Annotated in this window: 48 protein-coding genes and 1 pseudogene (2 of these 49 cut by a window edge); 27 read left to right on the forward strand and 22 right to left on the reverse strand. The window is 72.8% G+C overall.

What is annotated here, in order from left to right; genetic code table 11:
* Positions 1-60 carry the end of a polysaccharide lyase family 1 protein gene (locus ABZ621_RS31580; RefSeq protein WP_360609868.1) on the forward strand. It extends 1,278 nt beyond the left edge of the window, so 60 of the gene's 1,338 nt are visible here — the last part of the coding sequence; its start codon lies beyond the left edge, outside the window; the stop codon is at positions 58-60.
* 32 nt (positions 61-92) lie between these two features.
* Complete coding sequence (locus ABZ621_RS31585) at positions 93-3,089, forward strand: pectinesterase family protein (RefSeq protein ID WP_360609869.1); 2,997 nt, start codon at positions 93-95, stop codon at positions 3,087-3,089.
* A 36-nt stretch (positions 3,090-3,125) separates the two neighbouring features.
* Here ABZ621_RS31585 and ABZ621_RS31590 read toward each other — a convergent pair whose 3' ends face one another.
* Together ABZ621_RS31590 and ABZ621_RS31595 are read right to left on the reverse strand one after the other, a co-directional pair.
* Positions 3,126-3,557, reverse strand: a complete 432-nt coding sequence (locus ABZ621_RS31590; RefSeq protein ID WP_360609870.1) for a VOC family protein — start codon at positions 3,555-3,557, stop codon at positions 3,126-3,128.
* A gap of 268 nt (positions 3,558-3,825) precedes the next feature.
* The gene (locus ABZ621_RS31595; RefSeq protein WP_360609871.1) at positions 3,826-4,092 is read right to left on the reverse strand and encodes a hypothetical protein; all 267 of its coding nucleotides are present in this window, start codon (positions 4,090-4,092) and stop codon (positions 3,826-3,828) included.
* 110 nt (positions 4,093-4,202) lie between these two features.
* Between ABZ621_RS31595 and ABZ621_RS31600 the strand changes: the two genes are divergently transcribed.
* Entirely contained in the window at positions 4,203-5,174 is a 972-nt protein-coding gene (locus tag ABZ621_RS31600) for a hypothetical protein (RefSeq protein ID WP_360609872.1), read from the forward strand.
* A 174-nt stretch (positions 5,175-5,348) separates the two neighbouring features.
* Here ABZ621_RS31600 and ABZ621_RS31605 read toward each other — a convergent pair whose 3' ends face one another.
* From ABZ621_RS31605 to ABZ621_RS31620, 4 genes are read right to left on the reverse strand one after another with little or no spacing between them, the layout of a single operon-like run.
* A complete protein-coding gene (locus tag ABZ621_RS31605) occupies positions 5,349-6,605 on the reverse strand; it encodes an ABC transporter permease (RefSeq protein ID WP_360609873.1) in 1,257 nt (418 codons plus the stop codon).
* Entirely contained in the window at positions 6,605-7,450 is an 846-nt protein-coding gene (locus tag ABZ621_RS31610; RefSeq protein WP_360609874.1) for an ATP-binding cassette domain-containing protein, read from the reverse strand. The genes ABZ621_RS31605 and ABZ621_RS31610 overlap by 1 nt, the downstream gene beginning before the upstream one ends.
* Positions 7,450-8,607: a peptidoglycan-binding protein gene (locus ABZ621_RS31615; RefSeq protein ID WP_360609875.1), complete on the reverse strand. Its 1,158-nt coding sequence runs from the start codon at positions 8,605-8,607 to the stop codon at positions 7,450-7,452. The genes ABZ621_RS31610 and ABZ621_RS31615 overlap by 1 nt, the downstream gene beginning before the upstream one ends.
* On the reverse strand, positions 8,604-9,101 hold the full coding sequence (locus ABZ621_RS31620; RefSeq protein WP_360609876.1) for a hypothetical protein: 498 nt from the start codon (positions 9,099-9,101) through the stop codon (positions 8,604-8,606). The genes ABZ621_RS31615 and ABZ621_RS31620 overlap by 4 nt, the downstream gene beginning before the upstream one ends.
* An 89-nt stretch (positions 9,102-9,190) precedes the next feature.
* Between ABZ621_RS31620 and ABZ621_RS31625 the strand changes: the two genes are divergently transcribed.
* The gene (locus ABZ621_RS31625; RefSeq protein ID WP_360609877.1) at positions 9,191-9,850 is read left to right on the forward strand and encodes a response regulator transcription factor; all 660 of its coding nucleotides are present in this window, start codon (positions 9,191-9,193) and stop codon (positions 9,848-9,850) included.
* Between the two features lie 80 nt (positions 9,851-9,930).
* Positions 9,931-11,163, forward strand: a complete 1,233-nt coding sequence (locus ABZ621_RS31630) for an ATP-binding protein (RefSeq protein ID WP_360609878.1) — start codon at positions 9,931-9,933, stop codon at positions 11,161-11,163.
* Between the two features lie 97 nt (positions 11,164-11,260).
* Here ABZ621_RS31630 and ABZ621_RS31635 read toward each other — a convergent pair whose 3' ends face one another.
* A complete protein-coding gene (locus ABZ621_RS31635) occupies positions 11,261-11,842 on the reverse strand; it encodes an Imm21 family immunity protein (RefSeq protein WP_360609879.1) in 582 nt (193 codons plus the stop codon).
* A gap of 668 nt (positions 11,843-12,510) precedes the next feature.
* Between ABZ621_RS31635 and ABZ621_RS31640 the strand changes: the two genes are divergently transcribed.
* Positions 12,511-13,809, forward strand: a complete 1,299-nt coding sequence (locus ABZ621_RS31640; RefSeq protein WP_360609880.1) for a GDSL-type esterase/lipase family protein — start codon at positions 12,511-12,513, stop codon at positions 13,807-13,809.
* A 285-nt stretch (positions 13,810-14,094) separates the two neighbouring features.
* On the opposite strand, the gene ABZ621_RS31645 is transcribed toward ABZ621_RS31640, so the two are convergent.
* Complete coding sequence (locus ABZ621_RS31645; protein WP_360609881.1) at positions 14,095-14,901, reverse strand: hypothetical protein; 807 nt, start codon at positions 14,899-14,901, stop codon at positions 14,095-14,097.
* Positions 14,902-15,115: 214 nt separating this feature from the next.
* Between ABZ621_RS31645 and ABZ621_RS31650 the strand changes: the two genes are divergently transcribed.
* Both ABZ621_RS31650 and ABZ621_RS31655 read left to right on the forward strand, forming a co-directional pair.
* On the forward strand, positions 15,116-15,802 hold the full coding sequence (locus ABZ621_RS31650) for a hypothetical protein (RefSeq protein ID WP_360609882.1): 687 nt from the start codon (positions 15,116-15,118) through the stop codon (positions 15,800-15,802).
* 117 nt (positions 15,803-15,919) lie between these two features.
* Positions 15,920-16,873: a nucleoside hydrolase gene (locus ABZ621_RS31655; RefSeq protein ID WP_360609883.1), complete on the forward strand. Its 954-nt coding sequence runs from the start codon at positions 15,920-15,922 to the stop codon at positions 16,871-16,873.
* 38 nt (positions 16,874-16,911) lie between these two features.
* On the opposite strand, the gene ABZ621_RS31660 is transcribed toward ABZ621_RS31655, so the two are convergent.
* Positions 16,912-18,501 carry a hypothetical protein gene (locus ABZ621_RS31660; protein ID WP_360609884.1) on the reverse strand — a complete coding sequence of 530 codons (1,590 nt, stop codon included), beginning with the start codon at positions 18,499-18,501 and terminating at the stop codon, positions 16,912-16,914.
* A gap of 353 nt (positions 18,502-18,854) precedes the next feature.
* On the opposite strand from ABZ621_RS31660, the pseudogene ABZ621_RS31665 reads away from it, so the two are divergent.
* The 3 genes and pseudogenes from ABZ621_RS31665 to ABZ621_RS31675 all read left to right on the forward strand — a co-directional run.
* Positions 18,855-19,230, forward strand: a pseudogene (locus ABZ621_RS31665) (SMI1/KNR4 family protein); the annotation flags it as partial.
* Between the two features lie 319 nt (positions 19,231-19,549).
* Complete coding sequence (locus ABZ621_RS31670; RefSeq protein WP_360609885.1) at positions 19,550-20,614, forward strand: helix-turn-helix transcriptional regulator; 1,065 nt, start codon at positions 19,550-19,552, stop codon at positions 20,612-20,614.
* 319 nt (positions 20,615-20,933) lie between these two features.
* The gene (locus ABZ621_RS31675) at positions 20,934-21,329 is read left to right on the forward strand and encodes a hypothetical protein (protein WP_360609886.1); all 396 of its coding nucleotides are present in this window, start codon (positions 20,934-20,936) and stop codon (positions 21,327-21,329) included.
* A 346-nt stretch (positions 21,330-21,675) separates the two neighbouring features.
* Here ABZ621_RS31675 and ABZ621_RS31680 read toward each other — a convergent pair whose 3' ends face one another.
* From ABZ621_RS31680 to ABZ621_RS31690, 3 genes are all read right to left on the reverse strand, one after another.
* On the reverse strand, positions 21,676-21,885 hold the full coding sequence (locus tag ABZ621_RS31680; protein ID WP_360609887.1) for a ferredoxin: 210 nt from the start codon (positions 21,883-21,885) through the stop codon (positions 21,676-21,678).
* A 50-nt stretch (positions 21,886-21,935) separates the two neighbouring features.
* Positions 21,936-23,135, reverse strand: coding sequence for a cytochrome P450 (locus tag ABZ621_RS31685; protein WP_360609888.1), 1,200 nt, complete (start codon positions 23,133-23,135; stop codon positions 21,936-21,938).
* Between the two features lie 208 nt (positions 23,136-23,343).
* Entirely contained in the window at positions 23,344-26,784 is a 3,441-nt protein-coding gene (locus tag ABZ621_RS31690; RefSeq protein ID WP_360609889.1) for a phosphocholine-specific phospholipase C, read from the reverse strand.
* 130 nt (positions 26,785-26,914) lie between these two features.
* On the opposite strand from ABZ621_RS31690, the gene ABZ621_RS31695 reads away from it, so the two are divergent.
* Positions 26,915-27,061, forward strand: a complete 147-nt coding sequence (locus ABZ621_RS31695; protein ID WP_360609890.1) for a hypothetical protein — start codon at positions 26,915-26,917, stop codon at positions 27,059-27,061.
* Positions 27,062-27,208: 147 nt separating this feature from the next.
* On the opposite strand, the gene ABZ621_RS31700 is transcribed toward ABZ621_RS31695, so the two are convergent.
* Entirely contained in the window at positions 27,209-28,144 is a 936-nt protein-coding gene (locus ABZ621_RS31700) for a helix-turn-helix domain-containing protein (protein ID WP_360609891.1), read from the reverse strand.
* 127 nt (positions 28,145-28,271) lie between these two features.
* Here ABZ621_RS31700 and ABZ621_RS31705 point away from each other — a divergent pair, with 127 nt between their 5' ends.
* A complete protein-coding gene (locus ABZ621_RS31705; RefSeq protein ID WP_360609892.1) occupies positions 28,272-29,315 on the forward strand; it encodes a saccharopine dehydrogenase NADP-binding domain-containing protein in 1,044 nt (347 codons plus the stop codon).
* Positions 29,316-29,434: 119 nt separating this feature from the next.
* On the opposite strand, the gene ABZ621_RS31710 is transcribed toward ABZ621_RS31705, so the two are convergent.
* On the reverse strand, positions 29,435-29,983 hold the full coding sequence (locus ABZ621_RS31710) for a TetR family transcriptional regulator (protein ID WP_360609893.1): 549 nt from the start codon (positions 29,981-29,983) through the stop codon (positions 29,435-29,437).
* A gap of 99 nt (positions 29,984-30,082) precedes the next feature.
* Positions 30,083-30,556 (reverse strand): hypothetical protein, encoded by a 474-nt coding sequence (locus ABZ621_RS31715; protein WP_360609894.1) that lies wholly within the window; start codon positions 30,554-30,556, stop codon positions 30,083-30,085.
* Positions 30,557-30,635: 79 nt separating this feature from the next.
* Here ABZ621_RS31715 and ABZ621_RS31720 point away from each other — a divergent pair, with 79 nt between their 5' ends.
* Complete coding sequence (locus ABZ621_RS31720; protein ID WP_360609895.1) at positions 30,636-31,052, forward strand: PPOX class F420-dependent oxidoreductase; 417 nt, start codon at positions 30,636-30,638, stop codon at positions 31,050-31,052.
* Positions 31,053-31,201: 149 nt separating this feature from the next.
* On the opposite strand, the gene ABZ621_RS31725 is transcribed toward ABZ621_RS31720, so the two are convergent.
* Positions 31,202-31,714, reverse strand: a complete 513-nt coding sequence (locus ABZ621_RS31725; protein WP_360609896.1) for a GNAT family protein — start codon at positions 31,712-31,714, stop codon at positions 31,202-31,204.
* A 268-nt stretch (positions 31,715-31,982) separates the two neighbouring features.
* Between ABZ621_RS31725 and ABZ621_RS31730 the strand changes: the two genes are divergently transcribed.
* A complete protein-coding gene (locus tag ABZ621_RS31730) occupies positions 31,983-32,234 on the forward strand; it encodes a DUF6479 family protein (protein WP_360609897.1) in 252 nt (83 codons plus the stop codon).
* 5 nt (positions 32,235-32,239) lie between these two features.
* On the opposite strand, the gene ABZ621_RS31735 is transcribed toward ABZ621_RS31730, so the two are convergent.
* Positions 32,240-33,304: a mechanosensitive ion channel domain-containing protein gene (locus ABZ621_RS31735; protein WP_360609898.1), complete on the reverse strand. Its 1,065-nt coding sequence runs from the start codon at positions 33,302-33,304 to the stop codon at positions 32,240-32,242.
* 435 nt (positions 33,305-33,739) lie between these two features.
* Here ABZ621_RS31735 and ABZ621_RS31740 point away from each other — a divergent pair, with 435 nt between their 5' ends.
* Positions 33,740-35,389: an alpha/beta hydrolase gene (locus tag ABZ621_RS31740; protein WP_360609899.1), complete on the forward strand. Its 1,650-nt coding sequence runs from the start codon at positions 33,740-33,742 to the stop codon at positions 35,387-35,389.
* A gap of 252 nt (positions 35,390-35,641) precedes the next feature.
* On the opposite strand, the gene ABZ621_RS31745 is transcribed toward ABZ621_RS31740, so the two are convergent.
* Complete coding sequence (locus ABZ621_RS31745; RefSeq protein ID WP_360609900.1) at positions 35,642-35,992, reverse strand: hypothetical protein; 351 nt, start codon at positions 35,990-35,992, stop codon at positions 35,642-35,644.
* Positions 35,993-36,179: 187 nt separating this feature from the next.
* On the opposite strand from ABZ621_RS31745, the gene ABZ621_RS31750 reads away from it, so the two are divergent.
* From ABZ621_RS31750 to ABZ621_RS31765, 4 genes are all read left to right on the forward strand, one after another.
* Positions 36,180-36,656 (forward strand): RICIN domain-containing protein, encoded by a 477-nt coding sequence (locus ABZ621_RS31750; protein ID WP_360609901.1) that lies wholly within the window; start codon positions 36,180-36,182, stop codon positions 36,654-36,656.
* 424 nt (positions 36,657-37,080) lie between these two features.
* Entirely contained in the window at positions 37,081-38,121 is a 1,041-nt protein-coding gene (locus ABZ621_RS31755; protein WP_360609902.1) for an alcohol dehydrogenase catalytic domain-containing protein, read from the forward strand.
* Positions 38,122-38,525: 404 nt separating this feature from the next.
* Positions 38,526-39,491 carry an alpha/beta hydrolase fold domain-containing protein gene (locus tag ABZ621_RS31760; protein ID WP_360609903.1) on the forward strand — a complete coding sequence of 322 codons (966 nt, stop codon included), beginning with the start codon at positions 38,526-38,528 and terminating at the stop codon, positions 39,489-39,491.
* 54 nt (positions 39,492-39,545) lie between these two features.
* The gene (locus tag ABZ621_RS31765; protein ID WP_360609904.1) at positions 39,546-40,544 is read left to right on the forward strand and encodes a hypothetical protein; all 999 of its coding nucleotides are present in this window, start codon (positions 39,546-39,548) and stop codon (positions 40,542-40,544) included.
* Here ABZ621_RS31765 and ABZ621_RS31770 read toward each other — a convergent pair.
* From ABZ621_RS31770 to ABZ621_RS31785, 4 genes are all read right to left on the reverse strand, one after another.
* Positions 40,497-41,777: a PP2C family protein-serine/threonine phosphatase gene (locus ABZ621_RS31770; RefSeq protein WP_360609905.1), complete on the reverse strand. Its 1,281-nt coding sequence runs from the start codon at positions 41,775-41,777 to the stop codon at positions 40,497-40,499. The two genes, ABZ621_RS31765 and ABZ621_RS31770, sit on opposite strands and share 48 nt — an antisense overlap.
* 153 nt (positions 41,778-41,930) lie before the next feature.
* A complete protein-coding gene (locus tag ABZ621_RS31775; RefSeq protein WP_360609906.1) occupies positions 41,931-43,265 on the reverse strand; it encodes an arginine deiminase in 1,335 nt (444 codons plus the stop codon).
* A gap of 69 nt (positions 43,266-43,334) precedes the next feature.
* A complete protein-coding gene (locus ABZ621_RS31780; protein WP_360609907.1) occupies positions 43,335-44,882 on the reverse strand; it encodes a basic amino acid/polyamine antiporter in 1,548 nt (515 codons plus the stop codon).
* 1,125 nt (positions 44,883-46,007) lie between these two features.
* Positions 46,008-47,639 carry a long-chain-fatty-acid--CoA ligase gene (locus tag ABZ621_RS31785; RefSeq protein WP_360609908.1) on the reverse strand — a complete coding sequence of 544 codons (1,632 nt, stop codon included), beginning with the start codon at positions 47,637-47,639 and terminating at the stop codon, positions 46,008-46,010.
* 621 nt (positions 47,640-48,260) lie between these two features.
* Between ABZ621_RS31785 and ABZ621_RS31790 the strand changes: the two genes are divergently transcribed.
* The 7 genes from ABZ621_RS31790 to ABZ621_RS31820 form a co-directional block, all read left to right on the forward strand.
* Positions 48,261-49,106: a hypothetical protein gene (locus tag ABZ621_RS31790; protein ID WP_360609909.1), complete on the forward strand. Its 846-nt coding sequence runs from the start codon at positions 48,261-48,263 to the stop codon at positions 49,104-49,106.
* On the forward strand, positions 49,103-50,239 hold the full coding sequence (locus ABZ621_RS31795; RefSeq protein ID WP_360609910.1) for an alcohol dehydrogenase catalytic domain-containing protein: 1,137 nt from the start codon (positions 49,103-49,105) through the stop codon (positions 50,237-50,239). The genes ABZ621_RS31790 and ABZ621_RS31795 overlap by 4 nt, the downstream gene beginning before the upstream one ends.
* A gap of 149 nt (positions 50,240-50,388) precedes the next feature.
* Positions 50,389-51,552: an acyl-CoA dehydrogenase family protein gene (locus tag ABZ621_RS31800; protein ID WP_360609911.1), complete on the forward strand. Its 1,164-nt coding sequence runs from the start codon at positions 50,389-50,391 to the stop codon at positions 51,550-51,552.
* Between the two features lie 189 nt (positions 51,553-51,741).
* Entirely contained in the window at positions 51,742-52,950 is a 1,209-nt protein-coding gene (locus ABZ621_RS31805) for an acetyl-CoA C-acetyltransferase (protein ID WP_360609912.1), read from the forward strand.
* Between the two features lie 28 nt (positions 52,951-52,978).
* Entirely contained in the window at positions 52,979-55,141 is a 2,163-nt protein-coding gene (locus ABZ621_RS31810) for a 3-hydroxyacyl-CoA dehydrogenase NAD-binding domain-containing protein (RefSeq protein WP_360609913.1), read from the forward strand.
* Positions 55,134-56,183, forward strand: a complete 1,050-nt coding sequence (locus ABZ621_RS31815; RefSeq protein ID WP_360609914.1) for a nitronate monooxygenase family protein — start codon at positions 55,134-55,136, stop codon at positions 56,181-56,183. Before ABZ621_RS31810 ends, ABZ621_RS31815 begins: the two co-directional genes overlap by 8 nt.
* A 242-nt stretch (positions 56,184-56,425) precedes the next feature.
* Positions 56,426-56,932 carry the 5' portion of an oxygenase MpaB family protein gene (locus ABZ621_RS31820; protein ID WP_360609915.1) on the forward strand. 441 nt of this gene lie beyond the right edge of the window, so 507 of the gene's 948 nt are visible here — the first part of the coding sequence; it begins with the start codon at positions 56,426-56,428; its stop codon lies off the right edge, out of view.

The raw sequence follows: 56,932 nt of genomic DNA on the forward strand, positions 1-56,932 counted from the left end.
GCCGCCGAGGCCGACCGTGCGGTGGCCCGCCAGGCCGGCGCCGGCCGCGCGGCCCGCTGACCCCCCTCCCCCATATCCACAGGAGCTGAGCCGTGTTCCCCTCCTCTCCCCGGCGGGCCCGCAGAGCCGGTATCCGCGCACTGCTCGCCGGCGCGCTGCTGACCGCCCTCGCCCCCGCCCTTCCCGCCCAGGCCGCAGCTCCGGTTGTCGGCGCCGAATCCGCCGCCGAGCGCTGGTCCGACACCGCGCACGGCTTCGCCTCGCTCGCCGGAGGCACCACCGGCGGCGCGGGCGGCGAGGTCGTCACGGTGACGGACGCCGTCTCCCTCGCCCGCTACGCGGCGGCCCCGGAGCCGTACGTCATCCAGGTGTCCGGCGCCCTGACCCTCCAGCCGTTCGGCACCGAGATCACCGTCGCCTCCGACAAGACCGTCATCGGACTCGGGGACACCGCCGCACTGGTCCACGGCGGGCTGCACCTGAACCCCGGCACCCACAACGTCATCATCCGCAACCTGACGATCCGGGACACCGCCGTCGAGGGTGACTGGGACTGCAAGAACACCGACTACGACGGCATCCAGATGGACTCCGTCCACCACGTCTGGATCGACCACAACCGCTTCTCGCGGATCTGCGACGGACAGCTCGACATCCGCAAGGACAGCGAGTACGTCACCGTCTCCTACAACCGCTTCGAGGACAACAACAAGACCTTCGGGATCGGCTGGACCCCGAACGTCCGCACCCAGATCACCATCGACCACAACCTCTTCGCCCACACCAAGCAGCGCAACCCCTCGGCCGACAACGTCGCCTACGCGCACCTGTACAACAACCACCTGACCGCCCAGAACGACCCGGCCGACCCGGTGTGGACCTACGGCAACTGGTCGCGGGGCCGCACGAAGATGGTCATCGAGAACAGCTACTACGAGGACGTCCAGCACCCCTTCCAGGCCGACGCCACCGCCGAACTCGTCCAGCGGGGCTCGGTCCTGCGCAACACGAGCGGCCGGCACGAGACCCGCGGCGAGGCCTTCGACCCGCGCTCCTTCTACGACTACCGGCTCGACCCGGCGGCCGCCGTACCCGCGCTGGTGGGCCGTTTCTCCGGCCCGCAGAAGAAGATCGGCGCCCCGGCAGAGCAGGCCGCCGGCCGCGCCGCCGCGCTCGCCGCGCTCGCCGCCGACTGGAGCGACGACACGGCCGACGGCTTCGCCTCGGTCGACGCCCTCGGCCAGAACGGCACCTACGGCGGCCGGGACGGGCGGACCGTGCTCGCCACCACGCTCGCGGACCTGGAGAGGTACGCGACGGCGGCGGAGCCGTACACGATCGTCGTCCAGGGCGCGATCACGATGGTCCCCAAGGGCCGGGAGATCAAGGTGGCGTCGGACAAGACCATCGTGGGCGCCGGCACCACGGGGCACCTCGTCGGTGGCGGCTTCTTCCTCGGCGCCGGGGTCCACAACGTCATCATCCGCAACCTGACGATCCGGGACTCGTCGGAGGGCGTCTGGAACGACGACGAGCACGACTTCGACGCCATCCAGATGGACGGCGCCCACCACGTCTGGATCGACCACAACACCCTGCGGAACCAGGCCGACGGCCTCATCGACAGCCGCAAGGACACCACCTACGTGACGATCTCCTGGAACCGGCTGAGCGACAACAACAAGACCCTCGGCATCGGCTGGACCCCGAACACCACGGCGGCGCTCACCCTTCACCACAACTGGCTGTACGAGACGCAGCAGCGCAACCCCTCCGCCGACAACGCGGCCTACGCGCACCTCTACAACAACTACCTCCAGGACGACCCGACGGGCGCGGTCTCCGTCGCGTACGGCAACTACGCCCGGGGCGCGACCCGGATGGTCCTGGAGAACAGCTACTTCAAGGGGATCAGGAACCCGGTCACCAAGGACGCCACCGCCGCCCTCGTCCAGCGCGGCAACATCTTCGACGGCACCAGCGGGCGCAACGAGTCCGGGCCCGACACCTCCGGCGCCGGGGCCTTCGACCCCACCGCCCACTACCCCTACACCCCGGACCGGGCCGCCGACGTGCCCGCGCTCGTCACCGCCGGCGCCGGACCGCGCGCCGCGATCGGCGTCCTCGCCCCGACCGTGGTCACCGTCGCGCGGGACGGCTCGGGCGACCACACCTCCGTGCAGGCGGCGGTCGACGCCGTCCCGGCCGGGAACGCGCTGCCCGTCACCGTCGCCGTCGCACCCGGTCTGTACCGGGAGACCGTGAAGGTGCCCCGCACCAAGCGGTTCGTCACCCTCCAGGGCACCGGCCCGAGCCGCCGCGACACCCGGATCGAGTACGACAACTCCGCCGGGACCATGAAACCGGACGGATCGGGGACGTACGGCACCAGCGGCAGCGCCACCCTCGCGGTCGAGGCGGACGACACACGGCTGCGGAACCTGAGCGTCGTCAACTCCTTCGACGAGGCGGCCCACCAGGCCCAGTCCGGCCACCAGGCGGTAGCCCTGCGCACCGCGGCCGACCGGGTCGATCTCCACGGGCTGATCATCGAGGGCGACCAGGACACCCTCCAGACGGACTCGGCCTCCAGGGACGTCGTCGGCCGGATCCGGCTGACCAACTCGTACGTCGCCGGGAACGTCGACTTCGTCTTCGGCCGGGGAACGCTGGTCGTCGACGGCTCGGTCCTCACGCTGCGCAAGCGGTGGGACGGCAGCTCCGCCGGGTACGTCACCGCCCCCTCGACGGCCGCCGCCCACCGGGGCATCCTGATCACCCGGTCGGTGATCGACGGAGACGTGGCCGCGAACAGCTTCCACCTCGGCCGGCCCTGGCACGCGGGCGGCGACGCCACCCTCGATCCGCAGACCGTGGTCCGCGACAGCCGCCTCGGCGCGGCCGTCCGCCCGGCACCCTGGACCGACATGAGCGGCTTCTCCTGGCGGGACGACCGCTTCGCCGAGTACCGCAACCAGGGCCCGGGCTCCGGCCCCGCCTCCGTCGACCGGCCGCACCTGACGGACACGCAGGCCGCCGACCACGAGGTCGCGGACTGGCTGGGCGACTGGACGACCTCCGGCGGCTGAGCCGTCGTGGATCCCCGTGGCAGGCTCGGAGCAGATTCAGTCGAGGCAGAACTCGTTGCCCTCGATGTCCTGCATCGTGATGCACGACTCGTTGACGCCATCGGCGCGCTGCGTCAGCACGTGCTTCGCGCCGAGCGCCATCAGCCGTGCGCATTCGGCCTCGAGCGCGGCCAGGCGCTCGTCACCCACGAGCCCGGCGGCGACCCGCACGTCGAGGTGCACCCGGTTCTTGACGACCTTGCCTTCGGGAACTCGCTGGAAGAGCACGCGCGGGCCCACACCCGAGGGATCGGTACACGCGAAGTAGACCTCGTCGTCAGCCGGCAGCGAGTCGTGGTACTCCTCCCACGTGGCGAAGCCCTCAGGGACCGCCGGAACGACGTATCCCAGCAGCTCGCACCAGAAGGCGGCAAGGCGTGCGGGTTCCGCACAGTCGAAGGTCACTTGGAACTGCTTGATCGTTGACATCGGCGCACCATAACAGGGGTCCTGCTCATCTCCCGAGGCGGGTGCATCCACACGTTGCCAGGAGGACGTCCCCTGCCATCCGCTGACGAGGACCGCTCTAGGGCGAGGCGGGTGGCCGGCGGAGGTACGCCCTCGGTGGGGACGGAAGCGCCGGACTCCGGGGAACGCGGGGGCGCGTGACGCCGCCTCGGGGTCCGCGCCACCGGTCCCGCGCACCGCGCAGCGCCTTCCCTCGGCGGGCACGTCTCGGGAGGAGGCGCGGCGCCTATCAGAAGGGGTGGGGGATGCCGTGCGCTGCGAGGGCGTCCCGGTAGCGCTGGAGTCGGGCTCCGAGGTCGGCGTGGAGGAGCCCCGCCACGTACCGGGCCTCCTCCAGGTCGCCCGCGGCGCAGAGCTCGACGAGTTCGGCGACGTCCGACCGCAGGACGCTGAGGGAGTCCCCCTGTATCAGGACCCCGGGAAACCCGCGGCCCGGCAGCCGCACCACGGCGTCGTTGCCGCCGTCCGTGAACAGCTCGGCCTCCACCCGTTCCATCGGTCCTCCGTCCCGTGTCTCGCGCGCGACCGTCGCCCGCGCACGACCGGCAGCCTCGCCCACCTTCCCCGAAAGATCAACAGCCGCCCGGCACGGGATAGCCTCGGCGGATGATTCCCGTGCGGCTCCCGAAGGTCATCACCCGTCACCACGACGACGGGATCCGTGCCTACCGGGTCGAATCCGGCGTCGCCGGGAGGCTGGAGCCCGCCGCGGTGTTCCGGCCGCTGGACGGTGACGAGGTGACGGCGTCGGCGGTCCGGCCGGACCTTGAGGGGGTCGTGTACACCACTCTGCACCGGGTCGTCTGCCTCGACCGTTCAGGCGACCCCCTGTGGGAGTCCGAGTTCGTCCCCCGTTCCGACGCCGGCCACGGCCACCGGCCCGGCTGCGCGCTCTCCCTCGACGGCCGGACCGTCTGGGTCTACCGGCCCGACGCGATGGCGGGTCGCGCCGACGTGGACCAGTGGGTCGTGCACGACGCCGGCAGCGGAGCGGTCCTCGCCCGCCGGGAGGTCCGGACGGCGGGGCACGGCGGCTTCCACCACGTGCACCCCGTGGACGGCAGCGTCTACCTCGACATCGGTGAGGGCCAGGACGGTACGGTCGCCCTCCGCGGCGTGGCCGGCGACGACGGGGACGTGGAGTTCACCCAGTACCCCTGGCCGGACCGCTGTCTGATCGCTCTCGCCCCCGGCGGCGAGCAGTTCATGACCGTCGACCACGAGCAGACGGACGTCGCCTTCCACCGCCACCCCGGCGGCGAGGTGTTCCTCACCCTCCCGGTCGAGGCCTTCGGGTACGACCCGGACGAGACCGTCGTGGAGTGGAGCGGCGGCTATCTGACGCCGGACACGGCCGTGGTCACCCTCGCCGGCGAGACCGACGACGGGGAGGACTGGTTCCGGTTCCACCTCGTCGACGTGTCCACCGGAACGGTCGACGGCGAACCGCTGGCCGTCGAGGCCGCCCATTGCTACGACATCCACCCCCTCGGCGACGGATCCTGGCTCACCGAGGGGCCGGTCCGCTGGTTCCGGGAGCCGTCGGCGGCCGCACCGCCGTCCCGACCGGCGGACTGACGGATACGGATCCGGAGGGCGAGAGGGTCCGCCGGACCGTCCCTTCCGGCGGACCGTCCCTTCCGGCGGACCATCCTCGCTCCGGCCTACCGTCCTCCTGGCACCGGCACCGGCACGCGACCCGCGCCGGCTCGGCGTTCGCGCGCCGGGACGGCGCGGGCCGTCGGTCGTCCGCTACGCCGACGCCAGGGCCAGCGTCGGCGACTGGCGGGCGGCGCGGACCGCCGGGTACAGGCCGGCCACCGTGCCGATCGCGAGCGTCGCGGCGAAGCCGGCTCCGGCCGCCCAGGGCGGGACGACCCAGGGAAGTCCTCCGGCGGAGGCGTACACGGCCGTCGCCGCCGCGCCCAGGGCCACCCCGGCGATGCCGCCGAGGCCCGAGAGCATCAGGGACTCCGTGACGAACTGGACGCGGATCTGGCCCCGCGTCGCGCCGAGCGAGCGGCGCAGTCCGATCTCGTGCCGCCGCTCCAGGACCGAGATGATCATGGTGTTGGCGACCCCGACGCCCCCCACCAGCAGGGCGATCCCTCCCAGGCCCAGGAGCAGGGTGGAGAACGCCCCCTCCGTCGCCGCCTTCGCCTTGAGCGCCTCGGAGGGGTCGCTCACGGCGACGTTCTGCGGGTTCTGCGGGTCGATCGTCGGGGCGAGCAGCCGCTGGACCTGCCCGACGGAGGCGTCCGTGGACCGCTCGTACACCGAGGTGGGATGGCCGTCGAAGCCCAGCAGCCGCTGCGCCGCGTCCCAGCCGACGAGGGCGGAGCGCTCGATCTCGGGGGCGAGCGGCAGCGGGTCGAGGATGCCGACGACGGTGAAGTACCGGTCGTCGATCCAGACCTGACGCCCCGGCCGGTCGATGCCGAGCCGTTCCGCGGCGACGTGCCCGAGGACGACGGAGGGGTAGCGGCCGGTGGCGGCGTTCAGCCGGCTGCCGGAGGCCAGGGTGCCGCGCAGCACGTCGAGCAGCCCCTCCGTCGCCGCCTTCACCGCGATGCCGCCCGTCTCCTCCTCCGGGATCAGCCGCGAGCGGCGCACCGAGTGCCTGAGGTCCCCGGTCGCGCCGGCCTCCTCCACGCCCTCGATGCGGCCGACCATCCCGACGGCGTCCTTGGGCAGTTTCACCTCCTGACCGCTGAACATCCCCTCGCCGGGCTTGGCGACCAGCATGTTCGTGCCCAGCGCGTCGAGCCGCTGGAGCAACTGCGCCTGGCTGGAGGCCGAGATGCCGACGACCGCGATCATGGTCGCGATGCCGATGGCGATCCCGAGCGCCGACAGCACCACCCGTACGGGCCGGCTGCGCAGCCCCGCCGAGCCGACGTGCAGCACGTCGCGGGGGCCGAGGCGGCGGGCCCTGAGCACGGCGGCCCGCCGGTCGCCCGTCTGCCGCGCGGCCGCCGGGGGCGCTGTGCGTTTGCGTCTGCCGGGCATCAGAGCACGACCTTTCCCCGGGTCGAGTCCGCGACGACCCGGCCGTCGCGGATCCGGACCTGCCTCGGGAGCCGCTGTGCGATGTCGGTGTCGTGGGTGATGACCGCGATCGTGGCGCCCTCGTCGTTCAGGGCGCGCAGCAGCTCCATGACGGCCTTGCCGGACGCCGTGTCCAGCGCGCCGGTGGGTTCGTCGGCGAGGAGCAGGTCGGGCTGCCCGACGAGGGCGCGGGCGATGGCGACGCGCTGCTTCTGACCGCCCGACAGCTCGTGCGGCCGGTGCCTCATCCGGTCGGCGAGGCCGACCCGGGCCAGTGCCCCGGCGGCCAGCGCCCGGCGCCGGGACCGGGGCAGGCCGGAGTAGAGCAGCCCCTCGGCGACGTTCTCGACGGCACTGAGTCCCGGGGCCAGGTGGAAGGCCTGGAAGACGAAGCCGATGTGGCGGGCGCGCAGGGCCGAGAGGCGGCGGTCGGTGAGCCTCGCGACGTCGTGGCCGGCGATCGCGACCGTTCCCGAGGTGGGGCGGTCGAGGGTGCCGACGATGTGGAGCAGGGTCGACTTGCCGGAGCCCGAGGGGCCGACGATGCCGACGAGTTCGCCCGCGCCGATGGTGAGGTCGACGCCGTCGAGCGCGCGGACGCCGCCCGCGTACTCCTTCACGACGCCGCTGAGCTCGACGACCGGCGGCCGGTCGGGGGCGCGGCCGGGGACCGCGACCAGGCCGGGGACGGGTGCGAGCTCCGGGCCGGGGACGGGTGCGAGCTCCGGGCCCGGGACCGGTGCGAGCTCCGGGCCCGGGGTGTGGCGGGGGCTCGGGCCCGCGGTGGGGTGCGGCGTGCCGGTCATCAGGACGGCACCCCGACCTTCATGCCCTCGCGCAGTCCCGGGCCGCTGATCTCGACCCGGCCCTGCGCGAACATGCCGAGCTCGACCCGGACGTCCCGGGAGGCGCCGTTCTCGACCACCTGGACGCCGAACCCGCCGTCGGGCAGGGCGAGCAGGGCGTTGACCGGCACGGAGAGGACGTCCCTGCGGGTCTCGCCGACGAGTTCGACGGTGACCGGGGACTGGTCGACGCCCTTGACGGCGGCCGGGTCGTCGAAGGAGACCGTGATGTCGATCTTGGGGGTACGGTCCTGGGGGTCGTCACCTGCCGTCGCCGTCCTGCCGACCGCCGTCACCTTCCCCGGCAGCCGCGTCCCGTCCGGAAGCGTGACCCCGACGCGCGTCCCCGTCTTCGCCGAACCGGCCTCGGAGGCGGCGACCCGGAAGGAGACGACCCGCTCGGAGCCCGTCACGGTGAGGACGGGGGAGCCCGCCGTGACCCGGTCACCGGGGGCGATCCGTCCCCCGCCGCCGGAGTCCGCGCCGGATCCGGAGCCGGCCTCCTTGACCCGTACCGCGCTGCCCGCGAAGGCGATCAGGTCCGGTCCGACGGTGCCGGTCCGCTTCACGCCGTGGGACTTCTGCCAGCGCTTGACCGCCGCGGCCGTCTTCGCCGTGTACTCCTCGTCGACGTCGAAGCCGGTGTATCCGAGGGCGGCGAGGTTCTCCTCCAGTTGCCGTACGTCCCTGCCCTCGTCGCCCGTCTTCAGGGTCCGGTACATGGGCTCGTCGCCGTACATCAGCCGCACGGCCGCGCCGTCGACCTCGTAGAGCCGTTCGTCCCGGGACACGACCGAGCCGACGGGGGCCAGCCAGGTGAGCGTGCCGCCGGGGCCGCCCGCGTTGATCTTCCGCTCCCCGAGGTGACCGAGGGTTCCGTCCTGCTGCGAGCTGTCCGCCAGGTCTCCCCTGGTGATCGGGGCCGTCGCGGACGGCAGTCCCTTGGAGTCCGCGGGCCCGGACGGCGACTCCCGCGGGACGGTCAGCGCGGTGACGGCCACCCCGCCGCCCGCAAGGGCGACGATCGCGAGGAGCGCGAACCCGAGGCGCCGCCGCCCGAGGGGCCGCCGCTCGCCGGTCCGCGCGTCGTCCGCCGGGCCGGTCATCGGGCCGCTCATCGGGCCACGCCTTCGCAGGCCTTCATCGCCTTCTCGAACTTCTGCTTCTCCGCGCCCTGCGGTATCGGCAGGGCCTGCTGCGCGCCCCCGTCGAACTTCGGGTCGGGCATGTTGAAGCCGTTCTCCCGCATGCACTTCGCGTACGCGAGCGCCCTGTCCTTGTCGGCCTGCGTCGGCTCCTTGCCGAATCCGCTGCCGCCGGCCTTGTCCGCGCAGGCCTTGAACGCCTTCTCCATCTTCTCCTTCGACATTCCGTCGCCGCCGATGGTGAGCCCGACGCCCTCCTCGCCCGGCTTGGGCTCGGGGACGTCGAGGCCCTGCTCGCGCAGGCACGTGCGGTGCTCGAAGGCCTGGTCGGCCTTCTTCCCCTCCTCGCTCGCGCTCCCGGAGTCCTTCGCGCCGGTGTCGGAACCGGAGCACGCGGTGGCGAGGAGGGCGAGGGCCGCGGCCAGACAGGGGGCGGCGGCCGTACGGATGATCCGTCGAATCGTCATGCCGCAGAGGCTGCCGCGAAGGGATGTTTCGCTTCTCTCAACGGTTTCGTTTACACCGCCGAAAGGTCCCCTTCGGATACACAGGGGCCATGCGCGTACTGGTGGTGGAGGACGAGGCGTTCCTCGCGGAGATGATCGCGGAGGGGCTGCGCCGCGACGCGATAGCCGTGGACATCGCGGCCGACGGCCTGGAAGCCCTGCGGAAGATGCGGCTGGGAGAGTACGACGTCCTCGTCCTGGACCGGGACCTGCCCGGGATGCACGGCGACGACGTGTGCCGCCGGGTGGTCGAGCAGCGGCTGATGACCCGGGTCCTGATGCTGACGGCGGCGGGCACGGTACGGGACCGGGTCGAGGGCCTCGGCATGGGCGCCGACGACTACCTGACCAAGCCCTTCGCCTACGACGAGCTCCTCGCGCGCGTCCTGGCCCTGGGCCGGCGCGCGAGGCCCGCGCTCCCGCCCGTCCTCGCCCGGCGCGGGATCGTCCTGGACACCGCCCGCCGCCAGGCCGACCGGGACGGACGGCACCTGCACCTGTCGCCCAAGGAGTTCGGCGTCCTGGAGGCGCTGCTGCGCGCCGAGGGCGCCGTGGTCAGCGGCGAGGACCTGATCGAGCAGGTCTGGGAGGAGCACACCAGCTACCGCACCAACGCGGTACGGGTCACCCTCAGCAAGCTGCGGGCCAAGCTCGGCGATCCGCCGGTGGTGGAGACGGTCCCCGGCTCCGGCTACCGGATCGCGTCGTGAGGGGCCTCCGCCGCGGGGCCTCGCCGCGCCCCTCCGCGCCGCGATCCTCCGCGCCGCGATCCTCCGCTGCGCACCGGACGGTGGAGGCCGGCGCGCGGCGCGGCCGCACGCTGCCGCCGAACGGCGAACGGGTCCGGCTGACGGCCCTCTACACCGTGCTGCTCGTGGTCGCCGGAGTCCTGCTCTCGGGGGTCGTGTACCTGCTCGTCCAGCAGGGCATGTACTCGTCGATCAGCATGGCGGTCACCACCGCGGTCCCGGCCCAGCGGCTGGAGGACCTGCCGTCGCCCTGGGCGACCGCCGGACCCACCCGGGCCCAGCCCGCGAGCCCCGCACCGAACGCCACCAGTGTCGTGCCCGGCGAGGCGCTGGCGCTCACGCGCACGGTCAGCGACGCTGCCGGGTCCGCCGCCCTGGACCGGCTCCTCACCGTCTCCGTCCTCGTCCTCGTCTGCTACGCGGTCGCGTCGGTCGCGGTCGCGTGGTGGACGGCGGGCCGGGTCCTGCGACCGATCGCCGTGATCACCGACACGGCACGGCGGCTCTCCGGCGAGAACCTCCACGAGCGGATCGCGCTGGACGGGCCGCCCGGCGAGCTGAAGCGGCTCGCCGACACCTTCGACGGCATGCTCGGCCGCATGGAGCGGCTGGTCTCCGCCCAGCAGCGGTTCGCGGCGAACGCGGCGCACGAACTCCGCACCCCGCTCGCCGTCCAGCGCGCGGCGGCCGAGATCGGCCTCGCCGGCGATCCGTCCCCGGAGCGGGTGGCGCGCATCCGGGCGAAGCTCATCGAGGTCGCCGACGACAGCGAGCGGATCATCGAGGGGCTGCTCCTCCTCGCCACCTCCGAACAGGGCCTCAAGGAGCGCCGCCCGGTCGCGGTGGACGAACTCGCCCGGCAGGCGGCGGCCGCGCTCGCCGACGAGGCGGCCGAACGCGACGTCCGTGTCACGGTGCGGGCCCTGCCGCTGACCGTCGAGGGCGACCCGGTCCTCCTGGAGCGGCTGCTGCACAACCTGATCGCGAACGCGGTACGCCACAACGTCCCCGGCGGGCGCGTCGACGTCCGTACCGGCACCGGCGCCGACACCGGCATCGAGGTGACCAACACCGGGCCGGTCGTGCCCGCCGAGACGGTCCCGCTGCTCTTCGAGCCCTTCCGCCGCCTCAACGCACGCACCCACGCGCCCGGGGAGGGCGCCGGACTGGGCCTGCCGATCGTCGACGCCATCGCCCGCGCCCACGGCGCCGAGGCGACGGCGACTCCCAACCCGGGAGAGGCGGGCGGTCTGACGGTCCGGGTGACGTTCTAGGCCGGTGGGACCTGGTGACGGGCGATGGGGTCATCCCCGCACGGGCAGGGAGCAGACCTCCTGACCGGCACCTCTTCCCGGTGACAGGGACAGGCCATCAGCTCTGTGACCAGGGAAGAAGTTGGACCAGACCCACCGAGGTTTCCTCGTTCGCCGAGGTGTGGACGGCGCGGACCGTCCAGCGGCCGGGCGGTATCGGGACGGGCGCCTGCTCCGGCGGTCCGCCGCCGTCGGGGTACTCGGCGTCCAGCTCGTTCCCGGCCGTGACAGAGTCCATGAGCATGGCAGGCCCGTCCGTCTCCCAGACACCGCACTCTTCCCACTCGGTCACGGGGTCGGCGAGGACGGACCGGGCGGCGGCTACCAGATCGGCATCCGAGTCGGCTCCGAGCCAGCGGACGAAGACTCGGTGTTCCGGCAGGTAGCAGGTGGTGGCGGGTTCGTCCGCCAGGACCAGCCCCCACGCGCCGTCTCCACCGACGGCGATCACTCCCGCAAGCCCGTCCACCTCGCAGGCGCGGTCGTAGTCGTCCGGGCCGTCACCGTCACCGATGACCAGTCCCGACTCCGTGCAGCCATGCCATCCGCCCAACACGGAGACCGGTACGACGATCAGAGGACCGCCCATCGACTCCACCCATGTGAGGGGCTCTGATGAACGGCCTGCGTTGGTCTTCATAGCGCCAGTGTCTCCCCGGCCACTGACAAGGCGCTCACAAGAAGGGCCGGCTCGCACTACGCCCTCAGGGCACCAGGGCACCCAATGCGCGCGCTTCGGCGCCGAGTTCCGAGCAGTCCCCCACCGTGCAGTCCCCCTCCGCGTGGTGTTGAGGCTCCGGTCAGCAGAGGGACAGATCAGGTCCATCTGCGCGATCGCGAAGAACGAGAAGGTATCGGCGCGGCCATCGCGATGAAGGGCGGTGGAGTGCGGCACGGTGGTGAAGGCCTGATCGACGCGGTCGCGGTGGAGGGATGGATGCTCGGCGATCTGGGCGTAGGGGGCTCGGGTGCGATCCCGGCGCCTCGATGGACGCGGCAGGGGAAAGGCGCGCCGGGCTCGGTGCCTGCGAGGCCGGAAGCGAGGCCGGTGACGGTGGGGGAAGGCTCCGGTCCGCCCCCGGGAATCTGCGACGTGCGGGGCGGTCTCCACGTCGTCGGCCACGACGACGGCGGCGGCCCCCGAGTGGCACTTCGCCCGCCGCAGCGGACGGGTCACGGCCCTCCGGCCGGCTGATCAGGACATCGCGGCACGGCCTGGCCCCACCGCCGGACGGCAGGCCCCCGGCGTCTTCCCGTACACGGTCGCCCTGCGTGCCACGGGCGCCATCCACCCCGAAGGGGAACACCTTGCGCAGACGATCCGTCCTGCAGGCCGCCGGCACCCTGGCCGCCGCCCTGACCACCCCGTTCACCTGGGCCTTCGCGGCCACAGCCACCCCGCCCGTGCTGGACCGGCGGCTGGACCGGAGTTACGACGGCCGGACGTACACCGACCTTTCCGCCGGAGTCGGCGCCGTCCGCGGACTCACCGCGGGCACCGTCCTGGCCACCTTCGCCACCACGAGCCGCAACCTCTCGATGACCCTGCTCGGCGCCTCGGACCCGACGAAGCCGTCGATCGGACTCATGGTCGGCGTCAGTGGCGGCCGCCTGCAGTTCTCCGTACGCCACGGCGGGGTCGTGAAACAGAACCACCTCACCCGCACCATGTACGACGACGGTGCGCTCCACACCGTCGCGATCACCGTCTCCGAGGCCGGTTGTACGTTCCACGCCGACGGACGCCCCGTACTCACCGTCCCCCAGGCGTCCTTCTTCGGTGCGGTCCCCGGCCTCACCGCGCTCAACGTCGCCCGCACCCTCGACAGCGAGCAGCCCGGAGGCAGGTGGTTCTACACCGGCACGATCCAGCGGGTCGCCGTCTGGGACCGTGTCCTGGCCCAGCCGGAGATCGCCGCCCAGAGCGTCCGTGTCGACCTCGTCGACGCCGGCCGGCTCTCGATGATCCTCAACTCCGACAGGCCTGCCGTCTGGTTGACCACGGGGGACAGCATCACCCATGGCGCCTTGTGGACCAACGGCTGGCGCAGCTATCCCGAGCACTTCCAGGAGCGGGTGCGCTGGGAACTCGGCAGGCCGAAGAACAGCGATTTCGTCATCGACACCGGCGTCAGCGGCAGCACCACGAACGACCTCCTGGCGAAGTTCGCCGACCGGGTCGGCGCGTTCCGCCCCCGCGTCGTGTCGATCATGCTCGGAACGAACGACGCCGCCACCGCGGCCATCGGGCCCTCCGTCTTCCGGGCCAACCTGCGCAAGCTGGTGACGAACGTCCGGGCACTGCCCGACGGGGCGATCCCCCTGCTCCAGACCCCCAACCCGGTCGACGCCGGCCGCTGGACCGACCGGGCGTCCCTCGGCGACTACGCCCGGATCACCCGGGAGGTCGCGGCCGAACTGAACGTCGTCCTCGTCGACCATCACGCGCACTGGCTGAAATCCAACGGCGGGGCGGTGCCCCTCTCCCTCCTCGGCGACGGACTCCATCCGAACGAGCGCGGCCACCTCATGATGGCCAAGAAGATGATCAAGGACCTGCGGATCCACGACCCCGCCAGCCGTGTGTGCGGCCTGACGATCCCCTGACGCGCGCTCACCCTGCCCTGCGCAGCGGGCACCCCCGCCCCAGGAAACCTTCCTCGGCCCAGCGGAACCTTGTGCGATGGCCCGCCGCAGGGCGAAGCCCGCGCGCTCCCGCCACCGCTCCCGTGTGCCGTTCCGTTCCAGCCGGTACCGGCGCCGGGACAGCAACACGCTGTCCCCGTACGGATCCATCGACACCCCCTTCGCCGCGCACCGAACAGCGGCACCCCGCCGCGACAGGCCGCGCTGCCGCCTCCCGGTGCCCGGCGGCGGCAGGCCCGGCGCCCCTCACCCGCGCGACTCGTACAGGGTGGCGTGGAAGCGTCCGGACGTCTCGCGGTCGGCGGGGTCGAGGCCGAGGGCGCGTACGGCCTCGATGGCGTACCGCCGCTCCCGCTCGTCGGTGAAGAGCCGCTGCGGGTAGCTGCGGGACGCGTCGGCGACCGTTCGAAGGCCGTGCGCGGCCAGAAGCGCGGCGATCGGAGCGTACGAGACGGTTCGCAGGACGAACGCGCTCACCCACACGGGCCTCTCGGCCTGCGGAAGCAGCGTACGGAAGGTGTTCCGGGTGACGTAACTGCCCCCGCCGGTCAGGGTGACGAGTCCGACGCCCGCCATCGCGTTCCGCAGCGGCGCACTCGGCTCGTCCGTCTCCAGATTCTCGTTGTACGCGCCGTCGAGCAGCCCCACCGCGACCGCGTATTCCGTGGCCGCCGAGGCGATGTCGAGCCCGATGATCCGGTACGCGCCGTCCCGCCGCCGGGAGGCGTAGAAGTCCTTGTCCGCCTCCACGAGTTCGGCGGTGGTCAGTCGGCGCGTCCCGGGTCCGGTGTAGCGCGCGTACAGCTCCGCGAGGGTGACGTCGTGGTTGAGGAGCGCGGCGTTGATCCCGTACGAGCAGCACAGGTCGAGCACGGCCGCCGCCTGCCGGATCCCGTCGTCCAGCGCGGCCCGCGCGGCGGCCGCCCGCCTGAACGCGGCCTGCCCGTGATGCGGGATCTCGTACGCGAGAGGCGCGAGGCGCCGGAAGTACGCCCGGGGATCCGGCTGATCGTAGATGTCGTCGAAACGCGCCTTGCCCGTGCTGGTCTCCATCGTCGGATACTGCCCCCACCCGCCCCTCCTCCACTCCTGAGCACCGGGGGCGCACGGTCGCAACACGGGCTCACCCGGGGGTCGCCCGGACCTGCGGGCTGTTCTGGCGTACCACGGGTCGCGACGTTCGGCCGTTCGGCTCCCTGGGGGCGTGCGAGGAGCCGGGAACGGGGAGGCAGGTGAGACCTGTCGCCGCCCGCCCCGGAGCCCTTCTGTGTCCCCCTTCCTCGACGCCGACGTCCTCACCCGCCTCGGGCCCGGCAGTGCCGGCCGGTTCGCGCGGGACGGCTACCTCGCCCTCCCCGGACTGCTGACCGGCGACGGGCTCGCCGCGCTGGGACGGGAGGCCGCCGGCCTGGAGGCCATGGCGCGGCGCCGCGACTTCGCGATGGCGTGCATGGACGACTCGCCCCGCCACATGACGACCCTCGGCGGCCACGTCATCAGCGGGACATCCGAGCTGATCCCCTCGCTGTACCGGGACCGGAACCTCATCGGCTTGGTGGGACAGGTGGCCGGCGAGCCCGTCATCGAGGTCGAGGACCCCGTCGAGCGGCACGTGCTGAACATCCTGCACCGCGCCGGCGACACCCACGGCGCCCACACGGACGACCACCCGTACGCCCTCGTCCTCTTCCTCGAAGCGCCGGAGGACCCCGCAGACGGCGGACTGGTCCACTTCCTGCCCCGGGCCACGTCCCTGCGGAACCTGGACCACGGCCACGCCCGCACGGCCCACCACCACGCCGGAGACGCATACCTGCTCCGCAGCGACACCACCGCGCACCGCGTCACACCCCTGGCTCGCCCGGGCCTGCGTCGGACCGTGCTGAACTTCGCCTACACGACCCCGGCGGCCCGACCCCGCCGGACGCCTTCGGCCACCGACCTCTACGGGTGACGCGAGGCGTTCACGCCACGCGCCCGCCGTCGCCCCTCCCCCGGACGGGGGTGTTCCGTCTTTCGGCCCGACCAAGGCACTGCCCCGGGGCGGGGCCGGATGTGGGACGGTGGGGACATGCCGGTTCCCGTGATTCTCGACTGCGATCCCGGTCACGACGACGCGTTCAACATCCTCCTCGCCGCCGCCCATCCCGCGGTCGAGCTCCTCGCCATCACCACCGTCGCGGGCAACCAGACGGTGGAGAAGACCACGCTCAACGCCCGGCGGGTGTGCGCGGCGGCCGGGATCCGGGGTGTGCCGATCGCCGCGGGCCGCGCCCGGCCGCTGCGCGGACCGGGCCGGGTCGCCGAGGACATCCACGGCGCCTCGGGCCTCGACGGCCCCGGTTTCGGCACGGCCGAGCCGGACGTGCCGCAGGACCCGCGCGACGCGCTCACCGTGCTGCGGGACGTCCTTCTGGCACACCCGGAGCCGGTGACGCTCGTGCCGACCGGGCCGCTCACCAACATCGCGGTGCTGTTGCTCGCGCATCCCGAACTCGCCGCCCGCATCCGGGGGATCGTGCTCATGGGCGGATCGACGGACCGGGGCAACACCACACCCGCGGCCGAGTTCAACATCCTGTGCGACCCGGAGGCGGCCGACATCGTCTTCCGCAGCGGGCTGCCGGTGACGATGTTCGGCCTCAACGCGACCCACCAGGTGCGGGCCACCCCCGAGGTGGTCGCCCGGATCGCCGCCCTCGGCACCCCGCTCAGCCGGCTCTGCGTCGAACTGCTCACCTACTTCGCCTCCACCTATCGCGAGGTGTTCGGCTTCGACGCGCCCCCGCTGCACGATCCGCTCACGGTCGCCCACCTGATCGACCCGGCGCTGGCCGGTGTCGTCCGGGCGGCGGTGACGGTGGAGCTGAACGGGACGTACACCCGGGGCGCGACGGTGGTGGACCTGCACGGGGTGACGGGCCTGCCGGCCGGCGTCGACGTCGCGACCGACATCGACGCGGACCGGTTCTGGGACCTGATCGTGGACGCCGTACGCACGCTCGGCGGGCCCGCCGGATCCTGAACCCGGACCCTCGGCCCCCCGGGCTCCCGGACCCCGGACTACGGCTGGGCGTCGAGCCAGCTCAGCTTGTGCCCGTAGAGCACCCGCTGGCAGTAGTCGGTGCCCACCGGATCGGCGGCGTCCCGGTTCGCGGTGCAGTCGGACGCCGACCCCGGGCGGTGTTCGGAGAGGGACCACAGGCGGCCGGTGCCGCGCTCCAGATAGAGGTCCTCGGCGCCCCGGGCGGTCTTGACGGCCTGGCCGTCCTGGACCAGCTGACCGTTGCTCCACTGGTAGCGCCAGAGGTTGCCGGGTTCGTCCGTGCCCTTGGACTCGTTGACGTACAGCGTGCCGCCGTTCGCCGTCGCTCCCTGCGCGCCGCCGCCGGCCAGGGGCAGGTAGTTGGCCCAGCCCTCCGCGGGCACGTCGGCGGAGCGTCCCTCCAGGGCCGCGACGGGGTACGAGGCGAGGCGCCCGGTGGACGGGTAGCCGGTCTGCGGACGGCAGTACTCGCCCATCAGCAGCCGGTCCGGCGTGGTGCTGCGGTCGAGCGAGATGTACGACGCCTTCGGGGCGCCGGTCGAGACGCAGGCGTAGGAGCCCTTGGGGTTGCTCTGGGTCGCCTTGAACTTCCAGGCGGCGACCTGCGGCATCACATAGCGGTAGCCGAAGCTGTACCAGACGTTGTTGTGCCGGCCGACCTTCGTCTTGTCCTGGACGTTGGCGGTCGTCTGCACGCCGTCGGTGTCCGTGCCCATCGCGTCGTGCGTGGTGGGGTCGCCGTCCGGGTCCAGGTCCATGATGGTGCGCATGTCGAAGACGCGCAGGCCGTTGCGGGTGTCGGCGACGTAGAGGTAGTTGCCGTACCAGACGATCCCGCCGGCGTGGACGCCCTTCTGGATCGGGTACTCGGCGGCGTGCAGCCCGTCGAAGGAGACGTGGTCGGCGGAGTTCACGTACGTCCAGCCCAGCAGGACGTGCCGGTACTTGGTCTCGGGGTTGCCGGTGGCCGGGTTGGTCCGGCTCTGGACGAAGGTGATCCGGACGCCCTTCTGGCCGCAGGCGTCGTCGGCGGCCAGCTCGGCGGCGGTGCAGTCGCCCGTCGCCGGGTCCGGGTCGGTCTCGCGGCCCGGGTCCCAGCCGTCGTACGAGGCGAAGAGCTGGATGTTCCCGGCCTCCCCCCACAGTTCGTTGTCCTTGGCGTCGGAGACGCCGGTGATGCCCTGGGGCACCCACTCGCGCGAGACGGAGTCGTCGCTCTGGAGGCAGTACTTGACGTCGGGGTCGGGTGCGGTGCCGAACGGGTCACGGGAGCACCACGGTTCGGCCGTGCGGTTGGCCCCGGCGAGGAGGTTCTGCACGCCCGACTTGGGCAGGACGGCGTCCAGCCGGGCGACGCGGGAGGTGGTCTCGGCGTTCAGCGCGCCGGGCGACAGCGTGAAGTCGCCCGGCGAGGCCGCGCCGCCGGGCGAGGTCCAGGCGGTGGCCGCGAACGGCACGGGCGCGGCCTCTGCCGTGAGGGGCTCCTGGATGGTGGGGTCCGTGACGGGCGCGTCCTCGGCCTGGGCGGGGGCCGCCAGGCCGGTGAACGCGAGCGAGGCCGCGACGGCGGCGGTGAACCACGCGCGGCGTATTCGCCTTGAGGGCATGTGAAGGTGCCTCCGTGCTCATGTGCGGGACAAGTGACAAGGAGGCTTCCAGAACGCCGGAGCAACTCGCAAACCTGATCGACAGGGCGTCAGGGACTTCCTGGCGAGGTGTAATTGGTGACGCTTCGGGAGGCTTTACGACCCCTGGGGCCGTGGGCGCGGACGTTCACGGGAGGCCCGAACCCCCACGAACCGGTACAGGACCTTCCCCTGATCCGCACATGATCCCCACAGTGGACGCAGCCTCGACCGGTGTGCGGAGTCCCAGACCGCGCTCTTGGCAGAGGCACTCCAGGCCCTCGGGTGGGTTTCCGCCGAACCGATCGGTACTCTCCCGGAGACGAGAGAAGCACATCGTCCTGCCTGCGGCCTGCCGCGCGTTTCTCATCGAGCTCGGGGGCAGCGGCGCCGGCCCCTTCTACGGTCGCCTGCCGCTGGAGGAGTGCAGACTGTTCACGATGAACCGGAAGCCGGCGGACGGCAGCCCTCGGATGGGTTGCGGCGATCTGTGCCTGATCGCCGTGACCGGCCCCCCTCACCGGCCGTGTGGTCACGGGCAACGCGGACGGCTTCTCGCCCCCGAACGTCTCCTGCGCACCGGACTTCCTCAGCTGGTACGAACGGTGGCTCGACCACATGCGGGACGGCAAGGACAACCCCGCGCTCGGACTGACCTCACCGGCGACCATCGCGACCGCCCCTGGGGTTTCCGCGCCACAGCCTCCGTAACCGCATCACGGGATCAATCGTCGGGCCGTACGTGAGGTCGCGCTGGATTCGGGCGGCCGGACCGAGGCAGCGCACCCGGATGCGGCGCCTTGAGGTAGCAGCGGTATCGGGGCCGATTCCGCACGGATCCCGTTGCCACGGGGCACGGGGCAGGGGACACGGGGCACGGGGCAGCGCCTGTCCGCCTTCCGGCTCACCGGGGCGGCCCCGCGATCTTCGCCGGGGCGGGCTTTCCCCGTCGTCCGCGAGCGCACCGGCTTCCACGGGGTTCCCGGCCTCTCCGGGCCGCTCTCCGCACATACGGGGATAATGGTCGGATATGGGCCTCACGTTCTTCGACGACAGGCGTCTGGCGGGTGACCTCTACGCGGCGGCGCGTCAGGACACCGGCTCCGAGGAGGCCGGAGCGGGGATCTCGCGGGTGCTCGCCCCCATCGTCGCCCACGACGGCCTGAGCCTAGTGGGGACCGCCCCCGCGACCGGTCCCGGACTCGGCAGTTTCAGCTTCTGGCACGCGTACGACCCCGCGCTGGTCAGGGAGCTCGTCATGCACCGGCATCTGGGAGGCGGCCCGCAGCGTCCGGCGGTCCCGACACTCCTGCGGACCCCGGCCGTCGTCGTGGGGGCCGGGACGGACGGCCCGCCCGTGACGGACCCGCGCATACGGGAGATCCTCACCGCCCACGGGGCGAGTTCCGAGCTGCGGCTGCTGCTACGGGACCGGCGGGGCGTGTGGGGAGCGCTCGGGCTGCTCCGCTGCGCGGGTACGGCGCCGTTCGGCCAGGACGACGCCGAGCGGGCGGCTCGGCTCGTACCCGCGCTGCTGACCGCCCTGCGCCGGTACGCGACCGCCGGCCCCCTCTGCCCCGAGGTTCCGCCCCTGTCGGCGGGCGTGATCACCGTCGGCCCCGACCACCGGATCAAGGCGGTCAGCCCGCAGGCGCGGCTATGGCTGGACCAGTGGGCGGCGCACGCCATCCCCTCGTGGGTACCGGAAGCCTTCCTCCTGTCGCTCTCCCTCGTCACCCGGGCGGAAGCCCGCCGTCGGGGCGGATCGCTTCCCGTGGTGTGCGCGCCCCCGGCGGCCTGCGGCCGCTGGACCACCTGCCAGGGCCAGGTGCTCGACGCGGACGGCACGGGCGATGTCGCCCTCGTCGTCCAGGGGGCCACCTGGGACCTCGTCCTGCCGTCCCTGTGCGCGTGGTACTCCCTCACCCCCCGGGAACGCGACGTCGTCACGGAGCTCCGCACGAAGGCGTCCGTCAAGCAGATCGCCCGCCGCCTCGACCTGTCCGCGTACACGGTCAACGACCACCTCAAGGCGGTCTTCCGCAAGACGGGAGCGGACGGGCGCGACGAACTGAGCGCGGCGCTCACCCGCTGACCCTGTCGGCGCCGGGGCCGTCCCCCGGTCCGTTCAGCTGTCCTTTCGGCGTGCCGCCGTCCGTCTCGGCGTGACGCCGTCCGTCCATCCCTGACATCAGGGGGCCGCGGCGACGTGGATCCGGCCCACCATGAAAGGGAAGACCGGTACCCAGCCGGCCGGCTCGGACAGCGAGGACGGGGCGTACCCCCTCGTCGGGCCGCCGGCGCACACGGTCCGGTCCCCCGGAGATCCCCCTACGGGCATGACCCGCAGGCCATGAGGGCACGGACGTGCCGCTGCCCCGTCGGGATCCCTCCTCACCGAAAGGACCAAGGACATGTCGCACCACACTCTTCGTGAACCCGCCACCGGCGGCCCGGCAAGCGACGACAACGTGCTGCGGGCTCGGACCGAGGAAGCAAACCCGTCCGCGGGCGGGATCGCGGGCAAGGCCCTGTTCAATCCGGAGATGGCCTCCCAGTCCTTCGACATGAGGGGCCACGGCGTCTTCCAGCGGATCCTGGACGTCCCCGCTTTCAAGGGGGCTTACGCCATGGTGCTCGGCTCCGTCACCGAATACAGCCGCGCCACCGACAAGCCCGTCATGGGAGACGCGGTCGTCACCCTCCACAACCTGGTGTCCATGGACCGGGGACAGGTGGGGGTCCGCGTCGGAGTGAACTGGCACGAAGACCTCGACATCAGGGTCACGCTGCTGTGGTTCATCACCTGAACCGCCACACCTGACGGCACGGCATACCAAGGGGGTGCGGGTGACCGCGCCCCCCGCACCCGCGTACGGACACAACCCGTGGCCCCTGCCCTGGTACCCGTCCCCCGCCCGTCCAGGAGGCTTTCGCCGAGGCCGCGGCGGTGGAGTTCTCCGTGCGGGACGGACGCATCGCACCCTCCCTGGCCGCGCCGGACGTACCCGCGCGGAGGGGCCCGGCTGTCGGACGTGCAGGAACCGTCCCTGGGTGGAAGGCGGCCGTCACCCGCTGCTTCTCCGGTCGTCCCGCGGGCCCCATGCGGGCCACCTGGTTCTCCCGGGGAGGGCAACGGCGCGCCTCCGCCCTCCCTCACCGGTCCCGCGCCTGCGCCTCCCCCAGACTGATCGCCTGGACGGGACAGGCACGGGCCGCCTCGCGGACCAGGGTGCCGCCCGCTCCGTCCTCGCGGCCGGGCAGGACGGTGCCGAAGCCGTCGTCGTCCTGGGTGAAGACATCGGGAGAGACCAGGGCGCACTGGCCAGCCCCCATGCAGATGTCCGGGTCGATGGAGATGCGCACCGGTGGGGTTTCCTCTCTCGCGGAGCCGGATGCGGGCGTGGCGGGGGCGCTCACCAGGCGACGGGGAGTTCCAGCATCCCCTGGATCGTGTCGCCGGGTTTGAAGGGGATCTCCTCGGCGGGCGCCGCGAGTCGCAGGCCCGGCAGGCGCCGCAGCAGCGTGCCGAGGGCGATCTCCAGTTCCGCGCGCGCCAGGTTCTGGCCCAGGCACTGGTGGATGCCGAAGCCGAAGGCGACGTGGTGCCGGGCCGTGCGCTCCCAGTCCAGTGCGTCGGGGTCGGCGTAGACCGCGCCGTCACGGTTGATCAGGGAGGTGGAGAACACCACCCCCTCGCCGGCGCGGATGACCGCCCCGTCGATCTCCAGGTCCTCACGGGCGACGCGCAGCATGCCGTCCGCGATCGACAGGAACCGCAAGAGCTCCTCCACGGCCGCCGGCAGCAGGCTCGGATCCGCTCGGAGCTGCGCCATCCTCTCGGGGTGCCGCAGCAGCGTGTACGTCCCCAGGGAGATCATGTTGGCGGTGGTCTCGTGCCCCGCGACCAGCAGGATGGTCGCCAGCTGCACGAGCTCCTCGCGGTCGGGGCCGCCCTCGCGCGCCTGCCGTGCGACCAGGTCGTCGAGGACGCCGTCGCCGGGCTTGGCGCGCTTGCCGTCGATGAGGTCGCCGAGGTAGCCCTCCAGCCGGGCCAGCGCGTCCTCGATGTCCTCCCCCGTCGGTCCGCGGAGCAGCCGTCGGGACTGTTCCTCGAAGAAGTCGTGGTCCTCGTACGGCACACCCAGCAGGTCACAGATGACGATGGAGGGCACCGGCAGCGCGAACGCGCTCACCAGCTCGGCGGGCGGACCCGCCTCCTCCATGGCGTCGAGCAGCCTGTCCACGGTCGCCTGGATTCGGGGACGCATGCCGTCCGTGCGCTTGAGCGAGAAGCTCGGGATCAGCATCCTGCGCTGGACGTTGTGCTCGGGGTCGTCCCACCCGAGGAGCGCGGCGCGCCGACGGCTGCGGAGGGCCTGGGCCCGTTCCGTGGGGATCGGGAAGTCCGGGCGGGTGGAATCGGTGGACAGGCGCTGATCGGCCAACAGGGCCCGCGCGGTCCGGTGTCCGGTCACGAACCAGACTTCCCGTCCGTCCCACAGGGTGACCCGGGACAGGGGACGGTCCTGGCGCAGGGGGTCGTAGGCGGCCGGGGGGTGGTAGGGGCAGGATCGGCTCTGGGGAAAGGCGACGGCTTCTTCCGTTGTCGTCATCAGGAACCTCGCAGACGGCAGATCGTTGGCTCCGGCGTTGGCGCCACACCCACTACATGCCTCAGGCATCTATCTGGTCTACGCAGAGTTCGGCCAAACCGCCGGAACGGGTGGCACCGCTCCGCCGGGCGAGCAACCGAGCCTGGGGACCGGGCCCCCAGCCCGACCGGCTCCGGCGGGGGCCGGTCGGGGTGGGGGCCGCGGTCGGTCAGGCGTCGGCGAGCGGGGAGGCTCCCAGCCTGATGTTGTCCACGGCCCAGAACCAGTTGTTGCCCGCGTGGTGGATCCGGAAGCCCACCTTCACCGAGCGCGCGTCGGCCGGCACCGGGAAGGAACAGGTCACGAGACGGTTCTGCTGGTCGCGGCCGTTGTTGGTGTTCCCGGACGGCGCGCTGGAGTAGTGCAGCACCCGAGAGGTGGCGCCCGTGTCGAAGAGCACGGTCACCTCCGCCTCCTGCGGGCTCTCCTGCCGGTAGTGGGAGTCGAAGCCCAGGTACAGCGTCGGGGTTCCCGCCGGGATCGCGACCGCGGGCGTCGTCAGCGTCGAGTCGAAGGTGCCACGGCTGGCGGGGCTGCCCGTGTCGTCCCAGTCGTCCGGGTCGGCGACGGCGACGACACCCAGGGACCGGCCGAACGCGCCGCGTTCCTGGCCGGCCGGGAACCAGAACTGCCGGGACAGGAACGACCAGCCGTTGAGTTCCTCCGTACCCTGCGGCATCCCGGCCGCGTTGCCGACCGTCCAGCCCTCGGGCGCGGTCCGCGTCCAGCCCCGCAGCCCCGGACGGCTCAGGTCGGCGGCCGGGGCCAGCCGGTCGGCGAGGGACTCGAAGTTCTCGGCGAGTAGGTAGCCGGTCATCACCGGCCCCACCCGGGTGGCCAGGGACCCCGTCTGCTCCACCGCCGCGCCGCCCGCGGTGCGTGCGCCGACGGCCGCCTTCAGCGTCGCCGAGGTGCGGGCCGCCGACGCGGGCGCCGTGACCTCCCAGACCACCTTCACCGACGTACGGGCCGGAACCGAGGCCGGGGTGCCGGCGGCCGCCGCGGCGCGCCACCCGTCGGGTACCGCCAGCGCCGCCGACAGGTCGGTGAGCGGGGCGTTGCCCGCGTTGGTGACGGTCGCGGTCACGGCCAGCGGCTGCTCCGGGTAGAGCGCGCAGCCGTCGGTGCCGGGGGAGCTGGCCGGCGCGGTCAGGGTCAGGGTCACCGCGCGGGCGACCTCGGCCCGGACCCGGGCGTCCGCGACGCGCAGCAGGCCGTCGCCTTCGGCGCGGGCGGCGACGGTGAGGGTGGCGACGGTGGCGTCCGCCGCGGGCGTGACCGTGAAGCGCAGGTCCGCCGAGCCGCCGCCGGGCAGGCTCCGGGGTACCGGCCCGGCGGGCTCGACCGTCCAGCCGGCCGGTGCCGGCAGCGACACCGCGAGGTCCCGCAGCCGGCCGGTCTCCTCGTTGCGTATGCGCACCGTCACCTCGGCGGGGCTGCCCTGCACGAACGGGGCGGTCAACGGCGGCAGCGGCTCCGGCAGGACGAGCGTCGCGCTCAGCGCCGGCCCGGTCCCGATCGCCGGGTCGGTGGCGCCCGGTCCGCTGTCCGCGGGCCGGCCGGACATCCGCCGCAGGAAGCGGGGGTCGTCCTCGTCGAGCACCACGATGTCGTACCAGCCGTGCCGGGCGAGCGGTACGGACACGGTCCGCGTCCGGCCGGGTGCCAGGCGGACCGTCCGCACACGGCCCTCGCCGCGCCGCGGATGGGTGGACTCCCCCACCAGGAGCGTGCGGGTCCGCTCCGACGGGTTGCCGCACTCCACGTCGACGCTGCGGGCGTCGGCGCGCTCCACGACGTGCGCCTCGGCGCCGGTGCCCGCGCCACGCAGTTCCCACCGTGCCCAGCCGGGGCCGTGCACCTGGAGGTCGTAGCCCTCGGGGCCGTACGGCAGGCTGCCGGTGGTGCTGTCGCGGCCGGCGACGGTCCAGGACCGCGGGGCGGTCCCGTCCCCCGGGTACGCGGTGATCGCGGCGGCCCGCCGCCCCTCGTTGCCGAGCGCCAGCCGCACCTCGGTGCCGGTGACGGTGGCGCGCAGCGAGAGCCGGTACGGGGACGGCCGGGTGGGGCGGACGCCGGGCTCCTGGACGGGCCGCTCCTGCGTCGCCGGCGGCACCGGGTTCCAGCGGCCGATCGGTGCCGGGACCGCCCCGGGGTGCTCCACCTCGGGCTGCCGGTAGGCGCGGTCGAAGTCGAACACGGAGGTCAGGTCGCCGAAGACGCTGCGCCGCCAGGCGCTGATGTTGGGTTCCTGGACGCCGGTCCACTTCTCCAGGAACCGGATCACCGAGGTGTGGTCGAAGAGCTCGGAGTTCACGAACCCGCCGACCGTCCAGGGGGACACGACGGTCATCGGGACGCGCGGTCCGGGGCCGACGGGGCGGCCGCCCACCCAGTCGTCGCCGTCGCCCGATTCCGGCCTGGGCGCGGTGGGGGCGGGGACGTGGTCGAAGTAGCCGTCGTTCTCGTCGAAGTTGATGAACAGCGCGGTCTTCGCCCAGGTGCCGGGGTCCGCGGCGATGGCGTCCAAGAGGTCGTAGACGAGGCCGGCGCTGCCGACGGGCGTGGAGGATCCGGGGTGTTCGGACAGTGCGGCGGTGGGCACCACCCAGCTGACCTTGGGGAGGGTCCCGGCCTTGATGTCGGCCTTGATCCGGGTGAGCAGGGTGCCCGGTTCGGAGCGGTAGGCGCCGCGGAGGAAGAGCCGGCGCTCGTCCTCGGGGAGCGCGTCGACCGCGGTGCGGAACCGGGCCAGATCGGCCTGCCGCTCGCTGTCGTTCTTCGCCCACAGCTTGTCGTAGAACTCCTCGGTGGTGGCGTGGGCGAAGCCGGCGGCGGTGAGGATCTTCCGGCCGATCCGCTTCCACGGCTTGAAGTACTCCACCGCGTTGTCGGTGAAGTTGTCCCATTCCTGGTAGATCTGCCAGGAGACCCCGGCGGCCTCCAGACGCTCCGGGTAGGTCGTCCAGTCGTAGCCGGCGTGGCCGTAGGAGTACGCGGCGTTGGTGACGGCCCGGCCCCCGCCGTTGGGCTCGAACCCGGTGGTGCCGGTCCACAGGTAGTTGCGGTTGGGGTTCGTGGAACCGAAGACGGAGCAGTGGTAGGCGTCGCAGATGGTGAAGCGGTCGGCGAGTTCGTACTGGAGGGGAATGTCGCGCCGGTCGTAATGGGCCATGGTGCTCTGGCCCTTGGCGGCGATCCAGTCGTTCCACCATCCGTTCGCGCGGGCCTGTACCCCGTCGGTGAAGCCGTGCGGCAGCGAGCCGAGGTACTGGATGTCGCTCTCGGGCCGTCCGGCGTCGACGGCAGCCCGCCGCGCGGAGAACGGCAGGACGGCGGGCCCGCCGGAGCGGGGCTGCTCGAACACGCTCGTACCGTCGGGCAGTCGCAGCGCTCTGCTGTCACCGAAGCCGCGGACGCCCCTGAGGGTGCCGAAGTAGTTGTCGAAGGAGCGGTTCTCCTGCATCAGCACGATGACGTGCTCGACGGCCCGGAGGCCACCGCGCGGCAAGGGGGCGGCCATGGCCGTCAGGAGGGAGGGCGGCAGGACGGAGAGCGCGGACCCCGCGGCGAGAGTGCCGAGGACCTTACGGCGTGAGAAGTCGGACATGGCGGGGAGGCTAGGACGTGGCACGGCACCTCGAAAACCCGTCACGCCAGGGATTCGCCCACTGTTCACACCAGGGACTCGTACGAAATCCGCAGGTCAACGGCATGATCACGATGCGGCGGGTGGGGACGTGAGCCCGGTGCCGGTGCCGGTGAGACGCGGGGGGATCATCGGCACCACCACCGCCTGCGAGGTCGACACCCCCCACTGGGCCGACGCCTTCGCCGCCCTCGAAGAGAAGATGACGGTCATCGACCGCCGGCCCGCACCGGCCTGACACGGCGAAGGCACACCCGAGAACCGGGAACACCCTGCAGAACACCGTGGGCGATCTCACCCACGGCGGCGTGGGACCACCCCCGCGCAGGCAGGCGGACATCCCGGCCCGCGGTTCTGCCCGGGGCATGCCGGGTTCGGCCCTCCTTCAGGGGCGGAAGGTGCGGCGGTAGGCGTCGGGTGGGACGCCGACACCGCGGTGGAAGTGGCGGCGCAGGGTGGTGGCGGTGCCCATGCCGGTGGCCGCGGCGATGGTGTCCACGGTGGCGTCGGTGGTCTCCAGCAGTTCCTGGGCGTGGCGGATGCGCTGGGTGTGGAGCCATTGCAGTGGCGTGGTGCCGGTGAGGCGCTTGAAGTGACGGCCGAGGTGACGTGAGCTCATGCCGGCCTGACGGGCCAGGTCCTCCACGGTCAGCGGCTGGTCGAGCCGCTCCAGCACCCAGGGGAAGAGCCCGCCCAGGGGGTGGTTCCCCCGGGCGGGAACCGGCGTTTCGATGAACTGGGCCTGGCCGCCGTCACGGTGGGGTGGGACGACCAGGCGTCGGGCGATCTTGTTGGCCTTGGCCGAGCCGTGGTCGAGGCGGACCAGGTGCAGGCACAGGTCCATGGCGGCGGCCTTGCCCGCGGAGGTGAGGACGTCGCCGTTGTCGACGAAGAGGACGTCCGGATCGACGGTGGCCGCCGGGTGACGCCGGGCCAGTTCCCGCGTGTGGGCCCAGTGCGTGGTGGCACGCCTGCCGTCGAGCAGTCCCGCCGCGCCCAGGACGAAGGCGCCCGTGCACAGCGAGGCCACGCGGGCACCGGCCGCGTGGGCCGCGCGCACCGCCTCGACCAGCTCGACGGGTGGGTCGCGGTCGGTGTCGGCCCAGCCGGGCACGATCACCGTGTCCGCGTGCGCGAGGTGGTCGAGTCCCTTGTCGGGTTCCAGGCGGAAGCGGCCGACGTGCACCGGTCGGCTCCCGCACAGGGAGAAGTCGTACCAGGGATCCACGAGGTGGGTCAGGTCGGATCCGAAGACCTCGACAGCCACGGACAGTTCGTAGTGGAGCATGCCGTCGGTGACGGCCAGCGCGACAGAGGGCATGTCCGGAACTGTACGTGGCATGTCGTTTCCGACACTCGTGCGGGGTGCTGCCGGAGCGACAGGATGTTCGTGTCAGGCCGCGGCGGAGAAACCTCGCAGCGGACGTTCGAGTGCACGGGAGAGTTGCATGGGGTCAGGCAGGCCGGTGACGGTGTTCGGTGCCTACGGTCACACCGGGCGGTTCGTGGTCGCGGAGCTGGCGGCGCGGGGGTTCGCCCCGGTGCTGTCCGGACGCAACGCACCGGCCTTGGAGGAGATGGCCCGCGCACAAGGGTGGGAGGCCCGGGTGGCGTCGGTCGAGGACCCGGATTCGCTGGACCGGGCACTGGCGGGCACGGCGGCGGTGATCAACTGCGCCGGCCCCTTCGCGTCGACCACCGGCCCCGTCATCGAGGCCGCGCTCCGCGCGCGGATCCCCTACCTGGACGTGGCCGCCGAGCTCGAGGCCAACCTCGACACCTTCGCCCGCTACCGCGAGCGCGCCCGGGACGCGGAAGCGGTGATCGTCCCGGCCATGGCCTTCTTCGGCGGCCTCGGCGATCTGCTGACCACCGCGGCGATGGGCGACTGGACCGAGGCCGACGAGGCACACATCGCCTACGCGCTCAGCAACTGGCACCCCACCACGGGTACCCGGCTCTCGGGCGCGGTCTCCCGCGCGCGCCGCGGCGACCACCGCCTGCGCTACAGCGGCGGACAGTGGGAGCGCCGCACCGACCCCGCACCCACCCTGGAGTGGGCCTTTCCGGAACCGACGGGACTCCGGCCGGTGATCGGGGAGTTCACCATGGCCGACGTCGTCACCGTCCCCCAGCACCTCTCGATCCCCGATGTGACCACCTACATGAGCGCCGAGGCGGCCCGGGACGTCGCAGCCCCTGACACGCCGGCCCCGACCGCCGCCGACGACGAGCGCGGGCGCTCGGAACAGACCTTCCTCGTCGACGTCGTCGTCCGCTCCGGAGGAACCGAACGCCGGGCCACAGCCACTGGCCGGGACATCTACGCCGTCACCGCGCCCCTCGTCACCGAGGCCCTCGATCGCGTCCTGACCGGCCGCACCAGGACAGTCGGGGTCGCTTCCGCCGGCGAGATCTTCGACGCCTCCGACTTCCTGCACGCGCTCGGCCCGCACCTCACCTACGACCTGCACCCGCAGCAGCGCCCCTGACCCGAACCGAGCACCCCGCCGGCGGGCCGTGACCCCTGCGCACCGCGGTGACACCGGCGTCGGAGCGCTCGTTCGACTCCCTCACCTGCACGGGTGCCGCGAGTGACACACACCGCCCGTCACAGGAGGCGCCGCACGGCCTCCACGATCGCGTTCCGGCATTCCGCCGGGCTCGACGCCAGGTCGTTCGCCGCCGGCATGCTCGCGGCGTTCGTCGGGCTCCAGGCCGAGGCGATGGCCAGGACGAGGGTGAGGAGCGTGGCCGGGGCGAAGTCCGCTGTGCCCTCTCGGTCCTTGCGGACCGCTTCCAACGAAGCGAGTTTCTCGTTGCGGGTCGGCTCGGCGACGGCTGTACCGCGTTCCAGTCGGTGCCAGGTCGCCAGGCGGAGCACCTCGGGGTGCTCCTGGAAGTGGTCGAACAGGCGCCCGGCGTATTCCGGCAGGTCGTCAGGCGTGAAGGGCACCATGTCGAGGCCGCGCCCGAGGTGTGCGTCGAAGACGGCGTCGAAAAGCCCGTCCTTGTTGCAGAAGTAGACGTAGATGAGGTTCTTGTTCGCCGAGGCCGCCTTGGCGATCCGGTCGACACGGGCTCCCGCGATTCCGTGGGCCGCGAACTCCACTGTCGCCGCGTGGAGGATGCGCGCCTTCGTGGCCTCGGCTTGGGACATGGGGGTCATATTAACAGCGCGTTACGGGCCTGCCGGGGCGTGAGGACTCGTCGCCCCTGGATCTCGCGATCGGGGGCCGCCGGTACGCGGCGTGTGACGTCACCTCAGCCCCAGGGCGTCGATCAGCGCCTCGGAGGCGAGCAGCATGACGGTGCACCACAGGGTGACGCCCGCCATGAGCCAGCTGATCAGCCGCCACCGGGGCAGGCCCAGCGCCGTGCCCAGCATGGCCGATCCCCAGGTGCCGAAGAGCGCCGGCCCGATGATGCCGAAGCCGATCACGCCGTACCGGTTCGCCAGGCGCCGGGCCCGTCGACCGGTGGGGCCGTCGAGGCGGTTCCGACGATCCACGGGCGGCGAACCGACGGTGCCGGGGTGCCGCTTCGAGCGCCTGACCAGCCATCGGGCACGCAGCCACCCGGCCGCGAAGACGGCGGCGAGCAGGCACCCGGCAGCGCCGAGAAGCACGGCGATGAGGGCGAGGGGCGGGGCGAGGGAGATCGAGAGACCGAAGGGTACGGCCGGGGTGCCCAGGGCGAATCCGGCGAGTACCGCCCAGGCGAAGTTCAGCACGTCTCACTCCTCGTCGTCGGGACGGACGCCGCGTCAGTTCACGGCCCCAGCGAGTTAACTAACCAGTTATACTAGCGGGATGGCCACCTTACCTTCCGCCTCAACGCCCTTACCTGACAGCCTCGTTGAGCGGCTGGCGGCATCCAGGTACGTACTCCTCACGACCTTCCGTCGGGACGGACGGGCGGTGCCCACTCCGGTGTGGGTGATGCGGGACGGGGACTGCCTGGCCGTGTGGAGCGCGGCCGACGCCGGCAAGGTCAAACGGATCCGCAACAGCGGTCGCGTGACCGTCGCCCCCTGCGACTGGCGTGGCACCCCGAAGGGGAAGCCCGTGCCGGGTGTCGCCGAGTTGCCCGCCGAGCAGGACACCGCTCGCTACCTCGACCTGATGAAGCGCAAGTACGGTCTCGCCGCGCGGGTCGGCTTGCTGGGCAGCCGGCTGAAGGGGCGCGCGCACCGCACCGTGGGCATCCGGATCCGACTCGCGGAGTAACCCCTCGCGGGCCCCTGCCGCAGCCACACCCTCGCTCAAGGGCGATCCGCATCCCTCGTGCCGCTGCTGTGGCGGCGGCGGGGACTACGGAGGGTGCGGGTGCGGGTGCGGGTGCGGGTGGATCCTGAGGGCGTCCCGCCCCGGCCGGCTCAGCGCACCAGCTCGGCTGCCAGCAGGTCCATCAGGAGGCCGTCGTGCCAGGTGCCGTCCGCGCCCCGCTCGTACTGGCGCATCACCCCGACGGGGCGGAACCCGGCCTTCTCGTAGCAGCGGATCGCCGCCGCGTTGTCGGCCGCGGGATCGATGACCAGCCGGTGGAAGCCGTGGTCGTCGACGAGGTGGCGGGCGAGGGCGCGGACGGCGTCCGTGCCCAGACCCCGGCCGTGCACCGACGGGTCGAGGAACAGGTCGATCCCGGCGTGCCGGTAGTCCGGCTCGTCCTCGGCGTACCACTGGATCAGGCCCACGATCCGGTCGGCGAGCCAGATCGTCAGACAGCGCGTGTCGGGGTCCTCCAGGTCGGAGGCGACCTCCCCCGTCAGGTCGTCCGCGCCCCGCCAGCGGGCCCGCACCTCGGGCGTGGCCCGGATGGCGGCCAGGGCGGGGACGTCCTCCGGGGCCGAGGGGCGCAGGACGACGGCGGCACCGTACAAGTCGCTCATGCCCTCAGCTTGCCCGACGCCCCGCCCGTGTGTCGGGGCCTCCGGTGGGTTGGGGCGGTCGGTGTGTCCGGACGGCCGGTGAGTCCGGGCAGCTGGCGTGGCCGGGGCCGCCGGCGTGTTCGGGCCGCCGGGGTGTTCGGGCCGCCGGGGTGTTCGGGCCGCCGGTAGGTTTGCGGGCACCGGTACGGGAGAGACGCGCCCTGTGTCCCGTCGCACGGGCCCGCCCGAAGGGTCCGTCGCGCGCGCCGCCTCCGACCGGAAGGCACCCATGACCAGCGCACCTCTGTACACGGCCGCACCCGCCCTCGCCTCGGCGGGCTCGAACGCCCTGGGCTTCGGCCTCGTCATCGGCCTGATCGTCGTCGCCGTCCTGCTCGGCGCCTTCTGGTGGGGCTCCCGCCGCGTGGCGCGCCGGAGGCGCTCCGTCGGCGACACCACGGCCCCGCAGCCAGGAGCACCCCGCGACGACTCCTGGTCCACGCCCGACGAGCGGCGGGAGGACGGCGACCGGCGCGGCTGAGCGCCTCAGTCCAGCGACGGAGGTCCGTCCTCGCCGTGCGGGGGCGGACCCGTGACGATCCTCGGCAACGCGGCCGGATGCTCCCTCGCGAGCCAGCGGACCAGTTCCTCGCGGACTCCGCAGCGCAGCGTCCACAGCTCGTCCGGGTCCTTCGCCGTGACCAGCGCGCGCACGGTGATGCCGGTGGGCGAGGTGTCCGTGACCGCGAGATCCCAGCCGCGCCCGTCCCAGCCGGGGCACTCGTCGAGAAAGCCGCGCAGATGCGCCCGGAGCGCCGGGACCGGGGTGGCGTGGTCGCACTGGAGGAAGACCGTGCCGGTCATCTCGGCGCCGCCGCGGGACCAGTTCTCGAAGGGGCGCGAGGTGAAGTACGAGACCGGCAGCGTCACCCGCCGCTCGTCCCAGGTGCGGACGGTGAGGAAGGTCAGGGTGATCTCCTCGACCAGGCCCCACTCGCCGTCGACGACGACCGTGTCGCCGATCCGGACCATGTCGCCGAAGGCTATCTGGAAGCCGGCGAAGAGGTTGCCGAGGGTCGACTGCGCGGCCACGCCGGCCACGATGCCGATGATCCCGGCCGAGGCCAGCAAGGACGTGCCCAGCGCCCGGAACGACGGGAAGGTCACGAGCGCCACCGCGCAGGCGATCACCCCGACGGCCACCGACACCACCCGGGTGATCAGCGTGACCTGGGTCCGCACCCTCCGCACCCGCGCCGGGTCCCGGGTGCGCCCGGCGTAGCGCGCGTACGAGGACTCCACCAGGGCGGTGGCGACGCGGACGGTCAGCCAGGCGCCGCTGCCGATCAGACAGAGCGCCCGGAGCCGATCGACGAGCCCGGCGTGCTCCTGCGCGGGCGTCCAGCCGGTGACGCGCATCGCCCAGCCGAGCAGGGCGGTGAACAGGACGACGAACAGGGGCGTACGGCAGCGGCGCAGCAACCCCCACAGGGGTGTGCCGGGACGCCGGACGTCCGCGCGGTGGGCCGCGAGGTCGGCCGCGCGCACGGCGGCGTACGCGACCATCGCGGAGCCGCACAGGGCGATCAACAACCGCAGTGAGTTCTCCATACTCTCCCGCCTGACCACCGACGCCCCGGCCAAACAATCCGGCGGGTCCCAGGCCCGGTTGGCCCGCCGGGACGCACCGCCGACCGACCCGTGACGCACCGCCGACCGACCCGTGACGAGGCGGCGACCGAGCCTGTGCCGGAGTGGCCGCCTCCCGTGACGAAGCGGCGACCGGGCCCGCGACGAGGAAGAGACCCCCAGACGGAAACCCGCCGGGCTCGGGACGGAGACGCCGCCGGGCCCTGGACGAAACGCCGCCGCGCCCTGGACGGAAATGCGGCCCCGTGCGTTCGCCTCCCCAAGGACCATTTCGCCGGGCCCGTCTCCTCCCGGAGGCGTAGTCGATCCGCTCCTCGCGCGGGATTCCGTACCGCCGCGATCCGCGAAAGGGTGCTGCGGACCGATCCCTCCGCACCCATGAGGAACTGACGCCCTGTGCGCACCCGGATAGCCTCCGTCGTGGCGGTCGCCGCCGCCGCGGCGCTCCTGCCCGCCCTGACCCCCGCCGTCGCCGCGGCCCCGCCGCGCGCCGCGGCCACGACCGCCACCGCCTCCGCCTCCGCCTCCGCCACCACTGCCACCACCACCGAGGCGTTAGCGTCGTACGCACGGCAGAAGCCGCGCTGGACGCCCTGCGACCCGCAGGCGCCCGCCGATCTCGAATGCGCGACCATCAAGGTCCCCCTCGACTACGGCGCCCCGGCCGGCCGGAAGCTCGACCTCGCGATCTCGCGGGCGAAGGCCACCAGCCCCCGGGACCGGCGCGGGGTCCTCCTCCTCAACCCCGGCGGTCCAGGCGGACCGGGCCTCGACATGCCGCTGTGGATGGCGCCCCAACTGCCCGACGCCGTGAAGAAGCGGTACGACCTCATCGGCTTCGACCCGCGCGGCGTCGGCCGCAGCTCGCCGGTGAGCTGCGGCCTCACCGGCGACGAGCTGTCCTGGCAACGCCCTTACAAGGCGACCTCGTTCGACCGGGACGTGCGGTGGGCCAGGACCGTGGCCGAGAAGTGCAGCGCGCGGAACGGCGCCGTCCTGCCCCACCTCACCACCCGCAACACCGCCCGCGACATGGACGTCGTCCGTGCCGTGCTCGGCGAGAGGAAGATCTCGTACCTGGGCTACTCCTACGGCACCTATCTCGGCACCGTCTACACCCAGATGTTCCCGCGCCGTGCCGACCGGTTCGTGCTGGACAGCGCCGTCGACCCGGCGCGCGTCTGGCGCGGCATGATCCAGGTGTGGGCGGAGGGCGCCGAACCGGCGTTCGCCCGCTGGGCCGCGTGGACCGCGCGGCGGGACGCCACGTACCGGCTCGGTGACACTCCCGGCGAGGTCCGCGCCGCCTTCTGGAAGCTGGTCGCGGACGCCGACCGCACCCCGGTCGAACTCGACGGCATGCGGCTGACCGGCGACGACATCAGGACCGGCACCCGCGCCTCCTTCTTCGACCCGCAGGCCGCCGCCGAGCTGGTGGTCCGGCTGAAGACCGCCGCCGAGGGCGGCACCCCGCCGCCGGCGCCGTCCCGGGGGGCCGCGCCGGATCGGCCCGCCCCGCCGTCGTTCGCCGGGCGAGCCGCGCCGCGGGCCGGTGCCGACGTCCCCGACGTACCCGAGGACAACATGGACGCGAGCTTCTGGTCCGTCGTCTGCGCCGACACCCGTGCCTGGCCCCGGGACCCGGAGCGGTACCGCCACGACGCGATCCGCGACAAGGCGGTGTACCCGCTCTACGGCGACATCGCCTCGCACATCAAGCCGTGCGCGTTCTGGCCCGCCGGCTCCGAGCCCGCCACCCGGGTGAGCAACTCCTCCGGCGCGCTGATCCTGCAGAACGAGTGGGACTCCCAGACGCCGCTGGTCAGCGGCAAGGGACTGCGCCGGGTCCTGAAGGGCGCCCGCCTGGCCACCGTCCTCGGCGGCCAGGGCCACGGCGTGTACGGCTCCGGCTCCTGCGCCGACGCGACGGCCACCGCCTACCTGACGACGGGCCGGCTGCCCGCCACCGACGTGACCTGCCGGGCGACACCGCAGCAGACCCGTCAGGATCTGCGGCTCCCGCTGCCGTCCCCGCAGGACTTCTGACCGGCCGGGGCCTTCCCGCGCCGGAAGGCCCCGGACCACCGGAACGAAGGGCTTCCGGGCAGGTGCCCCACACCCAGAATCCCTTCGCCTCCGCGGACTTTCACGACGGGCCAGGATGCGCCGCTTGGCCTCGATCTCGCGCAGGACGGCCTCCTCATCCAGCCGCGCCTCAAGGAACAGACCTGGACTGAGCGCCGGCACATGAAACGGGAAGAGGCCGGCCTGCCGGGCCGGTCCCTTCCTCGTGCCTCGTCAGCCGACCAGAGGTCGCCACCGGTCTTCCCGAGCAGGATCGATGCTGCTGCCCCACACCAGCGCACCACCGACCAGGCCGGGCTTGTCCCGCGTGGCCAGGGCCGGCGCTTCGCGCATGTCGGCGACGTCTTCCAGGTACAGACCCGAGGTGCGATCCCCCACTCCGTGGGAGGCCACCGGAATCCAGGAGGCCGCCCACACGGTGACCCGGTCGTACTCGGGGCGGCGGGCGTTGACGGTGTCCCGCGGCACCAGGGCCTGGTTGCCGGGCAGGTATCGGCACCGTCGACTCTTCCGAGGAAGACCGCCCCGCACGGCCCGTCCCCGCCGGTGGTCACGGACGGCCATGGCCCCGTCCTGCGGTGCGGCCCGACGGCCTTCAGCCGGGTACGGGACAGGGCTCGGCAACTGATCACGACATCGCACGGACCCGCTGTCACTCCGGACCATTCCGGGTGTTCCGCCCCGCTCCTGGACTCCTACTTTGTGTCCCCCCCCCACCAGTTCCACGGACACGAAGGAGACGACGGATCACATGCGCGTCACGACCACACTTCTGCTCGGCGGGGCCCTTGCCCTCACCTCACTCGCCCCGGCGACCGGTGCCCTGGCCGCCTCCGGCCCTTCCGGCTCTGCCGGCCAGGCGGGGACGTACGACGCCGTCCAGTCCTTCCGGAACCAGGCCACGGGCCGGTGCATGGACGACACCAGCAACGGCTTCCGCACCTGGAGCTGCAACGGGTCCCATCCGCAGCAGTGGAACGTGCACGTCTGGGGCGACGGAACACGTGAGTTGAAGAACATCAACACCGGCCGCTGCATCGAGGACACCGACAGCGGCTTCCGCACCGCCGTCTGCAACTCCAGCCCGGAGCAGAGCTGGTGGATCAAGGTCTGGAACGACGGCACCGTCCGTTTCCAGAACCAGCACACCACGCGGTGCATCGACGACAGCTCCCTGGGCTTCCGCACCTGGGCGTGCAACAGCCTTCCCTACCAGAGCTGGTCCTGAGCCCGATCCCGACACACGCCGCGGCACCGCCGCGGGCGTGCGGTCGGCGGTAGAGGAGACGGTGCGCGTGTGACGCCATGCGCACGACGGCCGGGGCGGGTCGTCCCCGGCTGCGGACCCCGGTCGTCCTGCGACGGGGGTCGTGGCCTTCCGACATCCGGCGCGAGGCACCCGGATGAACGGTGGTTACGGCGCTCCAGGTGTGCCGCGCCACCACCGCACATCCGAGGACCGCGGGGGCATGGCCGCGGCTGTGGTGCGCGCGTGGCGGTGCGGGGGCCCGGAATCCGCCGCACGTGGCGGTGGTCCGCGCGAACCGGGCATCCGAGGATGCGGTGGGTGCCGCGGGCCGCGTGACCCGGCGGTTCGTGCCCACAGGCGTGGCGACCGGTGTGTCCGGTCGCCTTCGAGAAGGAGTCGAGGAATGAAGGCAGCACGCTTCCACAGCAGGGAAGACCTCCGGATCGAGGAGGTGCCGGAGCCCGCCCCCGGTCCCGGGCAGGTGAAGCTGCGCAACGCCTACGCCGGCATCTGCGGTTCGGATCTCCACTTCTACTTCGCTCCGGAGTCGCTGCCGTTCGGCCTGGACGAGCCGCACCCGCTGACCGGCGCCACGCTGCCGCAGATCCTCGGGCACGAGTTCTCCGGCACGGTCGTCGAGGTCGGCGAGGGTGTCCACGACGTGAAGGTCGGCGACCGGGGCGCCGTCTACCCGCTCGCGGTCTCCTGCGGCGAGTGCGCGGCCTGCCGGAAGGGGCTGCGCTTCTCCTGCCGGCTGATGGGCTCGCTCGGGTCGAACGTGGAGGGCGGCGGCCTGGCGGAGTTCACCGTGTGCGACGCGTCGAAGCTGCACCTGCTGCCGGACGGCGTGGACCTGCGGATGGGCGCGCTCGTCGAGCCGATGGCCGTGGGCTGGCACGCCGTCGCCCGCAGCGGCATCGAGCCGGGCGGCACGGCGCTGATCGCGGGCGCCGGTCCGATCGGCATCGGTTCCTGGTTCGCGTTCAAGGCCCGGGGGGTGGACCGGGTTCTCGTGTCCGAACCGAGCGCGGACCGTCGCGCGATCATGGCCGGCCTCGGCGCGCGGGTCGTCGACCCGGTGCACGAGGACCTCGCCGCCGCCGTCGCCGCGCTCACCGACGGCCAGGGTGTGGAGGCCGCGGGCGTGGGGGCGGCGGTCGGCTCCGCTCTGGCGGCCCTGGTCCCGGGCGGGCGGCTGGTGGTCGCCTCCCTGCACGAGCATCCGATGGAGTTCCTGCCCACGTCGCTGATGATGGGCGAGACGGAGATCGTCGGCGCGGTCGGCTACCGGCCGGAGGAGTTCGACGCGGTCATCGTCGCCATGGCGGACGGGGTCTACGACACCACCGGCTGGGTGACGGAGCTGCCGCTGGAGGGCGTGGTCGACGCCCTTCACTCGCTGCGTGCCGGGCTGGGCGGGAAGACCCTCCTGAAGGTCGCCTGACCATCCCCCGGACGGTCCGGTGCGGACGGCTGTCAAGGCCGTGCGCACCGGACCGTCCGGCGTTCGCGGAGCAAGCGCGCCGGGCCCCTGCCGTATCGGCGGACCCTGCACGCCGGACCCCGCCATACCGGCGGACCGAGCGCGCCTGACCCTCCCGTACCGGCCGTTCCGGCCGTACCGGCGGGGACCGGTGGACCGGCGGGCCCCGGCGTACCGCCCGGTTCCGGTGGACCGGCAGGCCCCGGCGTACCGGCGGGTGGCGGGTGGCGCGTGCCGGCGGGTCGTGCGCGCGGATGGCGGGGTACCCCGTCCGAGACCGCGGCGATCGGCGGTTCCGCGCCTGGCGCCCGGCGCCGGACGATGAGATCACGCCATGATCCGTCGCCACCGACCAAGGAGCATCGATGTCCAGCGCCCTTCCGCGCCCCCCGTTCGACCCGGAGCTCGACGCCGTCCTCACGGCCCTCGCGGACCGGATACCGCCGACCCTGACCGCGGAGATGATCCCCGGCATGCGCCAGGCGTCCCCGTCGGACGTCACCGACGAGACGCTCGCGGTGCACGGCCTGGTCCGGCGCGACCTGACCCTTCCCGGCCACCGCGGCAACGACATCACCGTCTCGGTGATCACCCGCCGCGACCACCGGGGGTACGGGCCGGGCATCTACCACACGCACGGCGGCGGCATGGTGTCCGGAAACCGCTTCTCGGGCCTGATCCAGGTCCTCCCCTGGGTCGTCGCGCACGACGCCGTCCTCGTCAGCGTCGACTACCGGCTCGCGCCCGAGTTCCCCGACCCGTACCCGGTGGAGGACTGCTACGCCGGTCTGGTGTGGACGGCGGAGCACGCCCGGGGGCTCGGCATGGACCCCGACCGGCTGATCATCGCCGGGCAGAGCGCCGGCGGCGGCCTCGCCGCGGGCGTCGCGCTGCTCGCCCGGGACCGCAAGGGCCCGGCCCTGCTGGGCCAGGTCCTCATCTACCCGATGCTCGACGACCGGGACCGTACGGTCTCGGCCGCCCAGTACGACGGCGTCGGCGTCTGGGACCGCGGCAGCAACCTCATGGGCTGGACCGCCCTCCTCGGCGACCGGCGCGGCGCGGACGGCGTGTCGGTCTACGCCGCGCCCGCCCGCGCCACCGATCTCACCGGACTGCCGCCCGCCTTCATCGACTGCGGATCGGCCGAGGTCTTCCGCGACGAGGACGTCGCCTACGCGACGGCCCTCTGGCACGCGGGCGTGCAGGCCGAACTCCACATCTGGCCCGGCGGTTTCCACGGCTTCGACCTGACCGCGCCGCACACCGCGCTCGCGCACGCCATGACGGCCGCGCGGGACGCCTGGGTGGCCCGTACGCTGGGAGCCTGAGACGGCGGCCCCTCGGATCCCGGCGTACCAGGGTGACGACGTGAAGGAGCGCTGGTGCACCAGTTGGCCGGCAAGCTGAACCAGCTCGACCCGCAGGTGGGCGAGGCCCTGCGGATCGTGGCGTACTTCGACGTCCTCATCGCCAGGGGCGTCGGACTCGACGGCCTCCTGCGCGGCGCGGCGGTGCTCTCCGGGACCGTCGCGGGCGCCGAGATCCGGGGGCGGACGACCCGGCGCGACCCCGACGGACGCCCCGTCACCGACGCCGCCGGTCCCCCACCGCGCGGCTCCCGGCGGTCCCACGCCGAGTGGACGGTGTGGCTGGAGCGGGAAGGCGAACCGGGCGCCGTCGACGAGATGGTCGTCGAGCGTCTCGCCCTGGGGGTCGAGCTCCTGGAGGCCCGCCGTCGTCCCGAGGGCGGCTTCGACGCGGTCGTCGACCCCACCCGTCCGGTCGCCGAGCGCGTGTCGCTCCTCGCGCAGCGCCGGATCACCCCGGCGACGCGGGTGCGGATCCTGGCCACCCCGGCGGAGGCGGCCGAGGTGGGCGAGGTCTCCGCGATCGTGCCGACCCGGTACGGGCTCCTGCGGGCCACGCTCGACACCTCCGGCAGGCTCACCCCGCCGGAACGGGCCGGCTACGGCACCTGGGTGCGCGCCGACCGGGCCCCCGAATCCTGGGAGGCGTCGGTCATCGCGCTGCGGCTGACGGACATCTCCACGCCGGTGGTCGACGCGACGGACCTCGGCGCGATGCTGATGCTCGCGCAGGCGTACGACCCGGACCGTCCGCACGAGGACGTACGGGCCCTCGCCCGCCTCGACCGGCGCTCCGCCGACATCCTCCTCGCCCTGGTGGAAGCCGACAGCATCCGCTCCGCGGCGGCCGGGCTGGGCATGCACCACTCCACCGTGCAGGCGCGCCACGAAGCGCTGACGCGCGCCCTGGGCTACGACCCGCGCACCAACCTCGGCAGGATGCGGTACATCGCCGCCGCGCTGCTGCTACGCCTCACCGACCCCGTCCCCCCGGAGCGCTCCGGACCCCTGTAGCGGGTCGGGGCTGCGGCGCACGGCCAGGACGGTCGTGTCGTCCGTAAGCCCGTGCGCGGCGTGCCGTGCGGCGGCCGCGCGGACGTGCCGGACGAGGCGGCGGGGCTCCGACAGGGCCGGGTCCGCGCGGAGCGCGGAGTCCAGGTCGTCGGAGAGGGGGTAGAAGGCGCCGTCGGCGTCGCGGGCCTCGGTCACCCCGTCGGACACCAGCAGGAGCGTCTCGTCGGGGCGCACGGCGACGACGTCGACGGGCGGCTTCTCGCCGGTGAGGCCGAGCATGCCCAGGGGCAGCGTGACGGCGCCCGTCAGGGGCCGGACGCCGTCCGGTCCGACGGCGAGCGGGGTGAGGTGCCCGCAGTTGACGAGCTCGACGTGGGAGACGTCGTGGCGCTCCGCCGTCCCGCTCGTGGGGAAGCTGATGAGGGCCGCGGTGGCGAAGCGTTCGCTCTCGTCGCCGCCGAGGGCCTGGACGTGTTCCTGGTGGCGGCGCACCCGCTGGTCCATGCGCAGGGCCACGTCGGCGAGGTCGGGCTCGTGGAAGGCGGCTTCGCGGAAGCTGCCGACGAGCGCGGAGGCGCAGGCCACGGCGTCGAGTCCCTTCCCCTGGACGTCGCCGAGGACGAGGCGGGTGCCGTGCGCCGAGGGCTGGATGTCGTAGAAGTCCCCGCCGACCCGCGCGGCGACGTCGGCGGTGGTGTACGCGGCGGCCTGGTCCAGGCCGGCCCAGGCGGAGGGCAGCGGCCGCAGGACGGTGCGGCGGGTCGTCTCGGCGATCTCACGGATGTGGTCGGCCCGGCGGGCGGCGCTCAGCCGGGCGCTGCACACGGCGAGGGCCCCGGCGGCACTGACCATGACCAGGATGAGGCCGGGGAGGCCGGTCAGGGCACCGCCCGGGTAGGAGATGTCGACGGCGGCGTAGGTGCCCAGGGTGAGGAGGCCGTACAGGGCGGTCGTCCGCAGGCCGCACAGGAGGGCGGCCAGGCCGGGGACGAGGGCGACCCAGACGATGCCCCGGAAGCCCTCGCTGGTGGCCACGTCGATGACCACGGTGGCCACCAGGACGAGGGCCGGGAGCAGGGCCGTCAGTACGCGACGGCGGCGGGGCGCGCGCTCCTCGTCGGGAGTCTGATCGGCGAGCGTGGTGCTCGCCGACGGGTCGCCGGGGCGCGGGCAGGGCGTGGGGGCCGCGGTGGAGGCGTGTTCCATCAGGTGCTCCATCAGGTGCTTCACCATTCAATAAGGACAGCACGGGCGGGGCCCGGGCGGAGCTGCCCGAAGGTCCCGTCCGTGCCGGTCCAAGGGCCCGGATCGGTGCCGGGGGTCGGTAGGCGAGGCGGTCAGCAGGGCGAGGCGGTCCTCAGGGGAGGCGGTCCTCAGGCGTGGCGATCAGTAGGCGATCGGGTCCCGGCTGAGGGGGCAGGTCATGCAGTGGGCGCCGCCGCGGCCGCGGCCCAGTTCGCCGCCTCCGATGGTGATCACCTCGACGCCCGCCCGGCGGAGCAGGTCGTTGGTGACGGTGTTGCGGTCGTAGGTGACGACGACGCCGGGTTCCACGGCGACCGTGTTGTTGCCGCTGTCCCACTGCTGGCGCTCGGTGGCGTAGACGTCGCCGCCCGTCGCGACGGTGCGCAGGGCGGGCAGGCCGAGCGCGTCGGCGACGACGGCGGTGAAGGGCCGGGTGCCGTGGTCGGTCACGTGCACGCCGATCGTGCCGTCGTCCGGGCGCACGCCGGCCGTACCGTCGTCCGGGCGCAGGGAGAAGGCGTGGACCCGGTCCATGATCTGCGGGTGCAGGGTGACCAGGTCGCGGTCGAGGAACGTGAACACCGTGTCGAGGTGCATGGCGGCACGCAGCTTCGGCATCCCGGCCACCACCACGTGCTCGGCCGCTCCGTGCTCGAAGAGGGACGCCGCGACCTGGGTGATGGCCTGGCGGGAGGTGCGTTCGCTCATGCCGACCAGGACGACGCCGTTGCCGACCGGCATGACGTCACCGCCCTCGAAGGTGGCCTGGCCCGCGTCGCGGTCCGGGTCGCCCCACCACACCCGCGCGTCCCGGTACTCCGGGTGGAAGGTGTAGATCGCCTTCATGAGAAGGGATTCGCCGTGGCGGGCGGGCCAGTACAGCGGGTTGAGGGTGAGCCCGCCGTAGAGCCAGCTGGTGGTGTCGCGGGTGTAGAGGGTGTTGGGCAGCGGTGGCATGAGGTACTCGCGCCCCCCGGCGGACTGCCGGGCGAGCGCGGCGTAGCCGGAGCGGAACTCCGCGGGGAGGTCGTCGACGGCGAGTCCGCCGATGAGGTACTCGGCCAGCGTCGACGGGTCCAGCTCATCGAGGAAGGCGCGGACGCCGACGACGAGACCGAGGCCGACCTCGTTGGCCGTGATCTTGCGGCTGAGCAGCCAGTCGCGTGCGCCGGGCAGGGCCATCGTGTCGGCGAGCAGGTCGTGGAGTTCCACCACGTCGACGCCGCGCTGCCGCAGGCCGGCGACGAAGTCCGCGTGGTCCCGCTGCGCCTGCTCGACCCAGAGCACGTCGTCGAAGAGGAGGTCGGCGGCGTTGGTCGGGGTCAGCCGGCGGTGGGCGAGGCCGGGCCGGCAGACGAGGACCTTCCGCAGCGTCCCGACTTCGGAGTGCACCCCGTGCCCGACGGCCGGGGATGTCGGGGATGCCAGGGATGCCGGGAAGGCCTGGGAGGCGGGGGTGCGCGAGAGGGTGGTCATGGCGGTTCCCTTCCGGGTGGAGGTGACGAGCGCCTCCGGGTGCGGGTCGTGCGCGAAGGCGCGCGGGGGTCAGAGGTCGATCGAGCCGGTGGCCAGGGCGAGCACGGCCGCCGCCGCGCCGAGGACGACGAGGACGCACAGCACGAGTTCCGGGCGGGTGAAGGCGCGGCGGCCCTGTTCCCGGCGTGCCAGCACGTACAGCGCGGTCGCCGGGGCGTACAGCAGGAACGACAGGAGCAGGAAGCCGGGGCCGGCCGCGTACAGCAGGAACAGGGAGTAGAGGGTGGCGGCGACGGGGACCACGAGCTGCACCGCGCGCCGCTGCCGGAACCTCGCGGGAGCGGGGCCCCGCGTGGTCCCGGTGCCGAGGGCGTACCGCACCGCGAATCCGGCGGCGAGCAGGAACGGGATCAGGGAGAGGGCGCTGGTGAGGTCGAGGGCGAAGTTGAAGGCGTTCTCGGAGAACATCGTGATCACGAGCGCCACCTGCGACAGCAGCGTGCTCATCAGCAGCGCGGACGACGGTACGTCGCCGTGTGCGGTGCGCTGGAGGAAGCGGGGCATGTCGTCGTTCCGGGCCGCCACGTGGAGGACCTCGGCCGCCATCAGCGTCCACGCGAGGTACGCGCCGAGCACCGAGACGATCAGCCCGGCGCTGACGAACGCCGTGCCCCAGGGCCCGACCGCGTGCTCCAGGACCCCGGCCATCGACGGCTGCCGCAGCTCGGCGATCTCGCCCACCGGCATGATCCCGTACGACACGATCGTGACCGACGCGAAGACGGCGAAGACGCCCAGGAACCCCAGGACCGTGGCCCGTCCGACGTCCTCCCGGCGCCGGGCGTGCCGCGAGTAGACGCTGGCCGCCTCGATGCCGAGGAACACGAAGACGGTGATCAGCATGGTGCCGGCGACCTGGTCGAACAGTGATCCCGCGTAGGCGGCGCCGCCGAAGTTGTCGGCGAACACGCCCGGGTCGAAGAAGAACAGCGCCAGGACGACGAAGACGAGGATCGGCACCACCTTCGCCGCGGTGACGATGCGGTTGAGGAGCGCCGCTTCCCGTACGCCGCGCCGGACGAGGAAGTAGAAGGCCCACAGGCCCGCGGTCGACAGCGCGGCGGCGAGCAGGGTGTCACCCGCTCCGAGGGCGGGCCAGAGCGCACCCAACGTGGACATGATCAGCACCCAGTAGGTGACGTTGCCGACGCAGGCGCTGGCCCAGAAACCGATGGCGGAGAGGAAGCCGGTGTACTGCCCGAACCCGGCCTTGGCGTAGGCGTACACGCCCGAGTCGAGATCCGGCCGGCGGACGGCGAGCCGCTGGAACACCAGCGCCAGCATCAGCATGCCGGTGCCCGCGACGGCCCAGGCGATGAGGGCACCGCCCACACCGGTCTCCTGGGCGAAACGGCCCGGCAGGGAGAACACTCCGGCCCCGACCATGGAGCCGACGACCATGCCGACCATCGTCGTCAGGGCGAGACCGGCACGCTTGCCGCCCTGCGACCGCGCCGTGGCGTCACGCGCCCGGGCAGGCCGCTCGGAGGACCGCCCACCCGGTGGAGACGGCGCCGCAGGGGTGTGGACGGAGGGGGGTGTCTGCAGGTCGGTCATGGTGAACTCCGGTGGTCACATGAGCGCGAGGGATGATCGGGCAGGGGGACGGACGCTTATCCGGCGAGGAGCAGGCCGGTGGCGAACACGGCGAGGACGAGGAGGGTCAGGACGACGGCCTCGGCCACGACGAGCGACCGCCGCCGCCGAGACCCGGACCGGCCCGGAGAGGACGGCGACGTCCTTTCCCCCCCCGTGGGGAATCGGCGTCCTGGTCCGGCGTCGGGGCCACGGAGGCTCGGGACGGTGAGAGTTCGGCTTCGGGTTCGTACGTGCTGTTCATGTCGGCTCCTGAGGGCCCACGGCGCTGGGGCCCCTGGGCGGAATTTCGACAGATCCGCGGACGGTAATTCCAGGAAAAGGGTTCCGCGGTGTGCGCAAATTCACCGTACAAGACCCTTTACCGGGCTCCAACAAGCGGCTTCGAAGGATGGCCGGACAGGACCTTTGACCCTTCGGGGAGGGGCCTTCGGTCCGGTGCGGACCGCGAACAGACCGTCGACTCAAGGGAATTACGGCACCAGGGTCCCGCTGCCGCCGAACAGCGACCCACGAAAACGCCTGCCCTTTCGACCGCACTCGGCCGAGAAAACCCGAACGCCCTCCTTCTTCATTCGGGAAGAAAGTCGACTGCGCGCGGGAAAAGAAGGGGGCCAAAGTCCCGGACGCAGGGGACCTCCGCAGGTTTGTCGACCAAGAGGACCCGATACAGGCGTGGGATTCGCCGGGGCGATGGGCCCAGACGAGGCCGCGGTGCTCGTCGTGCCCGGCCAGCTCGTCGTGCTCGTCGCGCTCGTCGTGCTCGTCGGCAACCGCGCCACTGACAACCAAAAGTTGTCCCGTAGGCGGGGTTCCGTGGTCACGGGGGTTCAGAGGAAGACCAGTGGGACGTCCTTCTCGATGCAGAGCCGCAGGACGCCCGCGAGCCGGCGGGCGTCCTTGATGTGCGGTTCACCAGGGCACCGGGATCGTCATCCCGCACCGCCGGCGACGCCCGTGCCGATCACGACACCGGCGCGTTCTCGGCGGGGGCGATCCGTCGTCGGCGGCACGGCCGGGGCGGCGCGGTCGGGGGTGCGCGGTCGGGGGTGCGCGGTCTCTCCTCGCGGGGGTCGAGGCTTCTGGTCAGAGCCGACGCGGGTGGCTCGACTGAGGGGCTTGGGCGAGGGCGCGCAGGGCGCCCTTGGTGACCTTTCCGCCGGCGTTGCGGGGCAGCTGGGGAAGCGTCACCAGGTCTTTGGGCATCTTGAAGGAGGCGAGCTTCCCGCCGAGGAAGCCGAGCAGGTCGGGAAGCGCCAGGTCGGCGTCCGGGGCGACCGCGACGAACGCGACGGGGATCTGCCCCCAGCGCTCGTCGGGCCTTCCGACCACCGCCACCTCGCGCACCGAGGGGTGTTCGGCGATGACGTTCTCCAGCTCGGCGCAGTAGATGTTCTCCCCGCCGCTGATGATCATGTCCTTCTTGCGGTCGACCACCCAGACGAAGCCCTCCTCGTCCTGCCTGACCAGGTCCCCGGAGTGGAACCAGCCGCCGTGGAAGGCGTCCGCGGTCTCCTCGGGCTTGTTCCAGTACCCCTGGGTGACCGTCGGGCCGCGGTAGACGATCTCTCCGACGTCGCCCTTCGGCACGTCGTTCATGGCGTCGTCGACGATGCGGTACTGGACGTTCGGGATCGGCCGGCCCACCGAGCCCAGCTTGCGCAGGGAGTCCTCGCCGCGCAGGACACAGGTGATGGGCGAGGTCTCCGTCTGGCCGAAGACCGCGACGTTGAGCGCGGCGGGGAAACTCCGTTCCATGGCCCTCAGGGTCGTGTCGGTGGCCGGAGCCGCGCCCCAGCTGATGACGCGCAGCTTGAGATCGCGCTTGTCGATGTCGGGCTGGGCGCAGATCAGGTCCCACTGCTGGGGCACGTTGAAGACGATGGTGGCGCCCTCCCGTTCGTAGGCGTCGAGGACGGCCTTCGGGTCGAAGGCGCCGAGCGGGTGGATCACCACCGTGCCGCCGAGGAGGAAGGCGGCGACGATCGAGCCCAGGCCGGCGATGTGGAAGAACGGCGCCGTGAGGAAGCTGACGTCGGAGTCGTCGGACATGTCCATCGCCCGGATGCAGGTGATGGCCTGCACCTGCATGTTGCGGTGGGAGAGCAGCACGCCCTTGGGGCGACCGGTGGTGCCCGAGGTGTACATGATCAGCGCGGTGGACTCCTCGCTGACGTCGGGGAGTTCCATGGGCCCGTACGCGGCCAGGCACTCCTCGTACCCGATCTCCTCCCTGGCCTCTCCCCCGGCCTCTCCCCCGGCCTCTCCCCCGGCCTCTCCCCCGAGCGCGTCCGGGTCGGTGATGACGATCACCGTGGCGACGGAGGCGGCGGCCGGGGTCGCCCGGAACATCGGGAGGAGCCGGGCGTCGACCACGACGGCTGCCGGGGTGCAGTCGTCCAGGATGTATCCGAGCTCCGGGGGCGCGAGCCGGAAACTGAGCGGGACGGCGATGGCGCCCAGGCTGTTCGCCGCGAAGACGCTCTCCACGAACCAGGGGTGGTTGAGGGTCAGCATGGCCACGCGGTCACCGGCCCGCACGCCCCGGTCGGCGAGGGCGGCGGCGAGCCGGAGGGAACGCTCCGACAGCCGAGCCCAGGTCGTGGTGGCTCCCGCGTATCGCAGGGCGGGCTTGTCGGGGCGCATCGTGGCGTGTGTGGCCGCCTGGGCCATCCAGTGGTGCCGAAAAGACCATGCGGGAGCCGTACCGGTGGACATGCCACTCCTCGGATTCCAAGCGGATGGAGGTGGAGCCTGCGGCCACTATGCATGAGAAGTAGCCGCCCAGGAAGATTCTTGTTAATCGAGAATCACATCTTTCACGCGCCTCGGCCGGCTTGCCGGGCGGGTGGTCGGACCGGGACCATCCCGGCGGCGAAGCCGGCGGCAAGGCCCGCGGACGGGTCTCGACGCACCCCAGGGGGCACGCCCTGGCCACGCGCATGCCGCCACGGGCGACGGCGGGCCACGGAGTCGGAGGTCGTGACTGCGCGTCAGGTGATCGACCGGCTGCCCCGACGCGCCGACCGGCAGCAGCCCTCGGGCGACCACACCGAGGCACCGGGGGCAAGCTCGCCGCCGCCCGTGGGACCCCGAGGGTGGTGTCGACCGGTCAACTCCGCCTCCTGGCGAGATTTTCCCTTCACTTTCCGACCAGCCTCAGCCGGGGAAGGACCCTGCCGCATCGATGGCGAGCAGGGGGTTCACTCACGCAACACGCTTGTTCTCCGATGTGATTCCTGATTAACATAACGATGCGTTCGATCGTCGGTGGGGTTGGCTGCGCGCTGCCGGAAGCCGCCCCCTGCCCCCGCGTCCGTCGGCACCTCAAGGAGCCCCATGAGCACGGAGAAGGAACAGACCGAAGAGCCCCCGCCGGTGGCGGCCGTGCCTCGCACCTCCTGGGTGACCGACCGGCTGACCGGGCAGGACGTGGCGCGGGTCGCGGCCATCGCCCGGCACTACGGACGACGCGCCGACCGGCATCTGGCGGCCCGCCGTGGACACGGGAGGGTTGCCGGCCCGACCAAGATCAGGGAGACGCGAGTGCCGAAGGGCACGGTCGGCGTCCTCTTCCCCCGTCACCTCCCCCTCTGCCTCGGGGGCGATGACGTGCTCCGGGCGCGGCTGGGCGAGGCGGGACCGCCCGCCGGGGTGTGGGGCGGAGCAGCCGACGACGGGGCGGCGGGCACCTCCCTGGGTAACGCCGGCGGGTTCGTCTGCTTCACCGGGCCGACCGCGACCGGATGCGACGTAGCGGAGCGCGCCGCCAGACGGCTCGTCCAGGCGACAGCGGCGCTGCGGCCCAGTGGCTACTACGCCTCCGACCACGGTTCTCTGGTCTCCCCGGCGCGGCACGCCACGGTCGGGGCGCAGGGCGGCGACGCCTGCGTCCAGGGGGCGAGCGTACTGACGGGCAGGCGGGCGCTGCCGCGCGTCGGCCCGTTGTTCCACGCCCCGCCGGTCCAGCAGGGCGTCACCCCCGCAGGCTTGCTCCACACCGGTGCGATCAACGTCAACGTCAACGACCGTGCCACCGAAGCGGGCATGGGCGGCATGGACGGCAGCAGGCTCGGCCGACGCCCCGGGGCCGAGGGCATCCGCAAGTACACCGAGAACCGGACCGTCGTCCCGCACCGGACCGACAGCCGACCGGCCCCGTGCCGTCGGCCGGGTGTGCGGTGAGCGGCGCGACGGGCACGGTGTCCGCGTACGAGCACCGCCCCAAGGCCGGGGCAGGAGCCAAGGACGGGGCCGGGGCCGGTACGAGGATCTCCGTCCTGCTTTCCCATGGCTCCGCGCTCGGCGAACTCGTCGAGGCCGAACTGGACGCGCCCCGCGACGACGAGGTCGTCGTCCGCGTCGAGGCCGTCGGGGTGTGCCACACGGACCTCCTGGCCCAGAAGCGGCTCGGCAGCCGTTCGGCCGTGCTGGGGCACGAGGGGTGCGGCACCGTGGAGCGCCTGGGCCCCCGCGCGGAAGGGCTCGCGGTCGGCGACCGGGTGGTGCTCTCCTTCGCCTCCTGCGGAGAGTGCGACCCGTGCCGGTCCGGCTTCCCCGGGTACTGCGCCCACTCGGCCGCGCTCAACGGCTCGGGGCGGCGCCGGGACGGCTCACCGACCCTGCGCGTCGGGGGTGAACCCGTGTTCGGCTCCTTCTTCGGTCAGTCGTCCTTCGCGACGTCGGTCCTGGCCGGCGCCCGGTCCTGCGTCCCCGTGGGGGACCTGTCGCCTGCGGTCGCCGCTCCTCTGGGCTGCGGCTTCCTGACCGGCGCGGGCGCGGTGCTCAACGTCCTGCGGCCCCGGCCCCGCGACCGGCTCCTGGTCGTCGGCGCCGGCGGCGTGGGGGCCGCCGCGGCGCTCACGGCGCTCTCCGAGGGCGTCGAGGTCGTCGTGGCGGAGCCGGTCGAGGCCCGCCGGGCGCTGCTCGCCTCTCACGGTGCCTCGGCCGTCGCCTCGCTGGACGAGCCGATCCCCCCGGTGACCCACGCCCTCGACACCACGGGGCGGCCCGAGGCGATCGCCCGCGCGCTCTCCCTGCTCCGGCCGCGCGGCGCGCTCGCGGTCGTCGGGCTCGGCCCCGCCGAGATCCCCCTCGACGTCCGGTCCCTGACGATGCGCGGGCTGCGGCTGTTCGGCTGTGTCGAGGGCGACGCCGAACCCGCTCTTCTCATACCCGAGCTGGTCCGGCGCCACCGCGACGGACTGCTGCCCCTCGACCGGCTGGTGACCACCTACGCCCTCGGCGACATCGAGCGCGCGGTGGCGGACCAACGGGCCGGGCTGACGCTGAAGGCCGTCCTCCTGCCCGGGACCTGACCGCCCCGCCCCTTCACCCCCACCCCCTTCACCGACACCCCCCTTCACTCGCACTCCCTTCATCTCCCGCCCGGTCATCTCTCGCCCGGACGCGCTCCCGGGCACGACGACGCGCCCGCCCCATCACCCGATCCGAGACAGGGGTCCCCATGACCGACGTGATCTCCGCCCGACGCGCGCTCTACGAGCACGAGCACGAGCTCCTGAGGAAGACGGCCCGTGCCTTCGCCGACAAGCACGCCGCCCCGCACGCCGCACGGTGGCGCTCCGAGGGGCGGGTCGACCGCGCCCTGTTCGAGGAGGCCGCCCGCGCGGGCATCCTCGGTTTCAACATCCCCGAGGAGTACGGCGGCGGCGGGGTGACCGACTACCGTTTCAACTCCGTGATCGGCGAGGAGTTCTCCCGTCATCCGGCGTCCGACGGGCTCGCCGGGGTGACGCTCTCCAACGACATCGTGGTGCCCTACTTCACCGATCTGACCGACGACGAGCAGAAGGCCCGGTGGCTGCCCGGCATCGCCGCCGGGGAGCTGATCGTCGCCGTGGCGATGACCGAGCCCGGCACCGGCAGTGATCTGGCCGGCATCGCCACCACGGCCGTCCTCGACGGCGACGAGTACGTGCTCAACGGCAGCAAGGTCTTCATATCCAACGGGCAGAACGCCGACCTCGTCGTGACGGCCGTGCGCACCGGGCCCGACCGGCACGGCGGGATCAGCCTGCTGGTCGTCGAGGCCGACAGGCCCGGCTTCGCCCGGGGGCGCAACCTGGAGAAGGTCGGTCTGCACGCCCAGGACACCAGCGAGTTGTTCTTCCACGACGTGCGGGTCCCGGCGGCCAACCTCCTCGGCGAGGAGGGCTCGGGCTTCGCCGCGCTGATGCGCAACCTCCCCCAGGAGCGGATCTCGATCGCCGCCAACGCGGTGGCGTCCATGGAGGGCGTGCTCGAACGGACCCTGGAGTACGTGAAGGAGCGCAAGGCGTTCGGCCGGGCGATCGGCTCCTTCCAGAACACCCGTTTCGAGCTCGCGGAGATGGTCACCACGGCCCGGGTGGGCCGCTCCCATCTGGACGACCTTCTCGCCCGGCACTCCCGGGGCGAGCTCACCGCGGTGGACGCGGCCGCCGCGAAGTTCTGGGCCACGGAGCAGTACGTGAACGCCGTCGGGCGCTGCCTGCAACTCCACGGCGCCTACGGCTACATGCTGGAGTACCGCATCGCGCACGACTACCTCGACTCGCGCATCACCACCATCTACGGCGGCACCACCGAGATCATGAAAGAGATCGTCGGCCGCGACCTGGGCCTCTAGGCCCTGCCCGAGGGCAGGCGCCCCAGACCCAGGTATCTACCCCAGCGGCTAACGCCCCACGCCCGGGGTCCTCCCCGAAGACGGCGAAGGCCCGCACCCCTCCCTCCGCTCCGGGGCGTCCCGCCCCCCGTCGAGCACCCCGGCGTCCGGGCCTCTCCGGACCCTTCCCGTCCCACGAAAGGGAGCGTCATGTCCGACGCCTACATCTACGACGCCGTTCGGACGCCGCGCGGCAGGAACCGCGGCGGCGCGCTGCACGGCACCAAGCCGGTCGACCTGGTCGTGGGGCTGATCCACGCGATCCAGGAGCGCCATCCGTCGCTCGACCCGGAGGTGATCGACGACATCGTGCTCGGCGTGGTGTCGCCGGTCGGTGAGCAGGGCGGCGACATCGCCCGTACCGCCGCGCTGGTGGCGGGGCTGCCGCACACGGTGGCCGGCGTTCAGGTGAACCGTTTCTGCGCCTCCGGTCTGGAGGCGGTCAACCTCGCCGCCCAGAAGGTGGCCTCGGGGTACGAGAGCCTCGTCCTGGCGGGCGGGGTCGAGTCGATGTCGCGGGTCCCCCTCGGCTCGGACGGCGGCGCCTACGCGCAGGACCCCACCACCGCCCACGACGCGTACTTCGTGCCCCAGGGCATCGGCGCCGACCTGATCGCGATCCTGGAGGGCTTCACCCGCGAGGACGTCGACGCCTACGCGGCCCGCTCGCAGGAGCGGGCCGAAACCGCCTGGCGCGAGGGGCGCTTCGGCAGGTCGGTCGTCCCCGTCCGCGACATGAACGGGGTCCTGCTGCTCGACCACGACGAGCACCGTCGCCCCGGCACCACGGCGGAGAGCCTCGCCGCGCTGCCCGCCGCCTTCGCCGGTGTCGGCGCGGCGGCCGGTTTCGACGCGGTCGCCCTGCAGAAGTACCACCACCTGGAGCGGATCCAGCACGTCCACCACGCGGGCAACAGCTCCGGCATCGTCGACGGCGCCGCGCTCACCCTGGTCGGCAGCCGGGAGATCGGCGAGCGCCTCGGTCTCGTCCCGCGCGCCCGGATCGTGGCGACGGCCGTGACCGGCTCCGAGCCCACGATCATGCTCACCGGTCCGACGCCCGCCACCAGGAAGGTCCTGGCGGCGGCGGGCCTGGAGATCGACGACATCGACCTGTTCGAACTGAACGAGGCGTTCGCGGCGGTCGTCATGAAGTGGCAGCGCGACCTGAAGGTCCCCGACGACAAGGTCAACGTCAACGGCGGGGCCATCGCGCTGGGCCACCCGCTGGGCGCCACCGGAGCCATGATCCTCGGCACCCTCCTCGACGAGCTGGAGCGGACCGGCGGCCGCCGCGGTCTCGCGACGCTCTGCGTCGGCGCCGGGATGGGCATCGCCACCGTCATCGAACGCCTCTGACCCCGCGCGACGAAAGGGAACCACCGACATGACCGCATCCGCCATCTCTTCCGTGCGCGACGCCGACGGCGTCGTCACCCTCGTCCTGGACGACCCCGCCTCCTCGGTCAACACCATGAACGACGCCTTCATGGCCGGTCTGGAGGAGTGCGTCCCGAGGCTGGAGGCCGAACGCGACGAGATCACCGGCGTCCTGCTGGTCTCCGCCAAGAAGACCTTCTTCGCGGGCGGCGACCTGAACCGGCTGCGCGCGGGCAGCGCCGACAGGGCGGCCGAGGAGACCGCGTACATCGACCGTATGAAGGACTGGATGCGCCGGCTGGAGAAGCTCGGCCGGCCGGTCGTCGCGGTGCTGAACGGCACCGCCCTGGGCGGCGGCCTGGAGGTCGCCCTCTGCGCCCACCACCGGATCGCCGTCGACCTGCCCGGCAGCCGTTTCGGCCTGCCCGAGGTCGGCCTCGGCCTGCTGCCCGGCGGGGGCGGCATCACCCGTACGGTGCGCATGTTCGGCCTGCACAAGGCCCTCTCCGACATCATCCTGTCCGCACGGAAGTTCGACGCCCGGGAGGCCCTGGCCGCCGGTCTCGTCGACGAGCTGGCCCCGGACGCCGAGGAGGCCGAGGTCCGGGCGCGGGCCTGGATCGCCGGGCATCCGGACGCGTCGCAGCCGTGGGACGCGAAGGGCTTCCGCCTCCCGGGAGGCGAGGTGGGGAGCCCTGAGGTCGCCGGGACCCTGCCGGTGCTGTCGGGGCTGCTGCGCAAGCGGACCCGGGGGGCGCCGATGCCGGCGCCGCGCGCCGCGCTGGCCGCCGCCGTCGAGGGCGCCCACGTCGACTTCGACACCGCCTCGCGGGTGGAGACCAGGTACCTGGTCAGCCTGCTCGGCGGGCAGGTCACCAAGAACATGATCAAGGCGTTCTTCTTCGATCTGCAGGAGATCGGCTCCGGCGCGAGCCGCCCTGCCGGGTTCGGGCGCTTCGCCGCACGGAAGGTCGGGGTCGTCGGCGCGGGCATGATGGGCGCGGGCATCGCCTACGTGAGCGCCAAGGCCGGCATCGACGTCGTCCTCAAGGACGTCACGCCCGAGGCCGCGGAGCGGGGCAAGGAGTACTCCCGGACGCTGGAGTCGAAGGCGCTGGCCTCGGGCCGGACCTCCCGGGAGCGCTCGGACGCGCTGCTGGGGCGGATCCGCACGACGGCGGAGGCGGCCGACTTCGCCGGGGTGGACTTCGTCATCGAGGCCGTCTTCGAGTCGGTGCCGGTGAAGCAGCGGGTCTTCCAGGAGATCCAGGACGTCGTGGACCCCGACGCGGTCCTCGGGTCCAACACCTCCACCCTGCCGATCAGCCTGCTGGCCAAGGGGGTGGCGCGCGAGCGCGACTTCATCGGCATCCACTTCTTCAGCCCGGTCGACAAGATGTCCCTGGTCGAGATCGTCCGGGGCGAGCACACCTCCGACGAGACGCTGGCCAAGGTCTTCGACTACGTCCTGCAGATCGGCAAGACCCCCATCGTGGTCAACGACTCGCGGGGCTTCTTCACCTCGCGGGTGATCGGCCGCTTCATCGCCGAGGCCGTCGCCGCCGTCGGCGAGGGTGTCGAGCCGGCCAGCGTCGAGCAGGCCGCGCTCCAGGCCGGCTACCCGGCGGGCGCGCTCCAGCTGCTTGACGAGCTGACCCTCTCCCTGACACAGCGGATCCGCGTCGAGACCCGGGCCGCCGAGGAGGCCGAAGGGAAGACCTGGGTGGCGCACCCCTCGGAGGACGTCGTCGACTGGATGCTGGAGCAGGGCCGCGTCGGACGGCGCGAGCGCGCCGGCTGGTACGACTACGACGCCTCGGGCAGGCGGACCGGGATCTGGCCGGGCGTCCGCGAGCGGTACGGTTCGGGGCGGCTCGTGCTGCCGCTGCGGGACCTCCAGGAGCGCATGCTGTTCGCCGAGGCGCTCGACACCGTCGACTGCCTCGACACGGGCGTGCTGACCAGCGTGGCCGACGCGAACGTGGGCTCGATCCAGGGCATCGGCTTCCCGGCCTGGACCGGCGGCGTCCTGCAGTACGTCAACCAGTACGAGGGCGGCCTGCCGGGCTTCGTCGCCCGGGCGCGCGAACTGGCCGCGGCCTACGGCGACCGGTTCCTGCCACCCGCGTCACTGGTGGAGCGCGCCGAGCGGGGCGAGACGTATGTCTGAGGCCGTCACCGCCGCGCCGCGCCTGCGCACCCGGTTCACGGAGCTGCTGGGGATCGAACACCCGGTGGTGCAGGGCGGGATGATGTGGGTGGGGCGGGCCGAACTGGCCGCCGCCGTCTCGGAGGCCGGCGGGCTCGGCATCGTCACGGCCCTCACCCAGCCCACCCCGGCGGATCTGGCACGGGAGATCGAGCGGACCCGCGCGCTCACCGACAAGCCGTTCGGGGTCAACCTCACGATCCTGCCGACGATCACGCCGCCGCCGTACGACGAGTACCGGCGGGCGATCGTCGACTCCGGGGTGACGATCGTCGAGACGGCGGGGTCCAGCCCCGAACCTCACATGGAGTTCTTCGCGAGCCATGGTGTGCGGGTCGTCCACAAGTGCACGAGCGTGCGGCACGCCGTGAAGGCGGAGCGGCTCGGGGTGGCCGCGGTGTCGATCGACGGATTCGAGTGCGCGGGCCATCCCGGCGAGGACGACGTGCCGGGTCTGGTGCTGATCCCCGCCGCCGCCGACGCGCTGACGATCCCCTTCATCGCCTCGGGCGGCTTCACCGACGGGCGCGGTCTGGCGGCGGCGCTGGCGCTCGGCGCGGACGGGGTCAACATGGGGACCCGTTTCCTCTGTTCCGCGGAGGCGCCGGTGGCCGATGCCGTCAAACGGAGGATCGTCGAGGCGTCCGAGCTCGACACCCGGCTCGTCTTCCGGGAGTTGCGCAACACGGCCCGCGTGGCCCGCAACGCCGTCAGCGAGGAGGTCGTCCGGATCCTGGCGGACGGCGGGGCGTTCGAGGACGTCCGGGCGCTGGTGGCGGGGGCGCGCGGTCGCAGGGTCTTCGAGGACGGCGACCTCGACGCCGGCATCTGGTCCGTCGGCCTGTCCCAGGGGCTGGTGCGCGACATCGCCCCGGCCGGCGTGCTCGTGGAGCGGATCGTGCGCGAGGCACGGGACGTGATCGAGCGGCTGTCGGTGACGTTCGCCGACGGCCCCGGCCCGGCTCCGGCGTTCGCCCGGGCGGGCGGGACGCCCACGGCGTAGTGCGACCGCGCCCCGTCGGCAGACGGCAGACGGCAGACGGCAGACGGCAGACGGCAGACGGCAGACGGTCGACGGCCGACGGGGCCGTCCGGGACCCCCACCGTCCCAGGGACGACGTCCTGGGCGCGCGCCGCAGCAGGGCGATGACGCCGCCGTCCCGGCACCGCCCCCCACCTCGCATCTTCCCCACGTTCACTCGCACCGCGCGCCGGTGGCGGCGGTGCCGACAGGAGGGATCGTCCATGGGCCGCTACAGCCGGCTCCGCCGCATCCGGCGCATGGATCCGCGGCAGGACCACGAGCTGATCTTCCGGTGGATCACGCAGTACGAGTTCCCCCGCGACTACCTCCACGGGACGTCGGTCGCCTTCCTCCGCGACTACGGCGTGCCGCGCGTCTCCCGGCTCCTGGACCGTACGCAGGAGTTCGAGCGGGCAGGCCAGAAGCGGTACGACGACACGGTGCTGCTCGCCTACGAACTCGTGCGCGAGGGAATGGACTCGGAGCACGGCAGGGCGGCAGTCGGCCACCTGAACCGCATCCACGGGCGCTACCGCATCCCGAACGAGGACTTCCTCTACGTCCTGGCCACCACGGTGGTGGGGCCGAAGCGGTGGATCGACCGGTACGGCTGGCGGCGGCTGTCCCGGCAGGAGACCGAGAGCCTGGCTCTGGTGGGGCGGAGGATGGGCGAGATGATGGGCATCTCCGGAGTGCCCGACACCTACGCCGCCTTCGAGCGGCTCCAC

Source organism: Streptomyces sp. NPDC007863, assembly GCF_040633895.1.
In the GTDB taxonomy this organism is placed as follows: Bacteria; Actinomycetota; Actinomycetes; order Streptomycetales; family Streptomycetaceae; genus Streptomyces.

Excerpts from the sequence above, each read along its gene's own strand:
- ABZ621_RS31590 (WP_360609870.1), bottom strand. The coding sequence starts at position 3,557 with ATGTCAACGATCAAGCAGTTCCAAGTGACCTTCGACTGTGCGGAACCC.
- ABZ621_RS31595 (WP_360609871.1), bottom strand. The coding sequence starts at position 4,092 with ATGGAACGGGTGGAGGCCGAGCTGTTCACGGACGGCGGCAACGACGCC.
- ABZ621_RS31600 (WP_360609872.1), top strand. The coding sequence starts at position 4,203 with ATGATTCCCGTGCGGCTCCCGAAGGTCATCACCCGTCACCACGACGAC.
- ABZ621_RS31605 (WP_360609873.1), bottom strand. The coding sequence starts at position 6,605 with ATGCCCGGCAGACGCAAACGCACAGCGCCCCCGGCGGCCGCGCGGCAG.
- ABZ621_RS31610 (WP_360609874.1), bottom strand. The coding sequence starts at position 7,450 with ATGACCGGCACGCCGCACCCCACCGCGGGCCCGAGCCCCCGCCACACC.
- ABZ621_RS31615 (WP_360609875.1), bottom strand. The coding sequence starts at position 8,607 with ATGAGCGGCCCGATGACCGGCCCGGCGGACGACGCGCGGACCGGCGAG.
- ABZ621_RS31620 (WP_360609876.1), bottom strand. The coding sequence starts at position 9,101 with ATGACGATTCGACGGATCATCCGTACGGCCGCCGCCCCCTGTCTGGCC.
- ABZ621_RS31625 (WP_360609877.1), top strand. The coding sequence starts at position 9,191 with ATGCGCGTACTGGTGGTGGAGGACGAGGCGTTCCTCGCGGAGATGATC.
- ABZ621_RS31635 (WP_360609879.1), bottom strand. The coding sequence starts at position 11,842 with ATGAAGACCAACGCAGGCCGTTCATCAGAGCCCCTCACATGGGTGGAG.
- ABZ621_RS31645 (WP_360609881.1), bottom strand. The coding sequence starts at position 14,901 with ATGGAGACCAGCACGGGCAAGGCGCGTTTCGACGACATCTACGATCAG.
- ABZ621_RS31655 (WP_360609883.1), top strand. The coding sequence starts at position 15,920 with ATGCCGGTTCCCGTGATTCTCGACTGCGATCCCGGTCACGACGACGCG.
- ABZ621_RS31660 (WP_360609884.1), bottom strand. The coding sequence starts at position 18,501 with ATGCCCTCAAGGCGAATACGCCGCGCGTGGTTCACCGCCGCCGTCGCG.
- ABZ621_RS31670 (WP_360609885.1), top strand. The coding sequence starts at position 19,550 with ATGGGCCTCACGTTCTTCGACGACAGGCGTCTGGCGGGTGACCTCTAC.
- ABZ621_RS31675 (WP_360609886.1), top strand. The coding sequence starts at position 20,934 with ATGTCGCACCACACTCTTCGTGAACCCGCCACCGGCGGCCCGGCAAGC.
- ABZ621_RS31685 (WP_360609888.1), bottom strand. The coding sequence starts at position 23,135 with ATGACGACAACGGAAGAAGCCGTCGCCTTTCCCCAGAGCCGATCCTGC.
- ABZ621_RS31690 (WP_360609889.1), bottom strand. The coding sequence starts at position 26,784 with ATGTCCGACTTCTCACGCCGTAAGGTCCTCGGCACTCTCGCCGCGGGG.
- ABZ621_RS31700 (WP_360609891.1), bottom strand. The coding sequence starts at position 28,144 with ATGCCCTCTGTCGCGCTGGCCGTCACCGACGGCATGCTCCACTACGAA.
- ABZ621_RS31705 (WP_360609892.1), top strand. The coding sequence starts at position 28,272 with ATGGGGTCAGGCAGGCCGGTGACGGTGTTCGGTGCCTACGGTCACACC.
- ABZ621_RS31710 (WP_360609893.1), bottom strand. The coding sequence starts at position 29,983 with ATGTCCCAAGCCGAGGCCACGAAGGCGCGCATCCTCCACGCGGCGACA.
- ABZ621_RS31720 (WP_360609895.1), top strand. The coding sequence starts at position 30,636 with ATGGCCACCTTACCTTCCGCCTCAACGCCCTTACCTGACAGCCTCGTT.
- ABZ621_RS31725 (WP_360609896.1), bottom strand. The coding sequence starts at position 31,714 with ATGAGCGACTTGTACGGTGCCGCCGTCGTCCTGCGCCCCTCGGCCCCG.
- ABZ621_RS31730 (WP_360609897.1), top strand. The coding sequence starts at position 31,983 with ATGACCAGCGCACCTCTGTACACGGCCGCACCCGCCCTCGCCTCGGCG.
- ABZ621_RS31735 (WP_360609898.1), bottom strand. The coding sequence starts at position 33,304 with ATGGAGAACTCACTGCGGTTGTTGATCGCCCTGTGCGGCTCCGCGATG.
- ABZ621_RS31745 (WP_360609900.1), bottom strand. The coding sequence starts at position 35,992 with ATGGCCGTCCGTGACCACCGGCGGGGACGGGCCGTGCGGGGCGGTCTT.
- ABZ621_RS31750 (WP_360609901.1), top strand. The coding sequence starts at position 36,180 with ATGCGCGTCACGACCACACTTCTGCTCGGCGGGGCCCTTGCCCTCACC.
- ABZ621_RS31755 (WP_360609902.1), top strand. The coding sequence starts at position 37,081 with ATGAAGGCAGCACGCTTCCACAGCAGGGAAGACCTCCGGATCGAGGAG.
- ABZ621_RS31760 (WP_360609903.1), top strand. The coding sequence starts at position 38,526 with ATGTCCAGCGCCCTTCCGCGCCCCCCGTTCGACCCGGAGCTCGACGCC.
- ABZ621_RS31770 (WP_360609905.1), bottom strand. The coding sequence starts at position 41,777 with ATGGTGAAGCACCTGATGGAGCACCTGATGGAACACGCCTCCACCGCG.
- ABZ621_RS31775 (WP_360609906.1), bottom strand. The coding sequence starts at position 43,265 with ATGACCACCCTCTCGCGCACCCCCGCCTCCCAGGCCTTCCCGGCATCC.
- ABZ621_RS31780 (WP_360609907.1), bottom strand. The coding sequence starts at position 44,882 with ATGACCGACCTGCAGACACCCCCCTCCGTCCACACCCCTGCGGCGCCG.
- ABZ621_RS31785 (WP_360609908.1), bottom strand. The coding sequence starts at position 47,639 with ATGTCCACCGGTACGGCTCCCGCATGGTCTTTTCGGCACCACTGGATG.
- ABZ621_RS31790 (WP_360609909.1), top strand. The coding sequence starts at position 48,261 with ATGAGCACGGAGAAGGAACAGACCGAAGAGCCCCCGCCGGTGGCGGCC.
- ABZ621_RS31800 (WP_360609911.1), top strand. The coding sequence starts at position 50,389 with ATGACCGACGTGATCTCCGCCCGACGCGCGCTCTACGAGCACGAGCAC.
- ABZ621_RS31805 (WP_360609912.1), top strand. The coding sequence starts at position 51,742 with ATGTCCGACGCCTACATCTACGACGCCGTTCGGACGCCGCGCGGCAGG.
- ABZ621_RS31810 (WP_360609913.1), top strand. The coding sequence starts at position 52,979 with ATGACCGCATCCGCCATCTCTTCCGTGCGCGACGCCGACGGCGTCGTC.
- ABZ621_RS31815 (WP_360609914.1), top strand. The coding sequence starts at position 55,134 with ATGTCTGAGGCCGTCACCGCCGCGCCGCGCCTGCGCACCCGGTTCACG.